This is a genomic window from Desulfolithobacter sp. (assembly GCF_054025815.1).
Genome location: NZ_JBPMMS010000010.1, coordinates 1 through 57,671, shown reverse-complemented (window position 1 = coordinate 57,671; position 57,671 = coordinate 1). Strand labels below are relative to the sequence as shown.

Here is a 57,671-nt window from a genome sequence, read left to right as displayed (position 1 = left end):
GTCCGGCAATACTCGTGTAGGTGTGCCTTATCTTCGCTCGTTACGTTTTTCAACGGGCTGTCAAGGCCCATGTGTGCCACTGAATCCTGTTCTGGTGTGATGGGATTTTGTACGAGCTCATCAGTCAAGAGAGAGGCCATTTTGTGAAAAAAGGGGACCTATGGATTTAGTTGATCTCATACAGGAAAAAAGATTTTTAGGCCAGGAATTCCTGGCCTGGCTCTGGTACAAGTCCGAAGAGCGCGGGGGCAGTGTCGAAATTCCCGGGCGAGGCGATATTCTTGTGGTCTTTGAAAAACATATGCTTCTGGAGTATGGTGAGGGTGAAGCCAGCGAAAAGGTGATCTGCCGGGGGTTGCAGACTGAGCTGCGCGAGGCGCGGGCCGGCCTGCTCATGGGCAAGAAACCGGAGCAGGCGAGAGTACGTCTGGCAAGTGGCGACAATGAATACAGTGTCACCCTGACCGCCGCGACCATGGAGTTTCGCAATGTGCGTTTGCCAAAGACAGTTGCCGCCGGAGATGAGGGTGACGATCCGGAATCCCTGGAAGGGCGCATCCTGGAGCGGATCAGTCTCCTGGAAGAGCTGACGGAACTCATTGACGAGCTCTACCGGATGTTTCTGGAGATCCGGGTTTCGGATCTGTGGCCCGCTGAACTGAAAAATATCCGCGACTGGGTTAACCAGGTCTCCGCTTGATCCTGGTCCCCGGCCATTTTGTCTCTAACAGTCACAACCTTTAATCTGGATATATGGACTTTGAAACCGTAATCGGGCTGGAAATACACGCCCAGATGAAGACCAAGAGCAAGATTTTCTGTTCCTGTTCCACCGAGTTCGGTGCCTCACCCAATACCCATGTCTGTCCGATATGCCTGGGAATGCCCGGGGTGCTGCCGGTCCTGAACAGGGAAGTGGTTGCTTCGGCTATCAAGCTGGCTTTGGCGACCGATTCGAAAATCAACCGGGAAAACCGTTTTGCCCGCAAAAATTACTTCTATCCGGACCTGCCCAAGGGATACCAGATCTCCCAGTTCGAACTTCCCATTGCCGAGCACGGACGCATCGAGATCGAGGTGAGCGGAGACAGAAAAACCATCGGTATCACCCGAATTCACATGGAAGAGGATGCGGGCAAACTGGTCCACGACGAAGTGGATCCTGTCAGCTACGTGGATCTCAACAGGACGGGAACTCCTCTTTTGGAGATTGTGTCCGAACCTGATATACGTTCACCGGAAGAGGCGGCCGCTTATCTGCGCAAACTGCACGCCATTGTTCGCTATCTGGATATTTGTGATGGCAACATGCAGGAGGGATCGTTCCGCTGTGATGCAAATATTTCCCTGCGGCCGAAGGGGCAGGAGGAGTTCGGGACCCGGACCGAGCTTAAAAATATGAACTCCTTTCGCAATGTCCAGTTAGCTCTGGAGTACGAGGTCCGTCGACAGCGCGATATCCTCCTGGACGGTGGCGAGGTGATTCAGCAGACTCTGTTGTGGGATCCTGATATGGGCCGCACCGAGCCCATGCGCGGCAAGGAGGAGGCGCACGATTACCGTTATTTCCCTGATCCTGATTTGGTTCCGGTCCTGGTGGACGAGGCCTGGATCGAGGAAGTGCGGGAGAATATGCCGGAGCTGCCTGATGCCCGGCGGCAGCGGTTCATGGAGACCCTGGGGCTGCCGGAATACGATGCGACCCTCCTTACCACCTCCAGGGAGCTGGCTGATTTTTTCGAGGCAGCCCTGGCCGTGTTTGCCAATGCCAAGAAGCTCTGCAACTTCATCGGAACGGAATTGCTCCGGGAGTACGGACCGGATCGTATCGGCTCCTGTCCCGTGGATCCGGCGCATCTTGGCCGGTTGCTGGGTATGGTGGAAGAGGGAACCATTTCCGGCAAAATAGCCAAAACCGTCTTTGGTGACATGCTTGAATCCGGGGGCGATCCCGAGGTGATTGTCAGGGAAAGGGGACTGGTGCAGATGAGCGACGAGGGAGAGCTGCTTGCATATGTTCGGGAAATCATCGAGGACAATCCGGCCCAGGCCAGACAGTTCCGGGAGGGCAAGACCAAGGTGATCGGTTTTTTTGTTGGCCAGCTCATGAAAAAAACCAAGGGGCAGGCCAACCCGCAGCTGGCCAACAAACTTTTCCAGCAGGAACTTTCGTAAACCGGCCGCGGCAGCCTGGAGAGAATCTACTTGTTTCCGGCCGACCTGTCATCCCGGGACACCATAAACATCATACGCGACTCAGAATCCCTTGGACAAGAAAGACTGGCAGGAGAGGGGAGCGGGCCATCGGCAGCGGTTGCGGGACAAGTTTCTTGACCTGGGTATCGAGGCCTTTTCCGACGCCGAGATTATCGAGATGCTGCTCACCTTCGGCACCCCGCGTACAGACTGTAAGCGGCCGGCCCGGGCAGCGCTTAAGGAGTTTGGCTCTCTGCCTGCCGTTCTGGACGCCCCCCGTGAACGTCTCCTCCGAATCAAGGGTATCGGGCCGAAAAATATCTTAGCCCTGCAGTTTATCCAGGGCGTGGCCAGGCGCTATCTCAAACAACGGATCATAGGCAGGAACTACATCTCCTCATCCGGGGAAGTGGCCGATTATCTGATCCACTCGATGCGGGGCCTTTCCCGTGAGGTCTTTACCGTTCTCTACCTCGATGCGGCTCTGGGGATCATTGACAGCGAGGTTCTCTCGGAAGGAACCCTGACTGTCAATACCGTCTATCCGCGCGAGGTGGTCAGGGCGGCCCTGGACCGTAACGCTGCAGCGCTCGTGATCGCCCACAACCATCCTTCGGGAAACCTCAAGCCGTCCAGTCAGGATGATCAGCTCACCCGAACCCTCTATCTTATCTGTTCTCTTATGCATATCAGGCTGCTGGACCACTTGATAGTTGGTCATGAAGATCAGGTCTACAGTTTTGCGGACCATGGTTTGATGGATATCATCCGGGATGAATGCCGAAAGATCACCAGCTCCCTTGCCTGAACCTGTCCAGGCCATCGGCCTTTATGTCCATGTGCCGTTTTGCGTGAGCAAGTGCCCATACTGCAGTTTTTTTTCTGTCGCCAAAGCCGACAGCAGGAATCTGCAGCAGCGTTATGTCCATGCGGCCCTTGTCCAGATGGAGCGTGTTGCGACCGGGGCAGGGGAGGGGGACGCTGTGTTGTCCCGGCACCCGGTGGATACGATTTTTTTCGGCGGTGGTACTCCGACGGCCCTCCCTGTTCCCCTGCTGGTGAAACTGCTGACCGGTTGCCTGAAATCATTTCCCCTTGCACAGGAATCTGTCGAGATTTCCCTGGAGGTCAATCCGGGCACCGTGGACCGGGAAGACCTGTTCCTGCTGCGACGGGCAGGGTTCAACCGCATTTCCATTGGGGTTCAGTCCCTGGATGACAGGGAACTTCATCGTCTTGGCCGGATACACGACAGGGACCAGGCCAGGCGCACGGTACAATGGGCCCGGGAAGCAGGATTTTCCAATCTGAGCCTGGACCTGATGTTTGGTCTCCCGGGTCAGGACCCCCGTTCCTGGCGTCGAACCCTGGAGGAGGCCCTGGCCCTGGAACCAGACCATCTCTCCATTTATGAGCTGACCCTGGAGAAAAACACGTCGTTTTATCTCCGGGACAGGCAGGATGATTTGCACCTTCCTCAGGAAGAGATCATCTGTGAGATGATGGAATTGACACAATGGAAAACCGCGGCTGCCGGCTTGAACCGCTATGAGATATCAAATTATGCCCGCCCTGGTTTTGCCTGTCGTCATAATCTGAAGTATTGGTATAATTCCAACTATATTGGTATCGGACCCGGGGCGGTCTCGTTTCTTGGCAACACCAGGTTGACTGCCATCGAGGATGTGGATGCCTACTGCCGACTCCTGCTGGATGAGAAGATTGGTCCCGGATGGCGTCGGGTGTGGGTGGAGAGCGAGACCCTGGACCTGGAGGGCCGCTTGCGGGAAACTGTTATCATGGGACTGCGCCTGGTGCGCGGGGTCTCGCGGACCAGGTTGCAGGAGCGTTTCGGCCTGGATATCGAGACGTTCTACGGGTCTGTGCTTGAGCGGCTCAGGGGGGCAGGCCTGGTGGAATGGGCCGGAGACTATCTCCGCCTGAGTCCGGCAGGGCTTCGGCTTGCCAATACTGTTATGGCCGAGTTGGTCTAAATGGGGTACAACCTCAAGTCAGGTGCTTTTGCATCGGGCACCTTGCACAAGATATCTGATTACAGGTGTTTTTTAAGGCATGTTGCCAGTGGCGCTGTGCAAGGCGCCCGGTTTGATTTGCAGAATTATGGTACTTTTTGAAAAGGTTTCTTCGTTTGAAAATTCTCACTTGCAAGACATCATTCAAAGAACAAAACCTGAGTTAAGCGGAATAAAACGGTCGCAACCGCAGCTCCGGCACCAGGAAGAAAGAGTTTCGGGTTCACCACCAGAGGAAAGGGATCATGGGTAGTATTGTCAGTCAACTGTACAGAAAAATTGATAGGGATTTCGAATACTGTTTCAATGTGGAGTCCAGTCGTGTTCTCGGAGAAAACGAGTTTGACCGGTTGCGATTGCTGCTGGCCGAGGGATTTTTGCCCGAAACCGTGTCCGACAAGCCGACTCTGATCGGGGAGCGGGTGGTTGAGGTGGGGCCGCGGCTCAACTTTGCCACAGCCTGGTCCTCCAACATGGTCTCCATCTGCCGGGCCACAGGCCTGGACTGCATCACCAGGGTGGAACGTTCCCGCCGCTACCTGGTTCCGGAGGGCGAGGATCTGGAGTCCTTTGTCCGGGCCCATCACGACCGGATGACCGAGTGCCCTTATCCTCGGCCGCTGACAACCTTTGAAAGCGGTATGGAACCGGAGCCGGTCTACGAAGTGGATCTCATGGGCAAGGGACCTGATGCGCTTCTGGAGATCCCGGGTATCTCCATGGATGAGCGGGACCGCAACTTCTACTATGACTATTTCGTCAACAAGCACCACCGCAATCCCACCATTGTCGAGATCATGGATCTCAACAATGCAAACTCCGAGCATTCCCGGCACGGCTTTTTCCGCGGACGTCAGGTGATCGACGGCGAGGAGCAGGAGAAAACCCTGTTCGACCTGGTCACCGATACCCTCAAGGCCAACCCAAAGGGCTCGGTCATCGCCTTCAAGGACAACTCCAGTGCAGTGCGCGGCTACACTGTCTCCACAGTCTATCCCGTGCGGCCGGGAGAGCCGTCGCCTTTCAACCCTGTCAGTCCCACCTGTCATGTGATTTTCACTGCCGAGACCCATAATTTTCCCACTGGCGTTGCTCCCTTTCCCGGGGCAGAGACCGGGACCGGGGGCCGGATACGTGACGTCCAGGCCACAGGCAAGGGCGGTTTTGTCGGTGCCGGAACCGCAGGTTACTGTGTGGCCAACCTCCACATCCCTGGATACGAGATGGTGTGGGAAGGGGATGAAAACGGTCGTCCACTGCCCTGTCCGGACAACCTGGCTTCGGCCCTGGAAATTGAAATCGAAGCCAGTAACGGGGCTTCGGATTACGGCAACAAGTTCGGCGAACCGCTGATCCAGGGTTTTACCCGTTCCTTTGACATGCGCCTGCCCTCGGGTGAACGGTGGGGCTTTCTCAAACCCATCATGTTCACCGGCGGTATCGGTCAGATCGATGACCTCCATACGGAAAAGGGCGAAGAGCAAAAAGGTATGCTTATTGTCCAGGTGGGCGGACCGGCGTACCGGGTCGGGTTTGGTGGTGGAGCCGCTTCCTCCATGCTCCAGGGAGAAAATGTATCTGAACTGGATTTTGACGCTGTCCAGCGCGGTGACGCCGAGATGGAGCAGAAGATGAACCGGGTCATTCGGGCCTGCAACGAGATGGGAGACAAGACCCTTGTCGATGTGATCCATGACCAGGGTGCCGGTGGCCCGGCCAACGTACTCAAGGAGCTGGTGGAGCACTCCGGCGGCCGGATCGAGATCCGCAACATCCGGGTGGGGGATCCGACCATGTCGGTGCTGGAGATTTATGTGGCCGAGTATCAGGAGCGCAACGGGTTCCTGATTCGTCCAGAAAATATTCAAAAGTTCCAGGCCATCTGCGAGCGGGAAAAAGTGGCCTGCGAGATTCTGGGCGAGGTGACCGGTGATCTGCGCTTCGTGGTGCACGACGAGCGCGACGATTCAACCCCTGTGGATCTGGAGCTCAACGAACTTCTGGGGGATATTCCCCAGAAGACCTTTACCGACAGCCATGTGGATCCTGGACTGCGTCCCCTGCAGATACCCGGGAAGCTGGAGGTTCGCGAGGCCTTGCGCAACGTTATGCGGCTTGTTTCCGTGGGTTCCAAGCGGTTTCTGACCAACAAGGTGGACAGGGCCGTAACCGGCCTTGTGGCCCGGCAGCAATGCTGCGGTCCACTTCAGCTTACTGTCAGTGACGTGGCTGTGGTGGCCCAGTCCCATTTCAGCTCCAGCGGAGGGGCCTTTGCCATCGGTGAGCAGCCGATCAAGATGCTGGTGGATCCGGCAGCCGGGGCACGGATGGCGGTGGGAGAGTCGCTCACCAACCTGGTCTGGGCCAGGGTTCGGGATATCGAGGAAATCAAGTGCTCGGCCAACTGGATGTGGGCCCCCAAGCTGCCCGGTGAGGGAGCGGCTATCTATGATGCGGCCCGGGCCATGCGTGATGTGATGATCCCGCTTGGCATGGCGGTGGACGGCGGCAAGGATTCTCTGTCCATGGCCACCATGGTCGGCGAAGAGACAGTCAAGTCTCCCAGGTCTCTGGTCATTTCCGCCTACGGAGCCATGCCCGACATTACCCGGGTGGTGACCCCGGATATCAAGGAGCCTGGCTCCATGCTTCTCTTTGTTGATCTGGGGCAGGGCAGGAACCGACTTGGCGGCACGGCTCTGGCCCAGGTACTTGGCCAGGTGGGCGACACCTCTCCAGACCTGGACGATCCCGAGCTGGTCCGGCGTGCCTTTGAAGCAGTACAGGAGTGTCTGGACAGGGATCTGTTGCTGGGCGGTCATGACCGCAGCGACGGGGGATTGATCACCACGGTACTGGAGATGGCCTTTGCCGGCAACTGTGGTCTGGATCTGGAAGTGGAAGGCCCCGGTTCAGCCCTGGAGCATCTTTTTTCCGAAGAATTGGGCCTGGTCATGGAATGTAGAGATCCGGACGCGGTTCGCACCGTGTTTGCGGCCAGAGAGGTTCCGGTAACGATCCTTGGCCGCAGCCAGGCCGACAAACAGGTACGCATCCGGGTCAACGGGGACACTGTCCTCGACGAGGACATGCGCGAGTTGCGCCAGTGGTGGGAAGAGACTTCCTATCAGCTGGAACGGCTGCAGGTGAATCCGGCCTGTGCCGACGAGGAAAGGGAAACCATTTATGATCGCAGTGGGCCGGTCTACAAGCTCCCCTTTACCCCGAAGCCTACTCCAGACCCGGTTTTGTCCGCTGATGTCAAGCCGAAAGTGGCTATTCTCCGGGACGAGGGTTCTAATTCGGACCGGGAGATGACCGCAGCCTTTTATGCCGCTGGTTTTGAGCCTTGGGATATCACCATGACCGACCTGCTCAGTGGCCTGGTTGACCTCAAGGATTTTCTGGGCCTGGCCGCGGTAGGTGGCTTTTCCTATGCTGATGTCCCTGAATCGGCCAAGGGGTGGGCCGCTACCATCCTGTTGAACGAACGGCTGCAGAAGATGTTTCAGGAATTTTACGAGCGGCCCGACACCTTTTCCCTGGGGATCTGCAATGGCTGTCAGCTTTTTGGACTCCTGGGCTGGGTACCCTGGCAGGGACTGGGTGCCGGGCGGCAGCCCCGATTTGTCCGTAATATATCGGGACGGTTCGAGTCCCGCTGGGTAACGGTCAGGGTTCAGGACAGCCCGTCCATCATGATGCGTGGCATGGAAGAACTGGTCTTTGGTATACATGTGGATCACGGTGAAGGGCGGCTTCACTTTCCGGATGCAAACGTGCACGCCCAGGTCCTGGAACAGAACCTGGTTCCGTTGGTGTATGTGGATGACTCGGGGAGGCCCACCGAGCGCTATCCCTTCAATCCCAACGGCTCACCAGGTGGCCTTGCCGGGCTCTGTTCGCCCGACGGACGACATCTGGCCTTGATGCCCCATCCGGAGCGCGCCTTTTTGCCCTGGCAGTGTCACTGGCTGCCGGAAGATATGAAGAGCGAGCTGAACGTCTCGCCCTGGCTTAAGATGTTTCAAAATGCCTATTCCTGGTGCATGGAAAGATAAGGACGGGCCGGGGCTTTGATGTCGCCCAACCGGTCGGCATCACTCTTGTCCTGTGATACAGGGAGCCGGTTATGCGCAGAGTTACTGGTATCTTCCTGCTATTCATTGTTTTGGCTGCCAGTGCGCTCTGGCTCGGGCGCGCCAGGCTGGCCTCCTTTCTCGCGACCAGCCTCCTTGACCGGGCCGGATTTTCAGCGATTGAGGTAAAGGTCGCGGCCCTGAACAGTGAATCGTTTTCCATTGAGCGCCTTTGTTTGACCAGGACTGCCTCCGGCATGAGCTTTGACATCGAGCTCAACGGCCTGTATGTCACATTCCAGCCGGAAACTTTATGGAAACAGAGGCGAGTTGACAAGGTCACTGTTCGCTCGGCCGTTATACTGTTTCATCCCCGGGCCAACGATTCATCCCGGGAACCCCTGGATCTCTCCGGTATTTCGACCCTGCTTCAGGCCGATTGGCTGGAATATCTTCCCCTGCAATACCTACGAATCGACCGGCTTGTTTTCCGCGATCCTCCGGGTCTGTCTCCTGGCAGGCGGGTGATCACACTCACGGTCCGTCATGATCCAGACCGTCTTCTTGCCGATGTCGATCTGCCATCCATTCGCCGTAACATTCGTTTTTCCCTTGTCGGGGAGCAGGGCCTTGAGGCCCAGCTCGTGCTCAAGTCCCGCTATCACCCTGCCGTTAATCTGGCCCTTCGCGCAGAGCAGGGTGAGCGGCTTGGTCTTGCCTGGCAGGGAAAGCTGGATGCGCTTCGAGAGTGGTTTGCGCCCCTGTATTCCTTGCCGGCTCTGGATGGTGGTTTTCTGGGTCGGGTGAGCTTTCCCCTGCATTCCGGCTCCAGGTTATTGCTCACTGTCGATGCCGGAGTTGACAGACTTCAGACGCACGGTCTTGGGATCGGCTCCCTGCATCTGACTGGCAGCCTGGAGTTTACCGGTAAAGACAACAGTCTGATCCGGCTTGGCCCGGATCTGGAGCTTGATCTCCGGGACCTGCGCTCCTCCACCCTCCATGTGCGCCGGGCCGGTCTGATCCTGGATGGCCTGGCAGAGCAGCGCAACGGTCGGTGGCGGATTCGACTGCAACCGGAGCGAGACTGGCACCTGGCAGACCTGTCCCGGGGTAATCTGGAGGTGACCGGGATTACGGTCCGGCCCGATTTCACGTTTACCGAGGAGGAGAAACAATGGCGCCTCGAGTTGGGAAGGGATTTTTTTTGCCAGGCTTCCGGATGTCGTCTGGACACGTTCCGGGCAGAGCGGATACGCCTTACTCCAGCGTGGCCTGCTCTCCTTGTCCTGTCATCCGGAGCGCCTTTTTCCTGGCAGGTGGCGCCGTCTGACTGGCTGCTGGACTGTACCGGTGTGAGACAGGAACCCTGGCTGGTTGTGGAGGATAACCCTCTGGAGATTCGTCTTGATGTCCTTGAGGGCAGACACGACACCTGGACGGTACAGGCCGGAATCAGCAGTTCGCGGTTGTCCCTGGGCGGGCCTTTCTCCACCACCCTGACCGATCTTGCGGCCAAGGTCCATGGAGACGAAAAAAAGCTTGCCCTTGAGCTGCTCTTTTCCCCGGAAAACACTCCTGGCCGGCTGGCCGTTGATCTTGCCCTGGAAACGGGATCCGGACAGGTGCAGGGTCGGCTCCGGACCCGGGCTCCCATTGTCCTTGGTGAGGGTGTGTCTTTAAGTGCTCTGGTCGATCCTTGGCCGCTGCCCGTGGATCTGGAGGCAGGAGCTCTTGAGGCCGGGGCTGTTTTTTCCCGTGTTCCGGGACAGGGAATATGGCTTAGCACGCGCTTCGGGCTGACCGGAGCCAGGGGAACGATTGGAAAAACAGTGCAGTTTACGGGTCTGGATCTGGAGCAGGAATTGCGTCTGCTTCCCGACATCTCAACCCTGCGGCCCGGGATGGTGCGCTGTGAAAAGATCACCTTGCCCGGGCGTGTCGAAGTAACCGGAGTGGAGGCCTTTACCGAGCTGAAGAACGGAGAGAGTGATGGTCCTGAGGTGGTACTTGAAAACCTGCGCGCCGCACTTTTCAACGGCCTTGTGGTTGCCCCGCGGATCAAATATGACCTGGTGAGCCGCACGGCTGATTTTACCCTGAATCTGCGCCAGGTTGACCTTGAAGAGATTCTCAAGCTGTATCCTGTATCAGGTCTTGAGGTGAGCGGGAGTGTCAGCGGGTTGCTGCCGATCCATGTTCGGGGCTTGGATGTGCGTGTCCGTGATGGCCGCTTGGTTGCCGAGCCCCCCGGTGGAGTTATCAGGTATCGACCGGAAAAGGATTACGATAAGCAGGGGTTAACCGGGATTACGCTCAGGGCGCTCAGAGAGTTGCACTACAGGAATCTTGATGTCGAGGTGAGTTATTTGCCAGACGGAACCCTTGATCTGAACTTTCATTTCAAGGGTAAAAGCCCGGAACTTGACCCGGACCGTCCTGTTCACCTCAACATAAACACAAGCCAGAATCTTCTTTCTCTCCTGCGGAGTCTGAGCTATACAGAAAAGATAGATGCGGATATATCCAGGCGCGCCGAGCAGGGCTACCGCAGGGGGATGAAAAGGTGAAATCCGATATTTTTCGTGAGGTGCATGTCATGCAGCAGTATGAAAACTGTTTGAGTGTTTTGTCGAACCGGTTGTGGAGACAGCCGTTTTCAGACCTGATTCGCCACAACACCGGTACAAGCGTGATAATATGTGGCCTGGCCTGCCTGCTGACACTTGTTGCCGGGTGCTCGCCCACTGTGCGGGTGGAAGCACCCAGGGAGCCGATCACAATTAACATGAACATCAAGATCGAGCATCAGATTCGGGTCAAGATAGATCGCGAGATTGATGAGGTGCTCAGTGAAGACAGCGGGCTGTTTTGAGTTATGAGCCTGAAAACCGGAATATACAGTGGAGGTTGCACATGAAACACCTGTCTGAATATCTGATCTGGTCCCGCCACGCAGACCTTTTCCGCCTGCTGGCCGTGTTGACGGTTTTGCTGACGTTGCTTTTGCAGGTTCAGGCCGGGCCGGTCGCGGCTCTCGACTTGCAGAGCGCCAAGGATCAGGGGCTGGTAGGGGAGACACCTTCCGGTTACCTGGAGGTTGTCGGCACAGCAACTCCCGAGATAGTGAAGCTGGTGCAGACCATTAACCAGAAGCGCCGTTCCAGGTATCTTCAGATCGCCAGGAAAAATGGTACCGACCTTGCCGTGGTGGAAAAACTGGCTGGAAAAAAGGCCATTGAAAAGACCAGGCCAGGTAACTACATAAAAGTCAACGGCAAGTGGCGCAAGAAGTAGAAACCAGGTTGTACGGACTCTGGATGCTCGAAAGGGATGCAAACGGTTTTGTGGTCCTTGAGCCTGATATGGTCCGTGTACACCAAAACCTTCGGATCCTGCTCCCTCTATGCTTATCCATCTTTCAAGTGTGACGGACTTTTTACGATTCAATCGGTTTTGATACGCCCAAAAAAACGGCCCCTGATGGGGAATCCATCCAGGGGCCGCTGGTGAGGCTGCTTGGCCTGTCTTGCCGGGTGGTATATTATATACCCGGCTGTGGGGCTCTTAGTTGCTGCTGTACGAGGCCTTGTTCGTCATACCCTTGCGTGATTCCATGTTCAGGGTGCCATTTTTAACAGCCTGGCGCTCCCATTCTTTCAGCAGGGTGGCTCTGAACTTATTCTTTTCTGCTACCAGTTTATCCAGGGGAACTCCCGCCAGAGCCTGGGCTTTTTCCTTGGTGGAAAAATCCGGGGCGATATAGTTGACAGCACCATACTTTGCCAGGACCTTGACCAGTTTCAGGCGCGCGTTCTGGGCGGTCTCGTTGGCTACAGCCAGGAGCCTCAGGGTTTCTTCCGGGGCATGGAAAAAGGAGCCATGGCTGGCAATGGAGTAGTCCCAGCGCCACTGACCGTGCCGGATGTCCTGGAGGATGTCCGCCATCTCAGCTTCGGTGGCCCCCAACTCCCAGGCCTTGCCTGCTTCAAGATGCGCCTTGGCCAGGTTGTCCATGGTGATCTTCATCAACTGTTCTTTACGCTGCAGTTTTGTTTCCACCAGGGCTTTGAACTCTTCTTCGTTTTGATCGTGACAGTTAAGGCAGGTGTTGTCGATGTTGTTCAGAGGGCTCTGGATCTGGTGATCGGTGAATGTCTGGCCATCTTTGCTTGTGGTCGGCATGTGGCAATCAGCACAGGAGACACCCCGCTGGGCATGGATACCGGTTTGGAAAATTTCATAGCCAGGATGCTGGGCTTTCAGCATCGGAGCCCGGCTGATCTTATGGGTCCAGTCCTTGAAGTTCATGTTGTCGTAATACTCTTCCATGGCTTCAGCGGTGAGCCCATTGTCCCAGGGAAAGGTGACCACCTTGGCAACTTTTTCTTTGCCATCCTTGTCAACCCAGGGAGTCTTTTTGAAATAATACTCTGAGTGGCACTGGGCACAGACCAGGGTCCGCATATCATCTTTTGTAATTTCACTGAGGTTCACCCCGATGGCTTCAAGTCCCCTTTTAAGATAAGGCCTTGACAGGGCTATTTCACCAGTCTGGCTGTCATGGCAGTCGGCACATCCGATAGTGTTGACCACCTCGGGCCCGTATTTGGCCCATTTTCCGGTGAAGAACTCCAGTTCGCCATCCCGCTCAAGCAGACGGGGTACATCGGTTGATTTGCAGCTCCAGCAGGCAGTAGGCATGGGCCCGGATACAGGACCTACGGGAGCTCCAGTGCGCAACGTGTTGACATTGCTTTGCAGGGCGTATGCATGGCCGCGTGGCGCGTTATAATCTTTGGCAAATCCATATCCGGCCCAGAGAACGGCAAGTTGAGGGTTTTTCTCCAGCAGGTCCTCAATCTGGTCGCTCTGCTTGGTCCGTTCCCAGGTTTCATACTGGAGTGGGAAATATTTTTTCCAGTTTTCGCTGTGACTTTCCACTCCCTGTTTTTTGATGACTGTTTTTTGGGTGTCCGACATGCTGGTGGTAGCCATGAATGCGGATGTGATGGCCAGGGTTGAACTGACAAGCAGCACTTTGTGTAACTTCATCTTTTGTTCTCCTCTTTGTTTCCTGGTTGGTTTGACTGGTGGTGACACAGTGACGAAAACAGGATAATTTTTCCAGCCTGTTCGGTTTTTCGCTGGTCACCGTTAGTGTATGGTGAACCTTTCAGGGGTCCACTTGGGCTTGTTTTAAATTATCGAAAACGATTCACTGTCTTTTAGTTTTTTGTAAAGCAACAAGTGTGCCGTTTAAGAATAGGCGATGATTGCAAAGAGTTATGCGAGTGGATGATGTGTTGTGTAACCACGGGGTAGCACTCGTTGTGGTTGTGTGTAACGATAAGGTTACAATAATCTTGTCTTGGGCTGGTGTAAATTTGAATTTTCGGTGGCTCTTGTTAGAATATTTAAATAGGTTGGTGGTTGCTTTACGTCACGAGCTAAATGTTAGATTTCATTTTTTCTTTTTCTATTGTTTTGGAGAAAACAGAAAGGAGTTCTTTTGTTTTTTTATGATCCCCGAAAATCGGCATTGGTGCGGAAAAGGAGGATATCGGTTTGTCCTGGGGAAATATGAAATGTTGTTTTGTTCCAAAGGGTCTCTTTTTGGGTGGAGGTGAAATGCAAGCTTCACGGAATCAGGTTTTTCGCTGGCTGGTCCCTGTCATCGGCTTGAATCAGGCTTTGACGGAAGAGACCAGAGCTGGGATATGAGCATTCCGGCGAGCATGAAAGCGCATCCAAAAAGGGCCCTGAAAGTGAGGTGTTCGTCGAGGAGCATCCATCCACCCAGGGCGCCGAATACTGTCTCCAGGCTCAGGAGAATGGCGGCATGGGCCGGATGTGCTTTCTGCTGGACCACTACCTGGAGGGTGTAGCCAACTCCCACTGAACATAGACCTCCATAGAGGATGGGAATGGCGGCCTGACGAATGCCGTGGATGGTGACCGGCTCTGTAATCAGGCCTATGAAGAGGCTGAGGAAGCCACAGACCGCAAACTGGATCATGGCCAGGCGGATGGCACTGGTTCGCGGCGAGAGCCAGGAAAGGACCAGAACGTGAATGGCCCAAAACAGAGCTCCGGCTGTAACAAATATATCTCCAGGATTGATTTCGAGGTTTTCAGGTACCGAGAGAAAATAAAGGCCTACGGCGGCGCTTGTCGCGCCGATCCAGGTGCCACGGCTGGTGCGTTGTCCTGCCAAAAGGCCGAGAATCGGCACCAGTACCACATAGAGGCCGGTGATAAACCCTGCTTTGCCTGCGGTGGTATACTGCAGGCCTATTTGCTGTAAAGTGGCGCCGCCAAAAAGGACCACACCGGCTATCAGACCTGCACTCAGGGCCGGGATGCGCTTGTGCGGCATGGTTGCCTGGTTCCAGGGAGTGGGTGAGAGAACAGCATTCTTGCGGCTCACGGGCACCAGACACAGGGAGCCGAGCAGGAAACGGATGCCGTTGTATGTAAAAGGACCCATTGATTCCATGCCCGCCCGCTGGGCGACAAAGCCAAAGCCCCAGACGGCTGCAACCAGCAGGAGCAGAAGGTCTGATATGATGATGTCTTTTTTTTCCCCTTGCATTCTCGGGTTGGTCCTGTTTTTCTGTGTGGTTACCTGAATGTATCGTGTTCAGGCACTAGTACAGCCTGTTTCTGTCCAGTGAGTGGAGGCTGGAGGCAGCACCCCTGTCAAAGTTTGATGAATATAGCCTCGCCACAGGAAAAATGCTCTACGGATTGTGAAAAAGAAAAATCAACAGGGAGAGAATTTAAATATGCATTGTCCGAATCGTCCCCTTGTCATTGTTGTTCTGGCACTGACCCTGCTGATGGCCGGTTGTGGAAATAAGGATTTACTGCCCTCCTATGTGGGACCGGTTTATCCGCCGACCAGTGACGTCGAGGTGATCTTCCAGTATACCCAGGCTCCGGAATCGTGCCGGGTTTTCACCCGGGCTTTGCTGTTTTTGCCTGCCGGGTATGATGGGGCCGGGATTGCGGCCACTGTTACTGGCGAGGCGGCCCGCCGCGGAGCGGATATGGTTCTGGTCGGTAACACACGAGAGGCTGAAAAGAACAAGCAGGCCCTGTTTATCTACTATCCCGTAGACCAGGAGTACAATTGCCGTCAGGACTGGTCTGGCTGGAAGTTTGGTTACGATACCTGGAAAGATCTGGGCCAGTGGGTGTCCATGGGGGTCAGGGAATGGGGTAATCCCAGAGTCAGCTATGAAAAACCGCTGGTCATCCAGATGGCATTCCTGCGTTGCCGGTAAACCAGAGTCATACCGGGAACGATCTGTCAGAACAAGAAAAGCGATGTCTTCCCCATCCAGGAGACATCGCTTTTCTTGTTTGGATTTTTTGCTGGTTCAGTCGGCGAGGACGAACTCCTGATTCTTTACCTGGAGAATGACCATGGAGTCCACATCGAGACCATTGTGATCCTCGGGGGTTATATTGTATATTCCTGAAACTCCGACATATCCCTTGGTGTTTTCAATGGCGTGGCGCAGAGCTTCGGGATCGGTGCCGGATTCCCTCATCGCGTTGGCGACAATGGTGATCGCATCCCAGGCATAGCCGGAGTGGGTGTTGATGGGAAACTGTTTGTCGTAATGGTAGACGTCCCGGTAGAGATGGACAAAATTTTTGATCACCGGTTTCTGGGGATCAGAGTCGGGCAGCTGGTCTACCACCATCAGCTTGGTGGCCGGCATCCGGTCCCCCTCCGCGGCGTTGCCGGCCAGCTCGATATACTTGGGATCAGGCAGGCCGTGGCACTGGAAGAGCGGCAGGTCGATGCCGAGCTGGGCCTTGTTTTTGGCGACAATGGCCCCGGCCGGACCAATAGTCCAGCAGATGATGGCCTGAGGGGCAGCGTTCTTGATCCTGGTCAGCTGGGCGGTCATGTCGGTGTCCCTGGGTCCGAAGGACTCCTGGGCGACAATAGTCAATCCATACTCGGGGGCCAGATTCTTCAACCACCTGGCGCCGTCCTTGCCGAAACCGTCAGCCGCCGTGAGGAGTGCTACCCTGGTCAGTTTCTTGTCCCGCAGATACATGTAGAGCCGTTTGACCGCGATAGAGGAACGTTGGGGTGACTTGAATACATGGGTATAGGGCCCGAATTTGCCACCCATGATCACCGGATCGCCGCCCACGGTCATAAAGGTGGGCATGCCCGCCTTGTCGACGATTTTTTTTATATTCATGCCACTGCCGGTACGGGTGGGTCCGACAATGGCCGCCACCTTGTCTCTGTATATGAATTTTTTGACTATGGAGGCGGCCTTTGCCGGGTTGCCTTCGGTGTCGCCGATGACCAGCTCTATTTTTTTCCCGTTGACTCCGCCTTCCTTGTTGATCTTGTCCACCACCATCTCTGCCACCAGTTTGGTTGGGGTGCCGATGAAACTTGCCGGACCTGAAAGGTCAAAAAGGGCGCCCAGCCTGATGGTGTCGTCGGCCGCTGCCGGACCGGTTAGCAGGACGATCAGCAGGAACACCGCTGCCAGGAAAATGGATCTGTTCATGTTTCCCTCCTTGGGCTGTTGGTTTTTCTTAAAAACTAAAAACGTGGGTTATCTATTCGTGCAGATGGATGCTGTTTTATTTTTCTCCTGAGAGAGCATCGCAGCTCAGCTGGTGACAGTTATGTTTCGACAATATCATCCTTGATGCGGTTGTCAAAAATACGCTGGCTCTTGCGCTGGGAGCGGGGCAGGGAGCCGTACTCCACAATTTCCACCTCCGTGGTGACCAGGAGTTTTCGTTTGATCTGGTGCACGGTCTCCTTCATCAGCTCCATGCGCCGCTCCGGGCCCACCCCTTCACCCTGTTCGACGATCAGTTTCATGAAGTCCCGGCCGCTGTCATCGTCCCGGGTCAGGTGCACCTGGTATTCCGAGCCCAGCCCGGGGATGGTCGAGAGGATGGCGTCGATACTGGACGGGTAGATGTTCACGCCCCGGAATTTCATCATGTCGTCGCTGCGTCCCCTGATCCGTGAATGGCGCGGCAGGATGGAGCCGCAACTGCACCGGCCGGGTATGATGCGGGTGATATCCCGGGTCCGGTAGCGGATCAGCGGCGCCGCCTCCTTGCAAAGGGTGGTGACCACCATTTCGCCCCATTCGCCGTCTTCCACCGGTTCCAGGGTATCGGGGTCAAGGATTTCCAGGATGTAGTAGTCGGCCCAATAGTGGATGCAATCGTGTTCCGGGCATTCCATTCCGGTGCCTGGTCCGTAGAGTTCGGTCATGCCGGGGATATCGAACAGTTCGGCCCCGCCGAAGAGCTCGGAGATCTTTTTACGCATGGAGACCGACGAGCGCTCGGAACCGTAGATAATCTTCTGGATGTTGATTTTGTCGGTGATGCCCCGCTTGTGGATCTCCTCGGCCATGAGCAGAGCCATGGAGGCGGTGGAGCAGAAGACCGTGGACTGGAAATCGAGCAGGAACTGGCACTGCATGTCAATATTTCCCGGGCCCACCGGTACGGCCATGGCCCCGATTTTTTCACAGCCAAGCTGAAATCCCATGCCCGCGGTCCAGACACCGTAGCCCACCGCGATCTGGACCCGGTCAAGTGGAGTTACGCCGGCCATCTCGTAGGCACGGGCGAAAAAGGAGATCCAGTCGTCGACGTCCTTTTGGGTATAACCCAGGACCTTGCGCTTGCCTGTGGTCCCGGAGCTGGCGTGGATGCGCACGATTTGTTCAAAAGGGACCGAGCGCAGCGGGAAGGGGTAGCCGTCTTTCAGGTCTTCGGCCGTGGTGAAAGGCAGTCGGCGCAGGTCGTCGAGGGAGGTGATGTTCTCGGGCCTGATTCCGGCTTTTTCCAGCCGACTGCGGTAGAAGCTCGAGCCGTTGAAGGCGTGGTTGACGGTCCACTGGAGGCCCCGGAGCTGATGCTCCCTGAGTTCCTCCTCGGAGGTAAAGGATGGCATGAAGAATTGAGTACTCATATCTGGTTTCTCCAGGCGTATATTGGTAAGTCCCGCCGCTCCTATCCGGCTGGCCTCGGGCCGGTTTTTGCTGCCAGCCCCGAGAAAGGCCTTTCGCAGACGGGAATCGGTCAGCAGCCGTTGGGAGTTGCCCTGGTGGACAATCTTTCCGTTGGACAGAAGATAGGCCTTTGTCGAGGCTTCCAGGGCCCTGGCCGCGTTTTGCTCCACCAGCAGGATCGTGACCCCGGAACGGGAGAGCTGGTGTATGGTGTCAAAGATAATATCGGTGATCTGCGGGGCCAGCCCCAGGCTCGGCTCGTCCAGGAGCAGGACCCGTGGTCGTGCCATGAGCGCTCTCCCCATGGCGACCATCTGCTGCTCTCCCCCGGACAGGGTCCCGGCCTGCTGCTCAATGCGTTCGGCCAGCCTGGGAAAGCGGCCAAGCACCTCCTCCATCCGGCGGTTTATCTCGCTGCGGCCAAGTTTCAGGGCCAGAACGCCCAGCTCCAGGTTCTCCCGTACGGTCAGGGTGCCGAAGAGTTCACGGCCCTCCGGCGACAGGGACATGCCCTGACGGACCATGCCTACGGCCGAGGTTCGGGTTACATCCCGGCCGTCAAAGAGGATGGTTCCGCGGCTGGGACGGAGCAAGCCCATGATCGCCCGGAGCATGGTGGTCTTTCCGGCCCCGTTGGCCCCCACCAGGGCCACGGTTTCCCCTTCCCGGACCTCCAGGTTAACGCCGAACAGGGCCTGGGCCGCGCCGTAATGGACTTCCAGGCCGCAGATCCGGAGTATGGGGGTGAGGTTCCTGTTCATGCCGCCCTGCCTGTTGTGCCGAGATACGCTTCCAGGACCAGGGGATTGGTCCGGACCTCTTCCGGGGTGGAGCGGGCGATACAGCGGCCGGAGTCCAGGACCACCACGTAATCTGATATTCGCATCACCAGCTCCATGTCATGTTCTACCAGCAGCATGGTGAAGCCGGCCTGGCGCATCTGTTTAAGCAGGACCGCGATCCGCCCGGTTTCCTCCTGGTTGAGACCGGCCACCGGCTCGTCCAGGAGGACAAGACAGGGTTTTGAAACAAAAGCACGGGCTATTTCGATTTTTTTTCTGTCTCCATAGGGAAGTACGGAAACAGGCCAGTCAGCCATAGAGGAGAGGCCGAGGCAGTCGAGCAGCTCCAGGGCCTGCAGGCGAAAGAGCCGTTCCCGGCTGCGGAGCGACGGCAACCGGAGCATGGCACCGGTGAACGAAGTGGAGGCCCGGACCGTCAGGCCGCAGAGGATGTTGTCCATCACCGACATGGTGGGCAGGATTCGCAGGTTCTGGAAGGTTCTGGCAATGCCCTGGCGGGCGATGACGTGCGGTTCCAGGCCAGCGATATTTTTCTGTCTGTCTCCGAACAAAATCTCCCCGTTATCGGGCGCAAGCACCCCGGTAATGCAGTTGATAAGGGTGGATTTTCCTGCGCCGTTGGGGCCGATGAGAGCGGTGATACTCCCCTTTTTCACAGAAAAAGAGACCTTGTCCAGGGCGGGCAGCCCACCAAAATGTTTACTGACCTTGTTCAGGGAGAGCATCTTGTCGTACTTCCTGCGCCTCTGTTCCGGCCCGCCGCATCGCAAGGCGGGTCATGATGATGTCCTTGATTCCGGTGACAAAACCCCGCGGCAGAAAGATCAGGATCAGGACCAGGATCAGGCCGTGGATAATATCACGACAGGTCTCGAAGATATCGAGAAATTCCGGGAGAATGGTCAGCAGTCCGGCTCCGAGCAGGCTTCCCCAGATGGAACCCATGCCGCCAACCACTACCATGATGACAAAATCCACCGAGGCGAAGATACCAAAAGTGTCCGGATTGACAAAGGAAAAGCAGTGGGCGTACAGGCTTCCCGCAAGTGAGGCAAAAACCGCCGAGAGTATGAACACCTTGATCTTGCTCTTTTTGATATCCACCCCAAGCACGCTGGCAGCCCGTTCGTCCGCGGCCAGGGCGGCCAACCCCCGGCCGACCCCGCTGCGGACCAGATTGAGACACAGGGTGCAGAGGATCAGGGCAAACCCCCAGACCACATAATGGAAGCGCACCTCATCATCCAGTTCGAGCCCGAAAAGGGTCAGCGGTGGAATACCGGCAAAACCGGAGGGACCGCCGGTGACCTCGTCCCACTGCACGAGCACAGTGTAGATGACGATGTTGAATCCCAGGGTAGCCATGGCCAGGTAATGACCGGAAAGGCGAAGCACTGGCAGGCCGATGATGAGGGTAATCAGAGCAACGCCCAGGGCGGTCAGCATCATGGCCAGCCAGGGCCAGATTCCGAAATACACGGTTAACAGCGCCGACCCATAGGCTCCCAGGCCGAAAAAGGCGGCATGGCCCAGGGAGATCTGTCCGGCATAACCGATGAACAGGTTCAACCCCAGGACCACGATCACATTGATCGCTACCATGTTGGTGAGTCCCAGGATATAGGGATTGTCCTGGACCAGGGGAAACAGGGCAAGGATCAGGGTCAGGGCCCAGACCAGCAGTCCGGTTCGGTGCAGGCGGAGAAAGTATGTTATCCGCTCCCGGCTGCTCATCTGGCGTCCAGCCCCCGGCGAAAGGCCTTGAGGTTGTTTTCCACGAACCGCTCCCGGGAGATGGTTTCAATGGCGCGTTCCACCTGCTGCGGGGTGCAGAAGAAGAGCGATTTGCCCACCCCGTAGCCGAGCAGGATCAGGTTGGCCAGAACCGGTGAGCCCATCTCCGTGGCCATGGCCGTGGCGTCGAGATGGTACCAGGGACCTTTTTCCGGGGTGTTGACCAGGGCCCGGGCGTCCAACCGGAGGAGGTGGCCGTGGACCGGCAGGTTCTGCGGGTGGAGAAAGATACCCACATCACCCTGGCCGCTGCGGATCAGCGGGCTGTGGAACCGGCCCACCTTGACGGTGGAGATCACCGAGCCGCCACGCTGGGCCATGCCGTGGGTTTCCGAGGTAAAGATTTCAAGGCTCATGTCCACGCCGGCTCCGGCGATGATTCGGGTGAGGAACAGCACCCCCTGGCCGCCCATGCCGCTGACAATGATCTGCTGTTTCACTTGGCGCCTCCTTTTCTGACAATGGAGCCGGTGGGGCACACGGTTTCACAGACTCCGCATTCCACGCAGAGTATCTGGTCGATGTGTGCCTGTTTCTCCTCATCGTCCAGGGTGATGGCCGGACATTCAAACTGCTGGACGCAGATCCCGCAGCCCACGCAGTCATCGAGGATCTCCATGGGAATTCGTTCCTGTCTGGCCGGATTTTTGCGGTCCATGAGACATGGATGGCGGGCGATCACCACCGCCACTCCGCCCCCATCGGAGCGTATGAAATTGTCCGCCTCCCGGAGCAGATCGGAAAATCCTTCCAGGTCATAGGGGTCGCCGATCTCGAGAAAACCCACTCCGCAGGCCCGGACAATATCCTCGATGATCACCCGATTACCCGGCGAGCCGTCGGCCAGAACCCCGTGCTGCGGAGTGGGCTGCTGGCCGGTCATGGCCGTGGTGGCGTTGTCGAGGATAGTGACGATGATCCGCGCCTTCTGGACCACGGCGTTGATCAGGGCCGGGATGCCGGCGTGGAAGAAGGTGGAGTCGCCGATGGTGACCACGATGGTGGGAAAATCATCTCTGTCCTGGGCGTGGGCATGGTAGAAACCGGCCCCCTGGCTGATGCAGGCCCCCATGCAGTGGCAGGTGTCCACCGCTCCCAGGTTCATGCCCAGGGTGTAACAGCCGATATCACTTGGATAGATGCCCCTGGGAAAGGTCTTCTTGATGGCGTAGAACGAGGCCCGGTGCGGGCAGCCGGGACAGAGAGAGGGCCGCCGGCCCCGGGCCGGCGGATTCTGCTGCAGGCCGCCGTTTTTCTTTTTCTCCGGCAGGTCCAGGAAATCGAGCAAAATGGTGTGGAGCACGTCCGGGGTCAGCTCTCCCTGGCCCGGCACATGGCCGGTGAGACGGCCGAGAATGTTTTTGTTTTCCCCCTGGAGCTGCAGTTCGATGACCGCATCTGGCTCTTCGAGGACAAGAATTTTTTCGTGATTCCGGGCCAGGTTGTGACCAAAATCGTTGTGAAGGGGATAGGGCATCCTTACCTGGTAGAGATCCACTCGATCGCCAAGGCCCATCTCCTCCAGCAGGTCCGAGACATTGGCATGGGCGATGCCCGAGGCGACAATGCAGCATTTGGCTCGACCCGGACCTGTGGCCGTCGGCTGAAATCTCTCTTCGCCGCTGATTCGCTTAAGCTTGTCGTTGAGCTCCCCATGGAGCCCGGTGAGGAAGGCCGGCGTGGCTACCCAGCGGCCCGGATTTTTTTCAAAGACCGCCTTGCGTTCCAGGTTCTGGACCGGTCCCAGGTCGATGTTCTGGCGCGAGTGACAGATCCGGGTGGTGGGTCGCAGCACCACCGGGATCTCGTAACGTTCGGAAAGCTCCAGGGCCTCGCTCACCATGTCCCGGGCCTCGGCCGGGGAGGACGGATCGAGCACCGGGGCTTTGGCAAACAGGCAGAAGAGGCGGGTGTCCTGCTCGGTTTGCGAGCTGTGCGGGCCGGGATCGTCGGCCACCACCACCACGAAGCCGCCTTTGACCCCGAGATAGGTGGAGCGGGTAAAAGGATCGGCGGCCACATTCAGCCCCACCTGCTTCATGATCACGGCGGCTCGTTTGCCGGTATAGCTGGCGGCCAGGGCCGATTCGAAGGCTACCTTTTCGTTGACTGACCATTCCACATGCATGGGGCTGCCGGCCTCATCCATGCTGGTGGTCACCGCACCTAAAATTTCCGAGGAAGGGGTTCCGGGATAGGCCGAGACAAAGGTGCATCCGGCTTCCACAAGTCCCCGGCCGATGGCCTCGTTACCCATGAGGAGTTGTTGTTTCATTGCGTTCACACAGGCTGAAGTTAGTATGTTGTGTGCTGGTTTCAGAGTCGATATCCTTTATCTTTATTCCCCGGAAAACAAGGTGCTCTATCTCAATTCCACCTGGCTGGGTCTCCGCAGGGATCCATTTCATGGCGATTATTTCAACAGGCCCTGGGGCCGGATAAAGAGCACCAGCAGGAGTACGACAAAGGCGACCACGTCCTTGTAGGCACTGCTGAGGTAACCGGCGGTGAGGGATTCCAGGAGTCCCAGGCCCAGTCCACCGACAATGGCACCGGGAAAGGAACCGAATCCGCCAAGGATTGCCCCGGCAAAACCCTTGAGACCCAGCAGGACCCCGACGTCGTAGTTGAGGGTGGTGATCGGGGTCACCAGGACCCCGGCCAGGCCGCCCAGGGCTCCGGCCAGAGCAAAGCTGAACATTTTGACCTGGCCAATATGCAGACCCACCGCGGCGGCGGCCCGCTCGTTGGCGGCTACTCCGCGCATGGCCAGGCCGATCCGGGTCCGGCGGAAGAGAAGGATCAGCAAACCGATGGCCACGGTGGTCAGGGCCAGGATCCACAGGGCCTGGGGCATGATGGTGGCCCCGAAGAAATGCAGAGGGGTCTCGCCGGACAGGGGGGGGACCGCCATCCGGTTTTTTCCCCAGACGAGTTTGATGATCCCGCGCAGGATAATGGATATACCGATGGTGAGGAAGATCAGGACCAGGTGGTGATCCGACCGTGATGGCCGGATACCGATCCGTTCCACCAGCATTGCAACTGCTGCGACACTGGCGGTGGAAAAGAGTACTGCCGCGGGCATGGGCAGGCCCAGGGTAAAAAGGCCGGTGAAGAGAAACATGCCGCCCAGGGTGACAAAATCCACCTGGACGAAGTTGACAATGCCCATGGTGTTGTGCACCACACAGAATCCCAGGGCGATGAGCGAATAGATTGCACCGCTGGTCAGTCCGGAAAAAATGAATTGGAGAAGATCCTGGAGAGTGTTCACAACGGCTTGGGTCTCCGACAGGTTGCTGGCCGGTGTACAGTGGAAGAAAAAATCAAATCAGTGGCTTTGTGTGATAGCAAAGCAGGCGAAAAAAAGCAAGAAACCTTCTCTGCTCCAGTGGATAGCGAACAGATCGGCGGCGAAGCGAGCTGCCTGCTGTCAGGGCTGGGAGTCTCCGGTGGCGAAGTCCTGGGTGAAGTAATGGTACACAGCTTCGTCCCTGGCGCTCACGGAGATGTGGCCGATGCCGGTATCGGTGAAATCGGGCAGGAGGATGTTTCGCCGGTGGCCCGGGCTCCCCATCCAGCCGCCGTTGCCTCCATGCTCCTGTTTCCAGCGATCCCAGTCATCGTCGCTCCAGCCCCGGCCCACGTCCTGCCATTGGCGGGGCAGCGGCAAACCGTGTTTGCGGCAGTAGGTCTGGATCAAATTCAGGTTATCGGTGCCAAACATGACCCGGAAAGGGAGGATGGCCTGGGAATCCGCGGTCTTTTCCATGGCCACGTTTTCCCCCACCCTGGTCCAGTGGTATCCCTGTCCTGCGACCCGCTTGTCGAAATCCCGTCCATCCCGGCTGCGGTGGGTGAGGGTCAGGTGGCGGGTCATTTCCCGCCCGTGGAGCCGCGCGGCCCGGTGCAGTCTGGGATCAGGCTTCAGGAGAGGCAGGTTGTGCATGGCCCTTTGGAGGTTGACCAGGGTGAAGATTTGCTGTTCCACCCGGGACCAGGGTTCGGGGGCCTGCTTCGGTCCGGATTCAGGGGCGAGGCGTAGCCCGGTCTGGGGTGGAGGTTGGCAGGAAACCAAAAGTGCAGCAATCAGCAGCAGTATAAGGGGTCGGTGCATTCCTGTTAAGCCTCCAGGCAGAAGGCGCAGGCGGCCCACTCGTCGTCATGCAGGGTCTGGATGTGGGTCAGGCCCAGGGCCTCGTAAACATGGATGATATTTTCTTCCTGTCTGCCGGCCAGGATACCGGAGAGAACAAGGTGGCCGGAGGGGGAGAGCAGGCTGCGGAGGGTGGGTGCCATGGCCACCAGGACGTTGTGGACGATATTGGCCAGGATCAGGTCAAAAGACCCCTGGATGTCCTCCAGGGGTGTCCCGTCAATCGAAATGCGTCCCTGAAGCCGGTTGAGGACGACGTTTTCTCTGGCTACCTGGACTGCCTGAGGGTCGTTGTCGATAGCGGTTACCTCGGATGCGCCGAACAGGGCCGCAGCCATGGCCAGGATTCCGGTGCCGGTGCCGACGTCCAGGGCTCGTCCGGGAGGGAATATCTGGCAGCACTCCCGGGTCAGGGCCAGGGCCATCCGGGTGGATGAATGCTGGCCGGTGCCAAAGGCCTGACCGGGATCAAGCTCGATCACCTTTTCACCTTTGGAAGGGTAGTATTCTTCCCAGCTTGGCCTGATTACCAGGCCGGGGATGATGGAAAATGGAGTGTAGAACCGTTTCCAGCTGGTGGACCAGTCCTCGTTGTCCATGATTTCCACCTGGATAGGGGGTAGTTCCCGGTCATAGAGAGAGAACAGTTCGGCCAGGGCTTCGCTGGTCCGGCCGACAACAGCCTCCCGCTCCGCTCGTGTATCGTCCTGCAGGGGAAAAAAACCGGTTATCCGCCGGGATTCGGAATCCGCGCTGATTTCCACCCCGGCTCCGGAAAGCACCGCCATGAAATCACTGACCGCTTCCACCAGAGCCGGTGGAGTTACAAGGCTCACCTTGAGCCATTTGTTCACCTTGCCTGTTTCGTTTCTTTCCATCTACCTGTTTTGTTTCATATACTGATTCATCCCGGTGGCGGGCACGAACTGATAAGGTTCATCCTCTGTTCCGCGAGCCGGGATGAAAGGTTATTCTCCACTCTTCAGACATACCACGCCGGCAGGGAACAAGGCAACGTCGAACCCTGTTGCATGAACAAGGCTGTGTCCTGGCCACAGGTACCGGTAGCCCTGCCTTTCTTTATCCCGTTGAAAGTACATTCTGTCCATGCTATAAATTATCATTTTTATCCTTTGCCCCGGCCCCGATCTCTCTGATCACCTGTGACAGAGACCTGACAGGGTATTTCCAGGGCCTGTTTCCAGTATCTCAGGGCAAATACAGCCCCAGATGAATCCATTGGAGTCCAGTAATGAAACACACCATCACCTTTCAGCCAGATAATATCACCGTGACAGTGGACCAGGGAGAGAATCTGCTGGCCGCGGCCGCCAATGCCGGTGTCTACGTGCATGCTTTCTGCGGCGGAGACGGCGTCTGCGGAAAATGCAAGGTCATCGTCGAAGAGGGCAAGGTCCGGGCTGACAGGGCGACCCTGAAAAAAGAGGAGTGGGATCAGGGATACCGGCTGGCCTGCCAGGCCACCGTGACAGGTGATCTGGTGGTACGGATTCCGGAGATAACCACTGCCGGCGGCCGGGCCCTCAAGCGAAAGCCCAAGACAACCCGGACCATCTCGGCCCGGTCCCTGGACACCCTGATCGGCAAGTGGGATGTGGATCCGCCGGTGGCCAAGCTTTACCTGGAGCTCGACCCCCCGACTCTGGACGACAACATCTCCGACATGCAGCGGGTCATGCGCGGCATTCGCCAGGCCCTGCCCGACACTCCGGAGCCCTCATACGATCATCCCGAACTGATCAAGGAGCTGCCCTTTGTCCTGCGGGAGTCGGACTGGAAGGTGACGGTGCTCCTTCTGCACGGCAAGTGGGAAGGGGAGCCGGACCGAATCATCGATATCGAGCCGGGTAACACCACCGACCGTCTCTACGGCCTGGCGGTGGATATCGGCACCACCACCTGTTCCGGGGTGCTCATCGACCTCAACAGCGGTAAGATCATTGCCGAGGCCTCGGGTTATAACGCCCAGATAAGCTACGGCGAGGATGTCATCTCCCGCATCATTTACGCGGCCCGGCCCGGAGGCCTGCGGGCCCTGCAGGAAAAGGTGGTTTCCACCATCAACACCATCATCGATGACATCTGCCGCAAGATGATCATTTCGCCGGCCGACATCAGTTATATCATGGCGGCCGGCAACACGATCATGTCGCACTTGCTGCTCGGGCTGGATCCAAAGTACATCCGCGAAGCACCCTACGTGCCGGCGGTATCCATCTTTCCCCTGACCAAGGCCGCCGGGCTGGGTATCCAGGCCCATCCGTCGGTGCGCCTCTTTCTCTACCCCTGCATCGCCTCCTACGTGGGCGGCGATATTGTCTCGGGTGTCCACGCCTGCCAGATGGCCAAGTCGGACAAGGTCAGTCTGTTCATCGACATCGGTACCAATGGTGAGATCGTGGTCGGCAACTCGGAGTGGATGGTCTGCGCCGCCTGTTCGGCCGGGCCGGCCTTCGAGGGGGGCGGCATCCAGTACGGGATGCGGGCCTCGGCCGGGGCCATTGAAAATTTTCACATCCACCATGAAACCTATGATCCGATGATCGTCACCATCGGCCGGATCAAGCCGGCAGGTATCTGCGGATCCGGGCTGATTTCCATTGTTTCCGAGCTGCTGGAGTCCGGGGTGATCGATCAGCAGGGCAAGTTCAACAAGGAGATTGACCATCCGCGGATCCGCGAAGGCCAGAATGGCTGGGAGTACGTTCTGGCCTGGTCTCAGGATTCCCTGATTGGCGAGGATATCGTTATCACCGAGGTGGATATCGACAATCTGCTCCGAGCCAAGGGGGCCATGTACGCCGGCTACCAAACTCTGCTGGAGTCGGTGGGGCTTACCTTTGCCGACCTGGACCGCGTGATCCTGGCCGGGAATTTCGGGGCCTATATCGACCTGGAACGGGCCATATGTATAGGTCTTTTGCCCGATGTGAACCGGGACAAGTTTTTTTACCTTGGCAATGCCTCCATGCTTGGCTGCCAGATTTCACTCACCGATGTCAAAAGGTTCCGGGAGCGGATTCAGGTCCGCCAGCTCATGACCAACATGGAGCTGTCGGAAAATTCCGAGTTCATGACCCATTACATGGCCGCTCTCTTCCTGCCCCATACCGACATGAGTCTGTTCCCCACGGTGCGGGACAAGCTGCCCGATAGTGCCGGATAGGCGGGTGTTTTCTTGTCCGGCGCATGGGCATATTCCACAGTCCGCTTCATGGGGCGCAGACAGGTTGCTGGGTGCGAAATATGGCAGGCCTGCCGTGATGTCGCAGGGCCGGGTCTTGCGGCTGTTTTTTTGTTTGCCTGCCGAGCCTGAAAAACATACAATATAATTAAGGATAGATGGATTTTGGTTGTTGGAATCCATACTTTTTAATCCCTGGGTTCCGGAAAACGTGACAGGTTCCACTCTTTGTTCTGTTCTGCGTGGTTCTGGCGGCGGGCGGGACGGATTTCGAGCCAAGGTGGGCGCTTTATGCTTGAAAAAACATACACCTCCCTGGCTTTTGTTTTTATCCTCTTTTTCTTTTTCCTCGTTACCCCGTCAGGCGCTCATATTGTTGAGCGTTATAAAAATGAACCACCGGTGCGGGTGGTGATCCTGCCCTGCATGGATCCGGTGCGGGTCTACAAGAAATTCCATCCTCTGGTCCATTATCTGGAAAAAAATATCCAGCGCCGGGTCATTCTCATGGTACCCGGTGACTACCGGTCTTTCAGCCGGATAATTGAAAAGGGCGGGGCCGATTTCGCCTACCTTCCCTTCCGTGTATATCTTGATCTGCGACCTCATTTCAGCCACGAACCAGGCCTTAGCATTCTGACTCCTGACGGTCGTCAACAGCATCACGGATTGCTCGTGACCCGCAGTGACAGCGGGATCGACAAAGTTGAGGATTTACGCGGCAAAACGCTGCTCTTTGGAGCCGAGAAGTCCACGGTCAAGACCCTTGCCGGGATGCTGCTTCTTCGTGAGCATGGCATTGACGTGGAAAAAGACCTGGCTGGATATGCCTTTGGCTCCAGCTGTCAGAAGAATGCCTTCAATGTCTATCTCGGAACCTATGATGCCACTTTTATCTGTAGCGACAGCCGCGACATACTCGAGGGGAAGAATCCGGACTGGCCGATTCCGCCCGGAAGCCTGAGGGTTGTGGCCCGTACCCGTCCGGTACCGACCTGGATCTTCGCCGCCCTGGATCGTGTGCCTGAGTCGCTGATTACCGAGGTCAACAGGGTTTTTCTTTCGTTGAGCTTGTCCTCGGAAGAGGACAGAAAACTGCTTGATGAAATAGAGGCAGCCGGATTTGTCGTCTGCGATGAGAAAAAGCTTCGTCTTTTGTATAAAAATTTTCAGTTATGATGAAAAGTTACCGTGCCAAATTGACTGTCATCGTCACTTTGCTTGTTATCGTCAGTCAACTGGCCACCGGTTTTTTCATCACCAGACAATCCGAGCAGGCCCTGGCGGAAAAACACCATGACGTCGCCACAGCCCTGGCCCGCCATATCGCCTATCTTTCCTCCAGGGCCTTTCTCAGTCGCGATCTGGCCACTGTGTACGAGCAGGTCAGGTTGGCCCGTCAGGAAAAAAATGTTGTCTTTGTCAAGGTGCTTGATCTGGAACAAAGAGTTGTCGTTTCAGATAATCTGGCGGATGTGGGGCGAGAATTTTCCCTGCCGAATCCGCAGCAGGACAGAGGTTTTCTGCGGTATATCACCGTGGATGGCGCTGTGGTTGCAGAGATCTCCTGGCCCATCATGCTTGACAACGAGCTACTTGGGTATGTGGTCCTTGGCTATTCCCACAAAGAAGTTCAGGAGGCTGTGGCTGATCTGCACCGGAAGATTGTGACGACCCTGGTGCTTGGTCTGAGCGGCTCGGTGCTCATGGCGGTGTTTATCGCCGGCATGATTACGGCGCCTTTGCTGGAGCTGAAGCAGACAGCGCTCAAAATCGCTTCGGGCCGGTTTGATATCGATCCGCCCTCGCAAAAAGTGGATGATGAATTCAGTATGCTTGCCCGCACTATGTACGAGATGGCCAAGCGGCTGGAATCACTGGTCTATAATGACCCCCTGACAGGGATCTACAACCGGATGCAGCTCAATATCCGGCTGCACGAAGAGTTGGCCCGCAGTCGACGTCATGGGTGGCCACTGGCATTATTGATCATCGATATTGATCATTTCAAGCGTATCAACGACACCTACGGACACCTGGTTGGAGACGAGGTTTTGATAGGATGCGCCACCATTCTTTCGCGCCATATACGTGAAGAAGACTGTCTGGCCCGTTTCGGCGGCGAGGAGTTTGTCATTCTTGCACCCAATATGAACGAGAACAATGCGCTGCAGCTGGCGGAAAGAATCCGGCTTGCGGTGGAAAAAACACCTATGACTCCATCCGGGCTGGATAAACCGGTTTATATAACAATCAGTATCGGTATAGCCATTTATCCCGGCCATGCCGAAAATGAAAACGAGCTTGTCTCAAGGGCGGACACGGCTCTTTACCAGGCCAAATCCCTTGGCAGAAACAGGACCGCACTGTTTTCAAAAAGATCCTGATCAGCCCCCTGGTAAGAAAGACATATCCAGATGCACCGCTGTTTCCGGTCGTTGATTGGGTAAAACAGGACAAAGAGAAGCCGGGGAGGGTGAACCTCCCCGGCCAGGAGTGTTACTGGATGTTATTCATCCTTTCCATCATTTTTGTCCGGAGATCCAGCATATCCTTTTCGATGGCGGCCAGGTCCTGGGGGGTTGTCTTGGGATTGCGCGCAGCCTCCATGTACTCGAACCGTTTTTCCATCATCTGCTTGCGCAGATCCACAGTCTGATCAAGAAATTTCTGCTGTTGATCACTCAGGGCTCCACGAGTCCCGGGACCGGTCATCATCGGATTGCAGCCCCAGCCACCTCCATACGCGTGACCCCCCATCATTCCCGGGCCCATCATGCCGCCCATCATTCCCGGGCCCATCATTGCCTGGCGTGCCTGGCCTGAAGCACCGGTGGTTCCGTAGTGTTCTCCGGGCATGGCCAGGGCGGTGGTGGCAAGGCCAAGGGCGAGGATACCGGTGAGAAGAGAGTTTTTTGCGGTTTTGTTCAGTTTCATGGTGTTGTTCTCCTTTGCTTGATTGTGTTGTTCCTGTGGATTCGATTTTGAGGACGACTGACCCCGTGTCTGCCGTCCGGTTAACGGTTTCTGACTGTCAGTAACCGGGTTGGACTCCTGTTGCGACCGACCGATCCAGTGCCAGGTCGGAGGTGGAACAAGAACTGCGAGTTTTACAGGTGATGCGGTTGTAATTATCAGCCAAGCTCAGCCTTCATCCGGCGGTACTGTTCTTCGTCGATTTCACCCCTGGCGTATCGGCTCGCCAGAATTTCGAGGCTTGGCTCGGTATTTCTGCCGCTGCCACGGATCAGTGCCTGGAAAATTCGAATGGCCAGGTAGATGATCAACCCCCAGAACAGCAGGGTGATGATCCAGCCCAGAGGACCCGGAAAGAAGGCTCCTGGTCCGCACAGCCAGTTGCTGTTGATAGACCCGCTGCTGAAAAATCCTGTGTGCATCATGGGTTGTTCTCCTCTGGATAATGTGATTGTTTCAAGGGTTGTTGCCTAGTTAATAGCATGGGGCATGCCAGTTTGCAGGTGGGGGTAAAGTCCTTGGGTAACTATTTGAAATTATAATTAATTATTATATCTGTAATCATGTGGACATTTTTCTGTCTCCTTGGAGCGTCCAGATATGAGACAGTGGCTGACCGAACCGGAGGGTGCCACTGTCTCATATCTGGACAGGTGTTCTCCGGTCACCAGCGAACGGGCCGGGTTTCTGCCTGTCAAAACATTTCATACATAACCATTGATGATTTCATATGAATCCAAGGTCTGTAGCCAGAGTCCCCGGTGTCTCTCTGTGGCACCGTCTTGGCTGGAGAAGAATGTCATTTGTAATTTCTTGACTTGACAGGCAATAATTAATAAGAATGGTGTGGGTACATTTTGTCGGACCAGGGAGGAAATCTGAAAATTTTTTCGGCTGGCGAAAAGGTTTCGGTATGAGAGCCGGGACAGAAACACAAACCAGAAGGAGAGCAAGATCATGAAGAAATCCGTACAACTGCTTGCCGCGCTCTGCGGTGCGTCGCTGCTAGCCTTTGGAGCATGGAATGTCAGCGCCAAGACCCTTGTCTACTGTTCAGAGGGAAGCCCGGAGGGGTTCAACCCGGCTTTCTACACCTCGGGAACAACCTTTGATGCTTCGTCACGGCCGATTTTCAACCGGCTGGTGCAGTTCGAGCGTGGCTCAACTGTTATCCGCCCGGCTCTGGCCGAAAGGTGGGAGGTGTCCGACGATGGCCTTGTCTATACCTTTCACCTGCGTAAAGGGGTCAAGTTCCAGACCACCAGGAATTTCACCCCGACCAGGGACTTCAACGCCGACGATGTCATCTTCAGTTTTATGCGGCAGCTGGACAAGAATCATCCATACCACAAGGTTTCCAACGGATCCTACGAGTACTTTCAGGCCATGTCCATGCCTGAATTGCTCAGAGACATTGTCAGGGTCGATGATTATACGGTCAAGTTCATCCTTACCAGGCCCGAGGCGCCAATGATCGCCAACCTGGCCATGGATTTTGCCTCCATACATTCCAAAGAGTATGCTGATAAAATGATGGCCGCCGGCACACCGGAAAAGGTGGATCAGGAACCGGTTGGAACCGGTCCTTTTCAGCTCGTTGCCTACCAGAAGGACGCTGTTATCCGCTACCGGGCCCATCCGGACTACTGGGAGGGCAAGGCCGCAATCGACAACCTGGTCTATGCCATCACTCCGGACAACTCGGTCCGATACCAGAAGCTGAAAGCGGGCGAATGCCATGTTATGCCCTATCCTAATCCGGCTGATCTCAAGGCCATGAAGGAAGATCGGGACATCAATCTCCTCCAGAAGGAGGGGCTCAACGTGGGGTACCTGGCCTATAACACCCTGATGCCGCCCTTTGACAATCCCAGGGTTCGTAAAGCTCTGAACATGGCCATTAATAAGCAGGCCATCCTCGATGCCGTGTTTCAGGGTGCCGGCAAGATCGCCAAAAATCCGATTCCGCCCACCATCTGGTCCTATAACGATGAGGTCCGGGACGATCCCTATGATCCTGCTGCGGCGAGAAAGATGCTGGAAGAAGCCGGGGTGAAAAATCTCAAGACCAAAGTCTGGGCCATGCCCGTCCAACGGCCCTACAACCCCAATGCCCGGCGCATGGCCGAGTTGATCCAGGCCGACTGGGCCAAAATCGGGGTCGAGGCCGAGATCGTCTCTTACGAGTGGGGAGAGTATCTCAAACGCTCCAAGGATAAAAAGCGTGATGGTGCTGTCCTGCTCGGCTGGACCGGGGACAACGGGGATCCGGACAACTTTCTCGCCGTACTGCTGGGCTGTGACGGTGTCGGTGGTGCCAACCGCGCCAACTGGTGTTACGAGCCCTTTGAAGAGCTGATTCAGAAGGCCAAGCGGATTTCGGACATAGAGGAGCGGACCCGACTCTACAAGAAGGCCCAGGTCATCTTCAAGGAGCAGGCGCCATGGGCCACCATCGCCCACTCCATCGTTTTTGAGCCGGTACGCAAGGAAGTGGTCGACTACCGGATCGATCCTTTTGGCGGTCATATATTTTATGGGGTTGACCTGAAGGAGTAAGTTGAATATGAACCCAACCAGCCGGGCCAACAGTCTGTCCGGCTGGTTTTCTTTTTTTGCCTGGGCCCTTCTTCTTGACTTTTTGCCTTTATGATTGGTTTTCTGCTTCGTAAAATAGGGGTGCTGATCCCGACGTTTTTCGGGGTCACCCTGGTTGCCTTCATTTTCATTCGCATGCTCCCGGGAGATCCTGTCATGCTCATGGCCGGCGAGCGGGGAATGAGCGACGAGCGCCATGCCGAACTGATGCACCAGTATGGTTTTGACCGGCCAGCCTGGCAGCAGTACGCCCTTTATGTCCAGGGTCTGCTCCATGGTGACTTCGGCACTTCGATCATTACCAGGAAACCTGTTCTCGAGGAGTTTCTCACTCTGTTTCCGGCCACAGTGGAGCTCTCGCTCTGTGCCATTTTCATCGCGGTCTTCATTGGGTTGCCCTCCGGGATAATAGCTGCTGTCAAGCGTGGCTCCTGGTTTGATCACACCGTGATGACTGGTGCGCTCACTGGATACTCCATGCCCATATTCTGGTGGGGTTTGCTGCTGATCATTCTCTTTTCCGGTATTCTTGGCTGGACGCCTGTCTCAGGTCGGATTTCCCTGCTGTACTATTTTGAGCCTAAAACGGGATTCATGCTCATAGACAGCCTGCTGTCCGGTCAAAAGGGAGCTTTCGCCTCGGCGGTCTCTCACCTCATCCTGCCTTCAGTCGTTCTCGGCACCATTCCCCTGGCTGTCATTGCCCGCCAGACCCGTTCCGCCATGCTTGAGGTGCTGGGAGAGGATTATGTCCGCACGGCCAGGGCCAAAGGCCTGGGACCGGGCCGGGTGATCGGACTCCATGCTCTGCGCAACGCGATGATCCCGGTGGTCACCGTGATCGGTCTTCAGGTTGGCGTCCTCTTTGCCGGAGCCATTCTCACAGAGACAATATTTTCCTGGCCTGGTATCGGCAAGTGGATGGTGGATTCCATTTTTCGCCGGGATTACCCATCCGTTCAGGGGGGATTGCTTCTGATAGCCGCGGTGGTGATGCTGGTCAACCTTGTCGTTGATGTGCTTTACGGTCTCATCAACCCGCAAATCAGGTATTCGGATTGACATGGACCGCAACATGACCGAATCCAGTGCCAACCATGCCAACCATCCCGACGGCCGTATGGCTCTGATGGGAGAATTCTGGGCCTATTTCAAGGAAAACAGAGGCGCGGTGGCAGGGCTGATTTTTTTTGCCACCATTGTTGTTGTGGCGGTGTTTGCCGGTCTCATCGCACCCCATGCGCCAAACGAGCAGTTCAGAGATGCACTGCTGCTGCCGCCATTCTGGCAGGATGGTGGTTCGCTCCGTTTTCCGCTGGGGACCGATGCGGTGGGACGGGACATGCTCTCCAGGCTGATTTACGGAGCCCGTTTTTCACTGTTCATCGGCTGTGTGGTGGTGTCTGTCGCCCTGTTTATGGGGGTTTTCCTCGGCCTCATGGCCGGTTATTTCCGGGGCTGGGTGGACACTTTCATCATGCGGATCATGGATGTGGTTCTGGCCTTTCCCAGCCTGCTGCTGGCCCTGGTCCTGGTGGCTCTGCTCGGTCCGAGCCTGATCAATGCCATGATTGCTATTGCCGTTGTCCAGCAGCCACATTATGTTCGTCTTACCAGGGCTGCGGTGATGGGGGAGATGTCGAAGGATTATGTCATCGCTGCCAGGGTCATCGGGGTCCGGACTTCTCGCCTGATGTTCCTCACCATCTTACCCAACTGCATGGCCCCTCTTATTGTTCAGGCAGCGCTCAGTTTTTCCACGGCTATTCTTGATGCCGCGGCTCTCGGGTTTCTCGGCATGGGGGCTCAGCCACCGACCCCGGAATGGGGTACCATGCTGGCCGAGGCACGGGAGTTTATTCTCCGGGCATGGTGGGTGGTTACCTTGCCCGGGCTGGCCATCCTGACCACGGTTCTGGCTATCAACCTGATGGGGGATGGACTGCGTGATGCCCTTGATCCAAAGCTGAAAAGGTCTTGATCTGTGGCCCTGCTCGAAATAGAAAACCTCACGGTGACTTTCCGTACCGGCGGTGGCCTGTTCACCGCCGTGGATCGCATTTCGCTTGGCGTAGACCCCGGTGAGGTGGTGTCCATTGTCGGCGAGTCGGGTTCGGGTAAATCCGTGGCCATGCTGGCCCTTATGGGCCTTCTGCCCTGGACGGCCAGGGTGGAGGCCGAGCGAATGGTATTTGACGGTCAGGATCTGCTCACTCTGACCAGGCGTCAGCGGCGGAGGATCATTGGTCACGAGATGACCATGATATTTCAGGAGCCCATGACCAGCCTCAACCCCTGCTTCACTGTGGGGTTCCAGCTCACAGAAGCTCTCAAGGTGCACCTGGGGCTGGATCGGCAGCATCGCCGGAACCGGGCCCTGGAGCTTCTTGACCAGGTTGGTATTCCCGAGCCTGAAAAAAGGCTGGCCGCTTTTCCGCACCAGCTGTCCGGCGGTATGTGCCAGCGGGTCATGATCGCGATGGCTATTGCCTGCCGGCCCAGGTTACTGATTGCCGACGAACCGACCACGGCTCTGGATGTAACTATCCAGGCCCAGATTCTCGATTTGCTCATGCACCTGCAGGAAGAGAACGACATGGCCCTGGTCCTGATAACCCATGACATGGGAATTGTAGCCGAAACAGCCAGACAGGTGGTGGTCCAGTATGCCGGTCAGCAGGTAGAACAGCAGGATGTGCGGAATCTCTTTGTCAATCCGCACCATCCTTACACCGCAGCTCTCCTCTCGGCTCTTCCTGAACGGGCAACGTCCCGAAAACTGCCCTCTATCCCCGGGGTGGTTCCGGGCCAGTTCGACAGGCCCACCGGATGCCTTTTTTCGCCGCGCTGCCGGTACGCCACCGATGTATGCCGCAGGCAAACTCCGGGCCGGGCCCCGGAAGAGCTGGGATATGCTTTATGTCATTATCCCCTGAAAAACGGGCAGCCTCTGGACCACCCGGAAAGAGGTGCTGTCAGGGAGGGATCGTGATGTCTGAGGTGGTGCTGCGTGCAGAAAACCTGTCCCGTCATTACGAGATTCGGCGGGGTACATTCCGGCGGCCGGCGGTACTCAAGGCCCTCTCCCGGGCCAGTTTCGTTCTGAGGCGTTCAAGTACCCTGGCGGTGGTGGGGGAGTCTGGTTGTGGAAAATCGACCCTGGCCCGTCTGGTGACAATGATTGAGCCACCAACCTCGGGCAGCCTGGAGCTGCACGGTATCGATCTGGCCAGTGGTTCCAGGGCGGAGATACGTAAGCTGCACGGCAAGGTGCAGATCGTGTTTCAGGATCCTTACGGTTCACTCAATCCCAGGCAGAAAATCGGCCTTGCCCTTGAGGAACCACTCCTTGTCAACACGGATATGGGCAAGGAAGCACGCACCCAGGCAGCTTATGACATGCTCAAACAGGTTGGGTTGCGGCCTGAGCATTATGATCGTTATCCGCACATGTTCTCCGGTGGTCAGCGCCAGCGAATCGCCATTGCCCGGGCTCTCATGCTCCAGCCGGAGATTCTGGTTCTTGATGAGCCTGTTTCGGCCCTGGACGTTTCCATCCAGGCCCAGATTCTCAACCTGCTGGTGGACCTGCAGGAGCGATACCGCCTGGCCTATCTCTTCATCAGTCACGATCTGGCCGTGGTCCGGCATATCGCTGACGAAGTAATGGTCATGTACCTGGGCCGTCCTGTGGAGCTTGGCTCAAGCGACGCTCTCTTCAGTCAGCCTCTTCATCCATATACAAGGGCTCTCCTTTCAGCGACGCCGGTGGCCGATCCCTTTCATAAAAAGAAAAGAATCATGCTCCGGGGCGAACTCCCTTCACCCATGGATCCGCCATCAGGTTGCGCCTTTCATCCTCGTTGTCCGGAAACGGTTGAAATATGTCGGAACCAGTCTCCGGAGCTGCGAAGCAAAGGTTCATGCCAGGTGGCCTGCCACCTGGCATGAATACCTGGTCTGCGGCCTTCATGGTTGTGTTGTGCGACTGTCCGCTATGACGATAAGGCGGTCTCCGGCACGGACAGTCAGGTCGGCGGGTGGATTGGAGATCAGTTCGTCGTTTTCTCCGCGCTTGATACCAAGAACGATACTCCCATATTCTTTTTTCATCCTGACAAAGATTTCAAGAAAAGGCTTATCTTCCATTCCGGCCGGCAGGCCGATGCTGCACAGCTCGTTACCGTACTGGGCACTCAACAGCTCGGACACCACGTTGCTGATACCGTGGTCAATCGCCGCCGAGGCGATGAGATGGCTGCTCAGCTCATGACCGACAATGATTTCGTCGGCATGGGCCCTGCGGCCGTGCTGGACGTTTTTGGGGTCGGTCAGCTCTATCACCGTATATGCATCTTTGTTTATGGTCTCTATTGTCAGGGTGGTAAGCACAACCTTGGCATCCCGGGAGGTGGCTTCCAGCCGATCGTCTCCGAGAACAACCACGGTTTTGGCCCGGTTGAGATTGGCCCTTTCCAGGGTCTCCTCGTTGACAACTCCCCTGATAAAAAAGAGGAGTGGATCGTCGACTGGTTTCTCGTCTTCGTCTGCAATAAGGACAATCGGTGACTCGGCAGTGTGGGGGTCTGCCCGCAGCTCTGTCAGAATGGATCTGGCCCGATTGTTCCATTCACAGAGAATGATGTGGTCGGTAAAGGTGGAGTTACTCATTCCTCTGTTCTCCCGCATTCGCTTGTCAATGATGATTGCGGCCAGGCTTGCGCTGAGAGTGCCGAGCAGGCCGATTCCGAAAAACATGATAAGGATGGCGACGGCTCGTCCCCCCGCGGTGGTTGGAGAAATATCGCCGTAACCCACGGTGGTGAGAGTGACGATGCTCCACCATATGCCTGCCGGAAAGTCGACATCCGGTTCAAACCATGAGATCGCGACGGCACTGACCAGCACAATAACCAGAATCACCCCCAGAAGCTGGGGCAGGTTTTCCCGCTGTAAAAATTGCAGAAACCTTTTCACCTGGATGTTCTCCTTTTTCTGCTGCTGGACAGCGATTTTTTCCTGCTGCTGGTTTTTCTTTTCTTTTTCTTGAGGAGATCGACATCATAGGGGCTTTCGATTTCGTATTCACGGCCATCAAGTTCCAGGTTCAGGTCGCCGTCCGGTTCGAATTCGTATGTGAACGGCAGGTCATCCTGTTCTCTTTCCGGGGTGAGCCGGTACTGCGTGCCCTGATAGTCAACGACAACCACGTCTCTGGCCAGGTACCGGTATTCAAATGGTGGATCTTCTCCGCACCCGGTGAGAAACCAGGGCCCTGTTATCATGGCAATAAAGAAAAAAAATCTGTGCTTCATTCTTTCCCCTGTTTAAACGCAACTGACACCGGTGAACAACCAGGACTTGGGTTGAGCATTCCGGTCGTTCGTCGGTTGACTGTGTGGCACTATGTATATCCACAAACTGGTTTTTACCTGCTGTTTCGCAGGGTATCGGCTACGGTTCGGGCCAGAAGGCTCATCCGCACGGGTTTGCTGATAAAGGCGGTCACTCCCAGCTGACTGGCTTTGGTGGCGTCCACCCGGCTGGAGTACCCGGTGCAGAGGATGATGGGCAGATCCGGCCGCAGTTTCAGGGCCAGGCCGGCGAAGCGGTCACCCGGCATGTGCGGCATGGTGACGTCGAGAATCAGCAGCTCCCATGCCTCCGGATCCCGTTCAAATATGGACATGGCCTTCACCGGGTCGGTGAAGGATGTCACCTGGTGTCCCTGCTCGCCAAGATATATGGACATCAGTTTACAGATGGTTTCCTCGTCGTCCACCAGCAGGATGCGGGCTGCGCGGCTTTTTGTCCCGGGTCCGGTTTCATCTGCATCAGATGTTGTCTCCTCAGTCTCTGGTACTGTCGGCAGGTAGATACGGAAGGTGGTCCCTTTTCCCGGCGAGCTGTCCACCAGGATCGTGCCCTTCCAGCTTTTCACCGCCCCATGGACAATGGCCAGGCCCAGCCCTGTGCCCTTGTCCATGTCCTTGGTGGTGAAGTAGGGTTCGAATATTTTGGCTGTGGTGGCTTCATCCATACCTGAACCGTTGTCCCTCACCTCCAGAACCACGTATTTGCCAGGTTCCAGGTCACTGGAAACGACCTGGCCGGGAAGAAGCTCTTCGTCCATCAGGGTGAATTCCAGGATGCCGCAGCCGTCTTCCAGGGCATGGAAACCGTTGGTGCCGAGATTCATGACAATCTGGTGGAACCGGGAGGGATCGGCCCTGATACAGGACCTGGAGAGAATGGTTTCCCGGATATCGACAGTGGTTGGAATGGTGGGACGAAGCAGGGAAAGCGCTTTGCGAAGTTCTTTGGCCGGCTGAAAGACGGCTTGTTTCGAGGCTTCATCCTTGCGGCTGAAGGCGAGAATCTGCTGGACCAGTTCCCGGGCCCGGCCGGCCGCGTTCATGACCTCGGTCAGATGCTGCATCAGCTTGGGATTGTCAGCGGCATGCATCTGGGCGAGCTCGGTAAAGCCAAAGATGGCTACAAGTATGTTGTTGAAGTCATGGGCAATACCTCCGGCAAGGGTGCCGATGGCCTCCATCTTCTGGGCATGCAGGAGCTCGGCTTCCATCTGTCGCTGTTTGGTGATGTCGGAAAGAGTGCCTTCCAGCATGATGAAGTTACCCTTTTCATCGTTGATGGCCCTGGCAGTGAGCGAGATCCAGACTGTGGAACCATCTTTTCTGCGCATGGGAGCAACGAACTTGGAGACCATGCCTTCAGCCTCCAGCTGCTCAATGAGCTGGTTGCGGTCGGCTGGATTCAGGTAGAGCTGGTTGGCAAGATCGGTCACCTGGCTGATAAGTTCCTCCACTGTTTGGTAACCGAAGATATGTGCCACCGCAGGGTTGACGGTAATCAGCCGTCCGTCAACCGTGGTCTGGAAAATGCCTTCAGTGGCGCTGTTGAATATGGAGCGGTACTTTTTCTCCGATTCGGCAAGAAGCCGGTTCTTGTTCTCGATCTCCCTGGCCATGGTGTTAACCGCCTCGATGATCGCGTTGAGATCCCGATGCGGTACCGGCTCGAGCGGGGTGGCGTAGTCACCGCTGGCGATCCGGCGGATTCTGGCAATGAGGGCTTCCAGGGGCCGGTTGAGAAGATAATGAAGGATCAGGCGGATACATATCGCCATGACCGCAATGATCAGGATCGAAGCCAGGAAAACCGAGCGGATAACATCTTTCACCCTGGTCAGCAGGGTATCGCCACTGACGTATATGGTGACAGATCCAATATTTTTCTGGTTCCGATACAGGGTTTTCGTCCTGATGAGGAGTTCATCGGGATTGGCCGGAACCTCATCGACAATGATGTCGCCGAAATCGGTCACGACCTGGATACCATCAACATAGTCGTTGCTGTCCAGGTAGAATTGGGCAATGTTACGGATGGACTGGTCGTCGAGATGGAGCAGGGGAAAATAGAGAGCGTTGGCCACATCCTCGATGATCTGGTTGCTGCGCAGGGCAATTTCCTGCTGGAACTGACGGTTGAAATAAAATTTATAGGAAATTCCCAACAGGAGAATGATAACAAGGACAATACCGCTGAGCCAGAGGATCAGGTCCCTGGCAATGGAGCGTTTGGCAAGGAGGAAGAAGAGCTGATGGGGCATGATGGTGTCTGGTTGTTTGTCAACTGCCTGAAGATGAGCAACACGACATCATACAGGCTGCAACCGCACTTTTCAACCAGAGTTCGCCGGATATGGGCATAACAAGCGGGAGAGGAGGAAAGGGGGCAGGGTTATCTTCTCAGTTTCAGGGTGAACACGGAACCACGGCCCGGAGAGCTGCTCACCGTGACCATGCCGCCATGGGACTGGGCAATGTGCTTGACAATAGCCAGGCCCAGGCCGGTGCCGCCCTGCTCCCGGCTGCGGGCCTTGTCGCAACGGTAGAACCGTTCGAAGAGGCGTTCCTGGTGTTCCCGGGCAATACCGATTCCCTGGTCAGCCACCGATATCTCCACCCCTTCGTTATCCTGTGATTTCCTGGCCCGGACCCAGACCGTGGATCCGGCGGGCGAATAGGTGATGGCATTGGAGAGCAGGTTGATCACCGCCTGTTCAAGAAGCGGCTGGTTGATGCGCGCCTCCAGGGACTCGTTGCAGTCGATTTCCACCACCACCTCCTTTTCCCTGGCCTTGACCGCGCAGGTCTGCAGGGCCGCCTCCAGTACCGGGCGGATTCGCATCCGGGAAAGTTTTATGTCGTCCTTGCTGGATCGGTCCTCGATCCGCGACAGGGTGAGCAGATCATCGATGATGGCTTCGAGCCGGGTGGTCTGCCTTTTGACGATCTCCAGAAAGCGGCGGGTGTCCTCCCGGCTGTCCAGCGCTCCTTCGAGGATGGTTTCCACATAACCGCGGATGGCGGTGATCGGAGTTTTGAGTTCATGGGAGACGTTGGCGACGAAATCGCGTCGGAGGTTTTCCAGCCGGTTGAGGCGGGTGACATCGGTCATGACCACCAGGACGCCGATGGATTCGTTCTCGGAATCATGCAGGGCCACGGCCCGGGCCTGGAGAGTGACAAGGTGAGAACCGTCGAAAAAATTGATCTCTTCTTCACTTGGTTCGTTGGTCTCAAAGACCGAGCGAATAAGGACGAGCAGGTCGGAGTTGCGGATCAGTCCTTCGATGGATTTGCCCTTGACAGCTTTCTGGTCCAGGCCGAAGAGCCGGGTGGCGGCGCGGTTCATGCGAATGATGCGCTCTTCGGTGTCGATGGCGACCACGGCTTCGGTCATGGAACCGAAAACCGCTTCGAGTTCGTTGTGCTGGCGGCTGATGGTCTGGATACGCTGGTTGATCTGCCGGGCCATTTCGTTGAGGGAGCGGGCCAGCTCCGCCATTTCAGCAGACATCGAAGCGTCCTTGATACGGATGGGCTGACCGGTTTCTCCCCGGGCAAGCCTCCGGGCACCGCGTTTCATCTCCTCCAGCGGCCGGCTGATCCTCCGGGCGATATAGAGGGACAGGAGTCCGGCCAGCACCACTACCAGCAGGCTCCCCAGGAAAATCCTGGTATGGATGGAAGAGAGGATACTGTTGAGCGAGGTGGCCGGCACCGAGAGTCGCAGGGCTCCGGGAGGTGTATCCTGGAACTTTATCGGAATTGCGACATAGAGCATGGTCTGGCCCAGGGTTTTTGAAAAGCGCAGTGATGAACCGGTCCGGCCGGCCAGGGCTGCACGCAGTTCTGGTCGGTTGGAATGATTATCCATCTGGATGGGATTTTCGTTGGAATCTGCAAGGACGGTTCCGTCGGCCGCCACTACGGTTATCCGGGTGGCAGCCCGCCGTCCGGCCCGCTGGCAAAACTCCTGGAGCTGCTTCTGGTCTTCGGCGGCCAGATGGATGATTTTTGCTTCAAGCAGTCGGGCCCTGGCTTCGATATCGGAGCGCATTTGCTGAAGGTAGAATGAGCGGATGGTGGTCGAGGTGTACCAGGTGACGGCGAGCATGGCGCCAAGGGTGATGAGCAGGCTGGCAGGAAATATCTGCCAGAGGAGACGTGGTTTCTGCATGGCTATTAATATGGTTGCTGGTTGCTGAGTGAGGGAAGGCTTTCAGTATGCAGTAGTCGCCACGCTGTCCATGGGCCGGGCAGAGGCGCTGAAAACTTACAATTCGCGCATCCGGTATCCTATACCCCGGATGGTCTCGATCCACTTGCCGGCCGCACCGAGCTTCTTACGCAATCCGAAAATCTGCACATCCACGGCCCTGGGAGTGATCAGGTAGTCGTAGCCCCGGATCTGATCGATTATCTGCTGTCTGGTGTAGACCCAGCCCGGCCTGCGGGCCAGCAGTTCCAGGATGGTGAATTCGGTGGTGGTCAGGTGGATGGGTTGACCATCAAGGAGAACTTCGTGGCGTCCGGGATGGATCTGCATGGAGTGGAGCGAGATCACCTCCTCGTCGGTACCATTCCGGTCCTCGTGGGCAACAGGCTTGCGGCGCAGTGCTGCCTCGACCCTGGCGATGAGAACTCTGGGGCTGAAAGGTTTGGTCACATAATCGTCGGCACCGCTCTCCAGCCCGGCGACAATGTCGTCCTCTTCACCTTTTGCAGTGAGCATGATGACCGGCAGGCTCCGGGTCTTTTCATCGGTGCGGACACTGGTGCAGATCGCCATTCCGTCCATGCCCGGCAGCATCAGGTCGAGGATCATGGCATCGAACGTTTCTTTTTTCAGCAGATCCAGGGCTTCCTCGCCACTGTCGGCGCAGGTCACGTTGTAGCCGCTGCGGATCAGGTTGTAGCTGACCAGCTGCTGGATATCCGTATCATCCTCGACAACAAGGATATCAGGTTTCTTCACGTGCGAATCTCCATATGTTTCCAGGTACGGTTAACTGACTCAATCGTAAAAAACTACCCTGTGGCGCCCCGGTTGCAAGAAAAAATGTGCACGCTAACCAAATCCTAACACAACTTTAACCATCAGGTAACAATGCAGGGGTACAAGTTACGCCAATATTAAATAATATACACAGAGGCTTCCACATAGTGACACCGCACTTGACGTTTCATCGCGAAATAGAGGAACTGAAAAAGATGTTCCTGTCCCTGGGATCTCTGGTCGAAGACCGGGTGGATAAGGCATGCCGGGTCATTGAGACCAGGGACCCTGTTCTGACGGACGAAATCATCCGTTCCGACTGGGAAGTGGATGACATGGAGATCCAGATTGAAGAGGAATGTCTCAAGGTTCTGGCCCTGCACCAGCCTGTGGCCAGTGACCTGCGGTTGTTGATCACCATCATCAAGGTTAACAACGAGCTTGAGCGCATTGCCGATATCGCGGTCAACATCGCCAAACGGGTCCACACCATCAACAAGGACTCTTCCCTCACTTTTGAGATCGATTATCAACCCATGATCTTCCGGGTACGGAGAATGTTGAAGATGAGCCTCGATGCCCTTGTTTCCGAGGACGTGGAGCAGGCAAGACAGATATTCATCGAAGACGACGCTGTGGATGATTTGCGGAACTCCGTGTACAGGGCGGTGGTCAACGAGTTGAATATCGAAATGGGGCACGCTGCCTGTCTGCTCAACATGTACCTGCTCGCCCGCCATCTGGAACGGATTGCCGACCGGACCACCAACATCGCCGAAGAAGTCATCTATCTGGTTGAAGGCCAGATAGTTCGCAGTAACTGAGCGGCCACCGATCATGTCTCCTTATTTCTTTCCCGTACTTGTTGTCGGCCTGGCCCTCTTTGCATGGTGGCAGGGTCGGCACCGTGCGTTTTCTCTGGTGGGCCGTCACAAGCTCCACTCCACTCCCGGCTACTACGGGATGCTGGTGGCGCTGTGGTGCAGCGTGCCGCCACTCATCATCTTTTTTTTCTGGTTGACCTGTTCCGATTACATTCTTACAGCATTGGTCCTCAAGTCCATCCCTGGTGCCGATCAGCTCAGTCCGGACAGGCTCAGCCTCCTTGTGGGTGACCTGAAAAACCTGGTTGCGGGTCACACTGCGGCCCGCAACATTGATCCGGATCTGCAGGTGGCGGCCAACCGGTACTATGAGCTGCACCGTATCGGCCAGGTGTCTCTGGGCCTGGTGATGGGCATTGTGGCCCTGGTCGGATTTTTTCTTGCCTATGCCAGGATTCGGCCAAATCTGCGGGCCAGGAATCATGTGGAGCGGTTTATTCGCGTGGTCCTGATTCTTTGCTCCACCATCGCGGTGTTTACCACCATGGGGATTGTCCTGTCGGTCCTGTTCGAGTCCATTCGTTTCTTCAAGGAAGTTCCGTTGACCGATTTTCTTTTTGGCCTCAAGTGGAGTCCGCAGATGGCGATGCGGGCCGATCAGGCCGGCAGCTCGGGCAGTTTCGGGGCCATTCCGGTACTGGCCGGCACCTTCATGATCTCCGCTATCGCCATGAGCGTGGCCGTACCCATAGGTCTGATGTCTGCAATTTACCTGTCTGAATATGCGGGTCCCCGTTTCCGGGCCGTGGTCAAGCCAATGCTTGAGATCCTGGCCGGAGTGCCGACAGTGGTGTATGGCTTTTTCGCAGCCCTGGTGGTGGCCCCTTTCATACGTGGACTCGGTGAAAGTTTTGGGCTTGCCGTTTCTTCTGAAAGTGCATTGGCCGCCGGTCTGGTCATGGGCATCATGATCATTCCCTTTGTCTCGTCCCTGTCCGACGATGTGATCAACGCCGTGCCGCAGGCCCTGCGCGACGGATCCTACGGCCTGGGGGCCACCCGAAGCGAAACCATCAAGAACGTCGTCCTGCCGGCGGCCCTGCCTGGCATTGTCGGCGGCATCCTGCTGGCGGTTTCCAGGGCCATCGGCGAAACAATGATAGTGGTCATGGCCGCCGGCCTGTCGGCCAAGCTTACAGCAAACCCCCTGGAGGCGGTGACCACTGTCACCGTCCAGATTGTAACCCTGCTTGTGGGAGACCAGGAATTTGACAGTCCAAAGACCCTGGCCGCGTTTGCTCTGGGCCTGCTGCTTTTTGTCGTGACCCTGATTCTCAATGTGATTGCCCTCTATGTTGTCCGGCGCTACCGGGAAGAATATGAATAAACAGAAGGAATCCATGAAACAGACGAACAGTGAAATGTCGACCATGGAGCGGGTCAGCCAGGGGCTTGGCAAGAGGTATCGCCGCGAGCGGAGGTTCAGGTTGATGGGACTGCTGGCCATCATGGCCAGTCTTGGTTTTCTTCTGATTCTCTTTGGGTCCATTGTCTCCAAAGGTTATTCTGCCTTTCTGCAGACAGAAATCAAACTCACGATCCATTTTGATGCCAAGGTTTTTGACGTGAGTAATCTGGCCCGGGCCGATTACGCTGCCCTGGTCAAGGCCTCCATGCGGGAATTGTTCCCAGGCGTCAAAGGACGTCGGGACAAACGCCAGCTGTACCGTCTGGTCAGCTCCGGGGCTGCCTACACCCTGCAGAAGATGGTCGTGGCCAATCCCGCTCTGATCGGCACCACCCAGGATGTCTGGCTCCCGGCCGACGATGAGGTGGACATGTTCGTCAAGGGCCATATCAAAAGGGAGGTGGAGGAAAGCTACCGCCGCCTGACCGACAAGCAGATCCGCTGGATCGACCATCTTGCCGAAAGCGGGCGTCTGGAGCGCCGTTTCAACTCTATTTTCTTTTCCGCCGGTGATTCCAGGGAGCCGGAACTGGCGGGAATCCATGGTGCGGCCATGGGCTCGCTCTTTACGCTCCTGGTCACCCTTGGACTCTCCTTTCCCATCGGAGTGGCCACGGCGGTCTACCTGGAGGAATTCGCTCCCAGGAACCGCTGGACCGACCTGATCGAGGTCAATATCAATAACCTGGCCGCGGTGCCCTCAATTGTCTTTGGCCTGCTTGGCCTGGCCGTTTTCCTTAACTTTTTCGGCATGCCGCGTTCCACTCCTCTGGTGGGTGGGCTGGTACTTACTCTCATGACTCTGCCGACAATTATTATTGCCAGCCGGGCCTCTCTCAAGTCGGTCCCTCCTTCCATCCGCGAGGCGGCTCTCGGAGTGGGTGCTTCCAAGATGCAGACCATTTTTCATCATGTCCTGCCGCTGGCCATGCCCGGGATGATGACCGGGACCATTATCGGTATGGCGCAGGCACTGGGAGAGACGGCTCCGCTGCTTATGATTGGTATGGTGGCTTTTATTGTCGATATTCCACAGGGGTTTACCGATCCGGCCACCGTGCTTCCGGTGCAGATCTATCTCTGGGCTGATTCACCGGAACGGGCTTTTGTCGAGCGGACATCGGCGGCCATTATGGTTCTGCTGGCTTTTCTCATGGTGATGAACGGTGCTGCTGTTTTGTTGCGCAAAAAGTTTGAACGCCGCTGGTAGGTGGCAGTGACAGGCTCCGTGGCTGGATAAGAGTGACCCGGTTTTGCAACAAACTTCAAACCAATTGCTAACACAGCGCTAACAAAGACCGGGTACCTTCTCGTTGTTGTTAATCATTTTTCGTTTTTTTATTCTGGAGGAGAAAATATGTTAAAGAAAAGTCTGATTTTTGGTGTTGCCATGCTGGCAGCCGCATCCACGGCCTCTGCCGGTGGCAGAGATTACATCTTCATCGTCGGGTCATCCACGGTTTACCCCTTTGCCACCACTGTGGCTGAGCAGTTCGGCAAGACCACCAGGTTCAAGACCCCCAAGATCGAATCCACCGGTTCCGGTGGCGGAATGAAGCTGTTTTGTGCCGGTACAGGCATCAACACCCCTGATATTACCAATGCGTCGCGTCGGATCAAGCTCTCTGAGTACGAGAAGTGCCAGAAGAACGGGGTGAAAAATATCACTGAGGTCAAAATCGGCTACGACGGAATCGTGCTGGCCAACTCGCGTAAGGGTGACCAGCTCAAGCTCACCCGCCGGGACATCTACCTGGCCCTGGCCAAGGATGTACCGGACCCGAAGGGAAGTGAAAAACTGGTTCCGAATCCATACAAGACCTGGAAGGAAGTAAATCCGTCCCTGCCGGATCAGAAGATTGAAGTCCTCGGCCCTCCGCCCACTTCCGGCACCAGGGACGCCTTTGTCGAGCTGGCCATGGAAGGCGGCTGCAAGACATTCCCCTGGATCAAGGCCATGAAAAAGAAGGACAAGAAACGCTACAAGTCGATCTGTCACACGGTTCGTGAAGACGGCGCTTATATCGAGGCTGGCGAGAACGACAATCTGATTGTCCAGAAACTCGAGGCAAACCCGTACTCTGTGGGCATCTTCGGCTTCAGCTATCTGGATCAGAATGGCGACAAGATTCAGGGATCCATTGTTGACGGTGAGGCCCCGACCTTTGAAAATATCGCTGCAGGCAAATACCCCGTTTCCCGGCCGCTCTACTTTTATGTCAAGAAAGCCCATGTGGGTGTGGTTCCCGGCATGGAGGAGTACCTGGCCGAGTTTACCAGCGAGCGGGCCTGGGGCGATGAAGGGTATCTCTCTGATAAGGGGTTGATTCCCATGCCCAGCGAAGAGCGGGCCAAGTTTGCAAAAGATGCCAGAGAACTCAAACCCCTGGTAATGAAATAAGCAGCCTCAGGTTTGAACTTCCATGTTCACTGTGCCGTATCACCCCGTCCCGGGAGGTGATACGGCAGCTGCATTTTGACAACAAAATCTCCAATATCTCAGTGCTCGTTTTTTTGCGCGAATGACGGGCAGGGACAGGACAGGAAAGAAAGATGATCGCAGCCGAATTGACCCAGAGGATGGAACATGTGAATACAGGTGCTGAAGATTACGTCCAGGCAACGCTTGAACAGGCAGACAACAGCGAAGTCAACACCACTGTGGGCGAAGTCTTTGTCGACAATGCCAGGATGACGTGCCGGGGGGTCAATGTCTGGTACGACGAAAAACATGCCATCCGCGAGGTATCAATCGATATTGGACGTAACGAAGTTTTGGCCATGATCGGTCCATCCGGTTGTGGTAAATCTACCTTTCTGCGCTGTCTCAACCGGATGAACGACACCATTCCGGGATGCCGTGTATCGGGCAAGATTCTCCTGGATGAACTCGACATCTATGACAAGAAGGTTGACGTGGTTCCGCTCCGGGCCCAGGTCGGGATGGTGTTTCAAAAGCCAAATCCCTTTCCCAAGTCCATCTACGACAATGTGGCTTATGGCCCCAAGATTCACGGTCTGGCCATTGACAGGACAGAGCTCGATGAGCTGGTGGAGGTTTCCCTGCGCAAGGCCGGGCTGTGGGACGAGGTCAAGGATCGGCTTGATCAGCCCGGCACCGGGCTGTCCGGCGGCCAGCAGCAACGACTCTGCATTGCCCGGGCCATTGCCGTCAAACCGGAAGTCATCCTGATGGATGAACCATGCTCGGCTCTGGATCCCATTGCCACGGCTACCATCGAGGAGCTGATCAGCGAGCTGCGCGACCAGTACACCATCGTTATCGTTACCCACAACATGCAGCAGGCGGCAAGGGTTTCTCAGCGTACAGCCTATTTCCACCTTGGAGAACTCATGGAGGTGGGACCCACCGACCGCATCTTCACCAATCCCCGCCATAAACTGACCGAAGATTATATCACCGGCCGTTTCGGCTGAGCACCGTCCTCTGTAGTTGTTCCCCTGTTTTAACCGGCAGTGCGCTATTCAAGGCGCCTGCCGGTTTTTTTTTCACCGGGTGAATTTTTGCGCTCCTCATGATTGCAAAATCCAGACCATCTGATTATCGGAAAAAGACTGCTGCGCAAAGCGATTTACTTGACGGATATAGAAACAGAAAGTATCAGTAAATCGACTCGATGCAGGAGTACTACTGCGGCCCGCAGGTATTGATGGGCCACTGACCATGTCTCATCTGCGCGCTTTAGTTCATGATAGACCACCCTGATGATGCTGGTCTTCCTGGTTGAGCAGGCCCGGCAGCTTGGCTGCTGGCTCTTCCGGAAGGCGTGGGAGAAGGTTGGCAGCAAACGGACGCTCTGGGAGAATGTACGGAGTCGCTTCAGGGAGTTCCCCGTTGACTCGCTGGAGACCCTGTACCGAAGCATAGCCTTTGGTATCAAAGGCTACGTGGTCGAGGCGATCGAAAGTGACGGCGCACCCTGAGCTGTTGTCGGACGGCGTTTTTTATCAAAGAACAGGCCCCACCGTGCGTCGAAACGGCAGGGCGAAGGGACAAGTATGTCCATTTTTCGGGGAAAAGCGACAATCTTTGCCGACAATGCGTCTTTCGGCACGGGGCTAACCACGAAATGGCCTTACGGGCCACGTTGGCAGGTAAAAATCATGTCATCCAGGGCCGCAAATGGCCTTCGCCGGGAATGGCTGACCTTCCTGTGCAGGGTCATTTGATTTGAGAATCATGAGCTACATGACGTGTAAGACCTTGACGCCAACAAAAGATTCCAAATCAAGCAAGTCACGCCGTTTACATGATATGCTTTTCGTAAATCTTCAGAAAGCAAGTCTTACCTTACTGTCCTTTGTCCTGATAACTCTTCTTTCTTATAATGTTCTCTGTCCGACCATCTGTAGTGGAGAGGCTATTTCAGAGCATCAGCAACTGATGAACTTGCTGATTTCATTAGATGAAGAGTTCGACAGGCAATTTAACAGCGAACAACCCATGGAAACTGTGGATGATATATTCACGGCGCCTTGCCGAGATATTGCTGAGCAACATGCTCTTGAGTCACATATAATACAGGAGCAGGCTGTGCAGGCCGGAAAAAAAAACGGCCTTGAAATCCGGGGAGCTTTAACCACCGGCGATCTTGGCAACAGGAATTCCGGTCAAGAAAGTTTCGGTGAAAGCTCTATGGAACTGGAACTGTCATGGGATATTTTGAAAAACGGATATCTCCAGTACAGCAGAAATGCCGATGCACTGGAGTACAGTGTGAGAATAGCAGAAATCCAAGAAGAGTTCCGGCAGAATGAACGAGAAGGAAGGTGCCGAAGTTACAGTATTGACCAATCTTTTTCAGGTGCTCTCACAGTTTTACTGACAATGAAGATGCGGCTCCTTGAAAAGGTATATCCAATAGAGCGGCGAGCCTATTTCAGCAACTTAAGTTTTCTTGATGACTATTTCGTTTCAGAAGAAAACCTTGTTTTGACCAGACAGGAACTTTCCAGCCTTGGCCAGGCGTACATTCCTGAAAAAGCCCCTATACAACTTTATTCACCACCTCTGGTTGAGGTTGATTTGCCTGGCGTTATTGAAGCCATATTGTCAGATAATCGGCCAGAAATTCTCACGCACCTGGAAAGGAAACGTCTCGTGACCGAGGATGAAGCAGAGATACCTGATTCACTGCGTCTCTTTGTTCGCAGGTCCTTTGATATCAGTAACAACACATCTTCGGGAGATGAGCTTGTAGCAGGCTTGAGATTTCGGGTTCCCCTGTATGACAGGGAGTCCAGTGAGTTGAGACTGCGTCTTTTACAGGTTGAAAAGAACAAGTCTTTATCGCTCTGGAAGCGGATTTCCAAAACCAGGGCTGCACATGCCAGCTTGACAGAGCAGTTGCACAGAGCTATCCGGGCTCATTATCGTCAGGCAAGAGCTAAGGAAAGGTTCAGACAAACATTGCTGGAGTTGAAAATGGGTGCTGACAATCTTATGCCGGTAGCCATAACGAGAATGCTTACACTTCTGGATGCCAGTGTCGAGTTGTTGCGCGCCAAAGAGGAGCTGTACAGGAGGGTCAACGAGATATTTGTTGCTGCCGCTCTTCCTTATCGTTCCGACCTGGTCCAAAAACTCAGTCTGACCCCGGGCCTGAAAAGAGCGCGACTGGGTGAGCGGAGTATTTATATCTGGTCTTCCGGCTTTAACTCTATAGGCAACGAAAACCTGATCAATTTTCTCAAGGCAAAACAGATCGATAAAGTTCTTCTGTCTGCCAGCACAAAAATATCTGTTGGCAAAATAATGGATTTTCTAAAAATGGCCGAGCAAAAGAATATCCATGTCGAGATGCTCACAGGTGAAGCAGAGTGGATATTTCCAGAAAATCATCAAAACGCTCTCGCCCGGTCCGTAACTCTTGCCGAGCTGACAGGTACTGTCCACCTTGATATTGAACCCCATACTCTTCCTGATTTCCGCCAGAAAGAGGAAGAATATCTCGAACAATACCTCGAACTCCTTGAAAAAATAAAACAGACCCTTCAGGGCCGTAAATTAAGTGTGGCCGTGCCTGTACATTTTCCTGCAAAAACGTTTCAGTTGCTTGATTCAATTGCAGACAAAGTGTATGTGATGGCCTATGGCACAACAGACCCGAATGTTCTTGCCAGGCGGCTGCGGACTGTATTGGGCAGCATAGCCCCAACCAAACTGGTGATCGTTTTAAGGGCGTCTGATTTCAGGGATGAATGGGATATCGAGAAGATGATAGATAAACTGATCCTGTCCACTGGAATAACACAGTACGGTATTCATCAGTTCAGAACATTTTTTCAAAAGATAACAGCAAGTCATGAAACTCCGTACCCGGAAAAGCTATTTAAATAATCTTCCGGAAGGGAAGCCTCCAGGCCGCATTCTGCCACGAGTTACCAAGTTCGTTTATTTTCTGGTTCTTTTTTCAATTGTATCCGGACTGCTTTATCTGGTGGCTTTGCGAGTGATTTTTTTTGTCGGGCAGGGGCAAGTGGTGCATGAAAAAACCGCGCTGAGCAGTACCCGGGGTGGAAAAATTGTTCAACTGACGAAAATGGAAGGAGAGTCTTTTGTTCGAGGAGAGGTGCTTGCGACCATAGCCCTGCCAGGCAAATGCGAGGACAGGCCCGACCCGAGAATAACAAAATTAACTTATGACATAAAAAGCAGGCAGGCAAAACTGGCAATTCTTGCTGATCATTTGAAGTCAATCGACCAGGCTTCAGACTCAGGAATACTGCACAGGGCTCTGGAGATAGGTTCTTCCTCTTTTCGTCGTCAGCAGGAAGAGCAGGCAGACAGAGCTGAAAAGCTTCGGGAGCAGATACAATTTCTTAAAGCGGAAATTACCGTTCGTCAGAAAGAACTTGCTGCCTTGCGGCAACTGTCATCCAGATCTCCCAGCCAAACCTGCACCACAGAGGAGATCACCGCGCCATTTGATGGCATGGTTTATCTGGTTAAGGCTGAGAAACATGAATATATTTCCAGAGGCAAGCCTTTTTTGGTTCTTATTGCCAAAGATGCTCCTGTATATATCGATGCATACATAAAGGAAAAATATTTGAGATATATCGCTCCAGGCAACCAGATGAAGATAATTTTTCCTGACCGTTACCGGAGTATCGGTCAGGTGACCGATGTGACTTCATCGGCACAGGTCGAAGTGAAGCGGCTGCGCAAGGACTACATCCCAATACCAACCATGATCCGGGTCAAACTTGTACCACTTGATCCGGAAGAAGAGAAAATCTGGCAGAAATACGATCGGATTGTGCTAAAGGTAAGAGGGGAGAAGCTATGAGAACCGCGATATTCATCCCTTCGGCCAATATGCCACGTCCACCAGTTGATATTCCTGTGGCTGATATTGACAACCTTTCTTCTGTTGATCGTGAAACGGTAGCCTTTTTTCTGATTGACGGTTCCGTTCCAGACGCTGCATATGAGCTTCTTTGCAGGATACGCCGCATGGTTGAACCTGCATTGTATTTGCGGCCGGTACTTTTTTTGGCGGGTCCGGAATCAGGGCCAAAAAATATTCTCCAGTCAGCGGACGGAATTGTTCAGGCGGGGGGGCATCCCCTGCATGAACAGCTTGAAAGCTGGACAGCCAGACTCGAGGGAATTAATAAAAAGATTCATCAATACGCAGGACAATCCAATCAGGGTGACACCAATGTCGCTTTCAAGGTGTTGCGCTTTATCGCATCCCGTAACCTGACAATAGAACCGATCCCATCTGTGCAGGCATTAAGTGGATACATATTTCCTGCTTTGCAGCCTCTTTTGCCGAGATCCGACGATGGAATCCTCGAAACCCTGGAGTATCTTGAAGCTCAACGACTGCTTTCAGGTATCTTTGTCCGTTCCTCCTTTTCTTGTACGCATTGCGGATGCGCTTTCCTGAATTTTTTCGAAACCTGTCCGGATTGTGGATCGAGTGATCTTTTCATAGATGAGCTGATTCATCATTTCAGGTGCGCATATGTGGGGGAACTTTCGGAATATCGGCAAGGAAGTGAACTGATCTGTCCCAAGTGTGACAAAACCCTGAATCATATAGGGGTCGATTATGACAAAACATCTATAGTCTACCACTGTAACCAATGCGGTAATATTTTCCAGGAAGCCGGTATCATGACTTCCTGTTATAATTGCCATCGGGAAACAGAACCGGATAATCAGGTGCAGCGCTCCATAAAATCTTACTCAATCACAGGCATTGGCGAAAATGCTGCGATTTATGGTCTGGACTCTCTATTTAAAAACATTCTTGAAAGTAAAGTTCATGCTCTTCCATTTAGCGTGTTTAAGGAATTATTTCGCATCGAACAGGCGCGAATACAGCGATACGGTGTAACGGTAAGTTCGCTGGCCGTAATTCGATTAATTGGAATTGAGGACCTGTACACCAGGCTGGGGAAACGCACCCGTGATATTTTTGAGGAAATCAGTGAAGCATTCAAAGCCAACCTTCGCAGTTCTGATCTCTTCACCATGCGTAACGAAACTCTTTTCCTGATTATTCTGACGGAAACTGCTCCAGAAAACGGTGAACAGGCCATTGAAAGAATCAAGAAGCGCATAGGAAATCTGATCAAGAGCAATCTCGACATGACACTTGATGCAGATTCAGCAATATGGCTTATCACAGCGGACCTTGATCCGGACTCCTGCCTGGAGAAGATCCTTCACCATTATGCTGCTTGACTCCCTTGGCGAGTTTATCGCGAACTTAACCCTCATGAAGGTGCTGGCCTATTTTTGGCCTTTCTTTTTAGTCGACATGACAAGATACCTGTTTTTGGATTTTGTCGTGATGCTCATTTATATTCCCAAAAGGAGACTAAGGAAGGACAGGTATAAATTGGCCCGCAAAATGTTGTTTCGTGAACGTCCTCTTGTTTCTGTTATCGTGCCAGGCAAAAATGAGGGTAAGCATATCCCGGCATTGACCGAATCTCTTGCCAATCAGACTTATAAGAATACAGAAACAGTCATTGTCGATGATGGCTCTGATGACAACACTCCCAGCATATGTCGCAAACTACAGCGTGAAGGAAAAATAGACCTTTTTATCCGCAATGATATCCGTGGAGGAAAGGCCTCGGCCGCCAACGTGGCCATGAGGTATGCCAGGGGAAAGTATATTATTCATCTGGATGCCGACAGTCATCTGAAACATAATGCCATAGAGACCATTTTACTGCCCTTTTACATGGACGCAAATGTCGGTGCTGTAGGTGGAGATGTCAGGGTTGCGAATACGGATATCAGCTTTGCCACGCGCTTGCAGGCCATAGAGTACCTCAAGTCAATTACAACGGGCCGCACCGTCACCTCGGAACTTGGAATTCTGCGTATCATCGCCGGAGCTCATGGTGCCTTCCGTCGAGATATTCTACAGCGAATTTACGGCTGGGATGTCGGCCCCGGACTGGACGGAGACATCACACTCAAGATACGTAAGCTTGGATACAAGGTTGTGCATGAACCCTATGCGGTCTGTTACACTAATTGCCCTGATACTTTTACCAAACTGGCCAGGCAGCGTTTCAGGTGGGACCGCTCTCTCATACGTTTTCGTGTGAGGCGGCACAGAGACATCCTGTTGCCATCCCGAAGTTTTAATTTTAAAAATTTTCTGGCTTCGTTTGATAACATTTTTTTCAACCTGCTTCTTGACATCAAATGGTGGATCTACATCATCCAGGTGTTTATTGTAGGCCGCAGTCAGGTTGAGATTTTTTTTATCATCAACATGTTCCTTTATGTTACAGCAAATTTTCTCGAATTTTTTGTCGCGATTGCCTTACTTGGAAATACTGTTCGCAGGCGGGAAAAAAGGCTGATCGCCTTTATTCCCCTGGTACCATTATATACCGGTATCTTTCTGAGAATCGTCAGAACTTATGCCTATGTCATGGAGTTTTTTCACCGTGTGTCCTATATGGACAAATGGAATCCATGGAAAGTTTCAAAAGTTGTTAAAAACGAACCATTGAATTGACAGCACCAGCCATTTGTCGGCTATCAGACGGGACGGTCCTGTTTCTGGAGGTGGCTAAGGGGCACCAGGCCATGGCAGAGAGAAAAAGAAATTTTTCAGGATTGAAAATCTTTTCTGGCCCGTTTTGTGCATATTTAGGGTTGAGGAAAGTCGATAAATTTGGTGATCAGGTGGCCAGGAGGATGAAGATTATGAAAAGGTATTTCAATATCAAGTTGATATGCTTTGTTATCCTGCTCTTTTATGCACCAGTGGCAAGAGCTGTCTCTATCACTTATGAGGAGGGAACCATCTATTATATAGACAGTGTCGCCAGTGGTGGTACCTATGGTGACGATATGGAGGGAATGGAGGTTAGTGTAACCTTTGTTGATGGCACGGTGGAAACAGCTGTGTGGCAAAGCCTCGGTTCGGGTTCCGGCGGGGCCTTTGGGAGTGACTGGAGCCTGCAAGTGGAGAGCGGGTCTACTTATCCGAATTCTCCCCATTTTTCTCCATGGTCTTTTGAGAGTGATGCAGCTGTTACCAGCCTGACGCTGGATGCAGGAAACGGAGATTTTGTATTTGATGGTACCAGAACTTATGCTTCAAACCCGCTGCTTTATCCCAGCACTCTCAACTCTGGAAGTGGCTGGCCCTTTGAGTCTGATAGTTCACTCTTCGATTCTTCCAGTGCTCTTGTCACCTACTCAAATGCAGTGGCGCTTGTCGGGGCAGAACCTGTAGGCGATCTTTATCGTACCCTTACCATCATGCCCGATCTTTCAAACTGGTCTGGCTCTGCAATGTCCTTTACGTTTCAGGCCGATACAGATACGGTAAATCCCGCTCCAGTTCCAGAGCCAGCTTCGATGACTCTCATGGGGATTGGTCTGGCAAGTCTGGCAGCTTTGACAGGAGTTTATAAGAATTCACAATTTTTAACAAAAAAACTTTAAAAATTCAGCAACTTACCCCTGAAAAACACGTAAGACCCTACACGCCTACCAAAAATTCATCCCAAAAAAATATAAAAAATCAAGATGATGGGCGTTTTTCGCTTGCACATGTAAGACCCTACTGGTATCTTACGGGCATGGCTCACCTGCACAAAAAGATGAAAAAGGGAAGACCCTACTATT

The 57,671-nt window shown here is 55.1% G+C and carries 47 protein-coding genes (1 of these 47 running past the window's edge); 29 read left to right on the top strand and 18 right to left on the bottom strand.

All coding sequences use genetic code 11. The features are described from left to right. The 9 genes from rdgC to ACXJJY_RS01815 all read left to right on the top strand — a co-directional run. A protein-coding gene (rdgC, locus tag ACXJJY_RS01855) for a recombination-associated protein RdgC (RefSeq protein ID WP_456385007.1) crosses the window boundary here: on the top strand, positions 1-20 show its 3' portion. It extends 559 nt beyond the left edge of the window; only the last 20 of its 579 coding nucleotides appear in the window; its start codon lies off the left edge, out of view; it ends in the stop codon at positions 18-20. A 140-nt stretch (positions 21-160) separates the two neighbouring features. Then, positions 161-700 carry a hypothetical protein gene (locus tag ACXJJY_RS01850; RefSeq protein WP_456385006.1) on the top strand — a complete coding sequence of 180 codons (540 nt, stop codon included), beginning with the start codon at positions 161-163 and terminating at the stop codon, positions 698-700. A gap of 53 nt (positions 701-753) precedes the next feature. Beyond that, positions 754-2,175, top strand: coding sequence for an Asp-tRNA(Asn)/Glu-tRNA(Gln) amidotransferase subunit GatB (gatB, locus tag ACXJJY_RS01845; protein ID WP_456385005.1), 1,422 nt, complete (start codon positions 754-756; stop codon positions 2,173-2,175). Between the two features lie 91 nt (positions 2,176-2,266). After that, positions 2,267-3,004 (top strand): RadC family protein, encoded by a 738-nt coding sequence (radC, locus tag ACXJJY_RS01840; protein WP_456385004.1) that lies wholly within the window; start codon positions 2,267-2,269, stop codon positions 3,002-3,004. Next, positions 2,970-4,190 carry a radical SAM family heme chaperone HemW gene (gene hemW / locus ACXJJY_RS01835; protein ID WP_456385003.1) on the top strand — a complete coding sequence of 407 codons (1,221 nt, stop codon included), beginning with the start codon at positions 2,970-2,972 and terminating at the stop codon, positions 4,188-4,190. Before radC ends, hemW begins: the two co-directional genes overlap by 35 nt. Before the next feature lie 284 nt (positions 4,191-4,474). Next, the gene (purL, locus tag ACXJJY_RS01830) at positions 4,475-8,290 is read left to right on the top strand and encodes a phosphoribosylformylglycinamidine synthase (protein ID WP_456385002.1); all 3,816 of its coding nucleotides are present in this window, start codon (positions 4,475-4,477) and stop codon (positions 8,288-8,290) included. A 71-nt stretch (positions 8,291-8,361) separates the two neighbouring features. Next, entirely contained in the window at positions 8,362-10,878 is a 2,517-nt protein-coding gene (locus ACXJJY_RS01825; protein WP_456385001.1) for an intermembrane phospholipid transport protein YdbH family protein, read from the top strand. Next, a complete protein-coding gene (locus ACXJJY_RS01820) occupies positions 10,875-11,183 on the top strand; it encodes a YnbE family lipoprotein (protein WP_456385000.1) in 309 nt (102 codons plus the stop codon). The genes ACXJJY_RS01825 and ACXJJY_RS01820 overlap by 4 nt, the downstream gene beginning before the upstream one ends. Positions 11,184-11,224: 41 nt before the next feature. Continuing rightward, entirely contained in the window at positions 11,225-11,605 is a 381-nt protein-coding gene (locus tag ACXJJY_RS01815) for a YdbL family probable chaperone protein (protein ID WP_456384999.1), read from the top strand. 270 nt (positions 11,606-11,875) lie between these two features. Here the strand turns inward: ACXJJY_RS01815 and nrfA are convergent, their stop codons facing one another. Both nrfA and ACXJJY_RS01805 read right to left on the bottom strand, forming a co-directional pair. Further along, positions 11,876-13,363, bottom strand: coding sequence for an ammonia-forming cytochrome c nitrite reductase (gene nrfA, locus ACXJJY_RS01810; RefSeq protein ID WP_456384998.1), 1,488 nt, complete (start codon positions 13,361-13,363; stop codon positions 11,876-11,878). Between the two features lie 619 nt (positions 13,364-13,982). Then, positions 13,983-14,903 carry a DMT family transporter gene (locus ACXJJY_RS01805; protein ID WP_456384997.1) on the bottom strand — a complete coding sequence of 307 codons (921 nt, stop codon included), beginning with the start codon at positions 14,901-14,903 and terminating at the stop codon, positions 13,983-13,985. 193 nt (positions 14,904-15,096) lie between these two features. Between ACXJJY_RS01805 and ACXJJY_RS01800 the strand changes: the two genes are divergently transcribed. Beyond that, positions 15,097-15,597, top strand: a complete 501-nt coding sequence (locus tag ACXJJY_RS01800; RefSeq protein ID WP_456384996.1) for a hypothetical protein — start codon at positions 15,097-15,099, stop codon at positions 15,595-15,597. A 96-nt stretch (positions 15,598-15,693) separates the two neighbouring features. Here the strand turns inward: ACXJJY_RS01800 and ACXJJY_RS01795 are convergent, their stop codons facing one another. The 9 genes from ACXJJY_RS01795 to ACXJJY_RS01755 all read right to left on the bottom strand — a co-directional run bounded on the left by ACXJJY_RS01795 (position 15,694) and on the right by ACXJJY_RS01755 (position 25,967). Then, positions 15,694-16,857: an ABC transporter substrate-binding protein gene (locus ACXJJY_RS01795; RefSeq protein ID WP_456384995.1), complete on the bottom strand. Its 1,164-nt coding sequence runs from the start codon at positions 16,855-16,857 to the stop codon at positions 15,694-15,696. A 119-nt stretch (positions 16,858-16,976) separates the two neighbouring features. After that, entirely contained in the window at positions 16,977-19,094 is a 2,118-nt protein-coding gene (locus ACXJJY_RS01790; protein WP_456384994.1) for an ATP-binding cassette domain-containing protein, read from the bottom strand. Then, positions 19,091-19,861 (bottom strand): ABC transporter ATP-binding protein, encoded by a 771-nt coding sequence (locus ACXJJY_RS01785; protein ID WP_456384993.1) that lies wholly within the window; start codon positions 19,859-19,861, stop codon positions 19,091-19,093. The genes ACXJJY_RS01790 and ACXJJY_RS01785 overlap by 4 nt, the downstream gene beginning before the upstream one ends. Further along, complete coding sequence (locus tag ACXJJY_RS01780; protein ID WP_456384992.1) at positions 19,836-20,870, bottom strand: branched-chain amino acid ABC transporter permease; 1,035 nt, start codon at positions 20,868-20,870, stop codon at positions 19,836-19,838. Before ACXJJY_RS01780 ends, ACXJJY_RS01785 begins: the two co-directional genes overlap by 26 nt. Next, entirely contained in the window at positions 20,867-21,370 is a 504-nt protein-coding gene (locus tag ACXJJY_RS01775; protein WP_456384991.1) for a 2-oxoacid:acceptor oxidoreductase family protein, read from the bottom strand. The genes ACXJJY_RS01780 and ACXJJY_RS01775 overlap by 4 nt, the downstream gene beginning before the upstream one ends. Next, positions 21,367-23,205 (bottom strand): thiamine pyrophosphate-dependent enzyme, encoded by a 1,839-nt coding sequence (locus tag ACXJJY_RS01770; protein ID WP_456384990.1) that lies wholly within the window; start codon positions 23,203-23,205, stop codon positions 21,367-21,369. The genes ACXJJY_RS01775 and ACXJJY_RS01770 overlap by 4 nt, the downstream gene beginning before the upstream one ends. Positions 23,206-23,343: 138 nt before the next feature. Beyond that, positions 23,344-24,207 carry a branched-chain amino acid ABC transporter permease gene (locus ACXJJY_RS01765; protein ID WP_456384989.1) on the bottom strand — a complete coding sequence of 288 codons (864 nt, stop codon included), beginning with the start codon at positions 24,205-24,207 and terminating at the stop codon, positions 23,344-23,346. 159 nt (positions 24,208-24,366) lie between these two features. Then, on the bottom strand, positions 24,367-25,050 hold the full coding sequence (locus tag ACXJJY_RS01760; RefSeq protein ID WP_456384988.1) for a CAP domain-containing protein: 684 nt from the start codon (positions 25,048-25,050) through the stop codon (positions 24,367-24,369). Between the two features lie 5 nt (positions 25,051-25,055). Then, a complete protein-coding gene (locus ACXJJY_RS01755; RefSeq protein ID WP_456384987.1) occupies positions 25,056-25,967 on the bottom strand; it encodes a 50S ribosomal protein L11 methyltransferase in 912 nt (303 codons plus the stop codon). A gap of 374 nt (positions 25,968-26,341) precedes the next feature. On the opposite strand from ACXJJY_RS01755, the gene ACXJJY_RS01750 reads away from it, so the two are divergent. From ACXJJY_RS01750 to ACXJJY_RS01740, 3 genes are all read left to right on the top strand, one after another. After that, positions 26,342-28,276 (top strand): ASKHA domain-containing protein, encoded by a 1,935-nt coding sequence (locus ACXJJY_RS01750; RefSeq protein ID WP_456384986.1) that lies wholly within the window; start codon positions 26,342-26,344, stop codon positions 28,274-28,276. Between the two features lie 309 nt (positions 28,277-28,585). Then, positions 28,586-29,473 (top strand): phosphate/phosphite/phosphonate ABC transporter substrate-binding protein, encoded by an 888-nt coding sequence (locus ACXJJY_RS01745; protein WP_456384985.1) that lies wholly within the window; start codon positions 28,586-28,588, stop codon positions 29,471-29,473. Further along, the gene (locus tag ACXJJY_RS01740) at positions 29,470-30,681 is read left to right on the top strand and encodes a GGDEF domain-containing protein (RefSeq protein ID WP_456384984.1); all 1,212 of its coding nucleotides are present in this window, start codon (positions 29,470-29,472) and stop codon (positions 30,679-30,681) included. The genes ACXJJY_RS01745 and ACXJJY_RS01740 overlap by 4 nt, the downstream gene beginning before the upstream one ends. A gap of 112 nt (positions 30,682-30,793) precedes the next feature. Here the strand turns inward: ACXJJY_RS01740 and ACXJJY_RS01735 are convergent, their stop codons facing one another. Both ACXJJY_RS01735 and ACXJJY_RS01730 read right to left on the bottom strand, forming a co-directional pair. Further along, a complete protein-coding gene (locus tag ACXJJY_RS01735; RefSeq protein WP_456384983.1) occupies positions 30,794-31,231 on the bottom strand; it encodes a hypothetical protein in 438 nt (145 codons plus the stop codon). 197 nt (positions 31,232-31,428) lie between these two features. Next, a complete protein-coding gene (locus ACXJJY_RS01730; protein WP_456384982.1) occupies positions 31,429-31,695 on the bottom strand; it encodes an SHOCT domain-containing protein in 267 nt (88 codons plus the stop codon). Positions 31,696-32,227: 532 nt separating this feature from the next. On the opposite strand from ACXJJY_RS01730, the gene ACXJJY_RS01725 reads away from it, so the two are divergent. From ACXJJY_RS01725 to ACXJJY_RS01705, 5 genes are all read left to right on the top strand, one after another. Next, positions 32,228-33,829 carry an ABC transporter substrate-binding protein gene (locus ACXJJY_RS01725; RefSeq protein WP_456384981.1) on the top strand — a complete coding sequence of 534 codons (1,602 nt, stop codon included), beginning with the start codon at positions 32,228-32,230 and terminating at the stop codon, positions 33,827-33,829. A gap of 90 nt (positions 33,830-33,919) precedes the next feature. Next, on the top strand, positions 33,920-34,930 hold the full coding sequence (locus ACXJJY_RS01720) for an ABC transporter permease subunit (protein WP_456384980.1): 1,011 nt from the start codon (positions 33,920-33,922) through the stop codon (positions 34,928-34,930). Positions 34,931-34,943: 13 nt separating this feature from the next. After that, the gene (locus ACXJJY_RS01715; RefSeq protein WP_456384979.1) at positions 34,944-35,849 is read left to right on the top strand and encodes an ABC transporter permease subunit; all 906 of its coding nucleotides are present in this window, start codon (positions 34,944-34,946) and stop codon (positions 35,847-35,849) included. 3 nt (positions 35,850-35,852) lie between these two features. Beyond that, complete coding sequence (locus ACXJJY_RS01710; protein ID WP_456384978.1) at positions 35,853-36,860, top strand: ABC transporter ATP-binding protein; 1,008 nt, start codon at positions 35,853-35,855, stop codon at positions 36,858-36,860. Then, positions 36,860-37,819, top strand: a complete 960-nt coding sequence (locus ACXJJY_RS01705; RefSeq protein ID WP_456384977.1) for an ABC transporter ATP-binding protein — start codon at positions 36,860-36,862, stop codon at positions 37,817-37,819. The genes ACXJJY_RS01710 and ACXJJY_RS01705 overlap by 1 nt, the downstream gene beginning before the upstream one ends. Positions 37,820-37,837: 18 nt before the next feature. Here the strand turns inward: ACXJJY_RS01705 and ACXJJY_RS01700 are convergent, their stop codons facing one another. The 5 genes from ACXJJY_RS01700 to ACXJJY_RS01680 form a co-directional block, all read right to left on the bottom strand. Next, on the bottom strand, positions 37,838-38,845 hold the full coding sequence (locus tag ACXJJY_RS01700; RefSeq protein WP_456384976.1) for a potassium channel family protein: 1,008 nt from the start codon (positions 38,843-38,845) through the stop codon (positions 37,838-37,840). Then, on the bottom strand, positions 38,842-39,183 hold the full coding sequence (locus ACXJJY_RS01695; protein ID WP_456384975.1) for a hypothetical protein: 342 nt from the start codon (positions 39,181-39,183) through the stop codon (positions 38,842-38,844). Before ACXJJY_RS01695 ends, ACXJJY_RS01700 begins: the two co-directional genes overlap by 4 nt. 113 nt (positions 39,184-39,296) lie before the next feature. After that, the gene (locus tag ACXJJY_RS01690) at positions 39,297-41,501 is read right to left on the bottom strand and encodes a hybrid sensor histidine kinase/response regulator (RefSeq protein WP_456384974.1); all 2,205 of its coding nucleotides are present in this window, start codon (positions 41,499-41,501) and stop codon (positions 39,297-39,299) included. A 131-nt stretch (positions 41,502-41,632) separates the two neighbouring features. After that, on the bottom strand, positions 41,633-43,417 hold the full coding sequence (locus tag ACXJJY_RS01685; protein ID WP_456384973.1) for an ATP-binding protein: 1,785 nt from the start codon (positions 43,415-43,417) through the stop codon (positions 41,633-41,635). Between the two features lie 96 nt (positions 43,418-43,513). Further along, positions 43,514-44,215, bottom strand: a complete 702-nt coding sequence (locus tag ACXJJY_RS01680) for a response regulator transcription factor (protein ID WP_456384972.1) — start codon at positions 44,213-44,215, stop codon at positions 43,514-43,516. A 200-nt stretch (positions 44,216-44,415) separates the two neighbouring features. Here ACXJJY_RS01680 and phoU point away from each other — a divergent pair, with 200 nt between their 5' ends. From phoU to ACXJJY_RS01625, 11 genes are all read left to right on the top strand, one after another. Then, the gene (phoU, locus tag ACXJJY_RS01675) at positions 44,416-45,060 is read left to right on the top strand and encodes a phosphate signaling complex protein PhoU (protein ID WP_456384971.1); all 645 of its coding nucleotides are present in this window, start codon (positions 44,416-44,418) and stop codon (positions 45,058-45,060) included. Between the two features lie 13 nt (positions 45,061-45,073). Beyond that, on the top strand, positions 45,074-46,447 hold the full coding sequence (gene pstC / locus ACXJJY_RS01670; protein ID WP_456384970.1) for a phosphate ABC transporter permease subunit PstC: 1,374 nt from the start codon (positions 45,074-45,076) through the stop codon (positions 46,445-46,447). Positions 46,448-46,460: 13 nt separating this feature from the next. Then, positions 46,461-47,738: a phosphate ABC transporter permease PstA gene (pstA, locus tag ACXJJY_RS01665; RefSeq protein WP_456384969.1), complete on the top strand. Its 1,278-nt coding sequence runs from the start codon at positions 46,461-46,463 to the stop codon at positions 47,736-47,738. Between the two features lie 147 nt (positions 47,739-47,885). Then, positions 47,886-48,929, top strand: coding sequence for a PstS family phosphate ABC transporter substrate-binding protein (locus tag ACXJJY_RS01660; protein WP_456384968.1), 1,044 nt, complete (start codon positions 47,886-47,888; stop codon positions 48,927-48,929). Between the two features lie 152 nt (positions 48,930-49,081). Continuing rightward, complete coding sequence (gene pstB / locus ACXJJY_RS01655) at positions 49,082-49,966, top strand: phosphate ABC transporter ATP-binding protein PstB (protein ID WP_456384967.1); 885 nt, start codon at positions 49,082-49,084, stop codon at positions 49,964-49,966. A 288-nt stretch (positions 49,967-50,254) separates the two neighbouring features. Then, positions 50,255-50,473: a hypothetical protein gene (locus tag ACXJJY_RS01650; RefSeq protein ID WP_456384966.1), complete on the top strand. Its 219-nt coding sequence runs from the start codon at positions 50,255-50,257 to the stop codon at positions 50,471-50,473. A gap of 256 nt (positions 50,474-50,729) precedes the next feature. Continuing rightward, a complete protein-coding gene (locus ACXJJY_RS01645) occupies positions 50,730-52,889 on the top strand; it encodes a TolC family protein (protein WP_456384965.1) in 2,160 nt (719 codons plus the stop codon). Next, complete coding sequence (locus ACXJJY_RS01640; RefSeq protein WP_456384964.1) at positions 52,855-53,841, top strand: HlyD family secretion protein; 987 nt, start codon at positions 52,855-52,857, stop codon at positions 53,839-53,841. The genes ACXJJY_RS01645 and ACXJJY_RS01640 overlap by 35 nt, the downstream gene beginning before the upstream one ends. Continuing rightward, a complete protein-coding gene (locus ACXJJY_RS01635; RefSeq protein ID WP_456384963.1) occupies positions 53,838-55,250 on the top strand; it encodes a TackOD1 domain-containing metal-binding protein in 1,413 nt (470 codons plus the stop codon). The genes ACXJJY_RS01640 and ACXJJY_RS01635 overlap by 4 nt, the downstream gene beginning before the upstream one ends. After that, entirely contained in the window at positions 55,240-56,550 is a 1,311-nt protein-coding gene (locus tag ACXJJY_RS01630; RefSeq protein ID WP_456384962.1) for a glycosyltransferase family 2 protein, read from the top strand. Before ACXJJY_RS01635 ends, ACXJJY_RS01630 begins: the two co-directional genes overlap by 11 nt. 71 nt (positions 56,551-56,621) lie before the next feature. Further along, the gene (locus tag ACXJJY_RS01625) at positions 56,622-57,488 is read left to right on the top strand and encodes a PEP-CTERM sorting domain-containing protein (RefSeq protein ID WP_456384961.1); all 867 of its coding nucleotides are present in this window, start codon (positions 56,622-56,624) and stop codon (positions 57,486-57,488) included. Positions 57,489-57,671: the final 183 nt, after the last annotated feature.

Coding starts and splice junctions, on each gene's coding strand:
- ACXJJY_RS01850 (WP_456385006.1), top strand. CDS start 161: ATGGATTTAGTTGATCTCATACAGGAAAAAAGATTTTTAGGCCAGGAA.
- gatB (WP_456385005.1), top strand. CDS start 754: ATGGACTTTGAAACCGTAATCGGGCTGGAAATACACGCCCAGATGAAG.
- hemW (WP_456385003.1), top strand. CDS start 2,970: ATGAATGCCGAAAGATCACCAGCTCCCTTGCCTGAACCTGTCCAGGCC.
- purL (WP_456385002.1), top strand. CDS start 4,475: ATGGGTAGTATTGTCAGTCAACTGTACAGAAAAATTGATAGGGATTTC.
- ACXJJY_RS01825 (WP_456385001.1), top strand. CDS start 8,362: ATGCGCAGAGTTACTGGTATCTTCCTGCTATTCATTGTTTTGGCTGCC.
- ACXJJY_RS01815 (WP_456384999.1), top strand. CDS start 11,225: ATGAAACACCTGTCTGAATATCTGATCTGGTCCCGCCACGCAGACCTT.
- nrfA (WP_456384998.1), bottom strand. CDS start 13,363: ATGAAGTTACACAAAGTGCTGCTTGTCAGTTCAACCCTGGCCATCACA.
- ACXJJY_RS01805 (WP_456384997.1), bottom strand. CDS start 14,903: ATGCAAGGGGAAAAAAAAGACATCATCATATCAGACCTTCTGCTCCTG.
- ACXJJY_RS01800 (WP_456384996.1), top strand. CDS start 15,097: ATGCATTGTCCGAATCGTCCCCTTGTCATTGTTGTTCTGGCACTGACC.
- ACXJJY_RS01795 (WP_456384995.1), bottom strand. CDS start 16,857: ATGAACAGATCCATTTTCCTGGCAGCGGTGTTCCTGCTGATCGTCCTG.
- ACXJJY_RS01790 (WP_456384994.1), bottom strand. CDS start 19,094: ATGAACAGGAACCTCACCCCCATACTCCGGATCTGCGGCCTGGAAGTC.
- ACXJJY_RS01785 (WP_456384993.1), bottom strand. CDS start 19,861: ATGCTCTCCCTGAACAAGGTCAGTAAACATTTTGGTGGGCTGCCCGCC.
- ACXJJY_RS01780 (WP_456384992.1), bottom strand. CDS start 20,870: ATGAGCAGCCGGGAGCGGATAACATACTTTCTCCGCCTGCACCGAACC.
- ACXJJY_RS01770 (WP_456384990.1), bottom strand. CDS start 23,205: ATGAAACAACAACTCCTCATGGGTAACGAGGCCATCGGCCGGGGACTT.
- ACXJJY_RS01760 (WP_456384988.1), bottom strand. CDS start 25,050: ATGCACCGACCCCTTATACTGCTGCTGATTGCTGCACTTTTGGTTTCC.
- ACXJJY_RS01755 (WP_456384987.1), bottom strand. CDS start 25,967: ATGGAAAGAAACGAAACAGGCAAGGTGAACAAATGGCTCAAGGTGAGC.
- ACXJJY_RS01750 (WP_456384986.1), top strand. CDS start 26,342: ATGAAACACACCATCACCTTTCAGCCAGATAATATCACCGTGACAGTG.
- ACXJJY_RS01745 (WP_456384985.1), top strand. CDS start 28,586: ATGCTTGAAAAAACATACACCTCCCTGGCTTTTGTTTTTATCCTCTTT.
- ACXJJY_RS01740 (WP_456384984.1), top strand. CDS start 29,470: ATGATGAAAAGTTACCGTGCCAAATTGACTGTCATCGTCACTTTGCTT.
- ACXJJY_RS01735 (WP_456384983.1), bottom strand. CDS start 31,231: ATGAAACTGAACAAAACCGCAAAAAACTCTCTTCTCACCGGTATCCTC.
- ACXJJY_RS01730 (WP_456384982.1), bottom strand. CDS start 31,695: ATGATGCACACAGGATTTTTCAGCAGCGGGTCTATCAACAGCAACTGG.
- ACXJJY_RS01725 (WP_456384981.1), top strand. CDS start 32,228: ATGAAGAAATCCGTACAACTGCTTGCCGCGCTCTGCGGTGCGTCGCTG.
- ACXJJY_RS01720 (WP_456384980.1), top strand. CDS start 33,920: ATGATTGGTTTTCTGCTTCGTAAAATAGGGGTGCTGATCCCGACGTTT.
- ACXJJY_RS01715 (WP_456384979.1), top strand. CDS start 34,944: ATGACCGAATCCAGTGCCAACCATGCCAACCATCCCGACGGCCGTATG.
- ACXJJY_RS01705 (WP_456384977.1), top strand. CDS start 36,860: ATGTCTGAGGTGGTGCTGCGTGCAGAAAACCTGTCCCGTCATTACGAG.
- ACXJJY_RS01695 (WP_456384975.1), bottom strand. CDS start 39,183: ATGAAGCACAGATTTTTTTTCTTTATTGCCATGATAACAGGGCCCTGG.
- ACXJJY_RS01690 (WP_456384974.1), bottom strand. CDS start 41,501: ATGCCCCATCAGCTCTTCTTCCTCCTTGCCAAACGCTCCATTGCCAGG.
- ACXJJY_RS01685 (WP_456384973.1), bottom strand. CDS start 43,417: ATGCAGAAACCACGTCTCCTCTGGCAGATATTTCCTGCCAGCCTGCTC.
- pstC (WP_456384970.1), top strand. CDS start 45,074: ATGTCTCCTTATTTCTTTCCCGTACTTGTTGTCGGCCTGGCCCTCTTT.
- pstA (WP_456384969.1), top strand. CDS start 46,461: ATGAAACAGACGAACAGTGAAATGTCGACCATGGAGCGGGTCAGCCAG.
- ACXJJY_RS01660 (WP_456384968.1), top strand. CDS start 47,886: ATGTTAAAGAAAAGTCTGATTTTTGGTGTTGCCATGCTGGCAGCCGCA.
- pstB (WP_456384967.1), top strand. CDS start 49,082: ATGATCGCAGCCGAATTGACCCAGAGGATGGAACATGTGAATACAGGT.
- ACXJJY_RS01650 (WP_456384966.1), top strand. CDS start 50,255: ATGATGCTGGTCTTCCTGGTTGAGCAGGCCCGGCAGCTTGGCTGCTGG.
- ACXJJY_RS01645 (WP_456384965.1), top strand. CDS start 50,730: ATGAGCTACATGACGTGTAAGACCTTGACGCCAACAAAAGATTCCAAA.
- ACXJJY_RS01640 (WP_456384964.1), top strand. CDS start 52,855: ATGAAACTCCGTACCCGGAAAAGCTATTTAAATAATCTTCCGGAAGGG.
- ACXJJY_RS01635 (WP_456384963.1), top strand. CDS start 53,838: ATGAGAACCGCGATATTCATCCCTTCGGCCAATATGCCACGTCCACCA.
- ACXJJY_RS01630 (WP_456384962.1), top strand. CDS start 55,240: ATGCTGCTTGACTCCCTTGGCGAGTTTATCGCGAACTTAACCCTCATG.
- ACXJJY_RS01625 (WP_456384961.1), top strand. CDS start 56,622: ATGGCAGAGAGAAAAAGAAATTTTTCAGGATTGAAAATCTTTTCTGGC.